Below are 57,671 nucleotides of genomic sequence, written 5' to 3' on the forward strand. Positions count from 1 at the left end.
TAACGAATCAAGGATTTGAACATAAGCGCAGTATCGTCATCTTCATAAAACTTGTTCATAAATGGCGATGTCGTGAATTGTTCCAAGAAGAGAAACCAGTCTTTATTTTGAATCATGAACGCTAATGAATTTTTCATAAACGTATAACAGAGCTCTTTGGCATCCAGCCCTTCATGAATATTCAAGACCATGCTTCTACTCAGCTTTTCCTTCACATTAAGATACAGCTTTAGTAATAAATCCTCCTTATTCTGATAATAAACATAAATGGTCGCTGAAGAAATCCCAGCTCGCTTTGCTATTTTTGACATCGAAATATCCACGAATCCAACTTCGTTAATGAGTTGGATCGTAGAATCAAATATGGCTTGATTTTTATTCTCGTCCTTATGTCTCATGACTGTATATTAAACGATCATTCGATTAAAGTCAAAGTTGTTGGTCGAGGAGCAATCCAGTTCGCCGGATTAGCTGGTATATACGCTAACCCGAACGCATCGTCAACCCGAATTGGTGCCGATCCTCAGTACATAATAATTTTTGTTTACAATTCTGACATCTTCAGTTCTTAGAATCGATCACATAAAGAAAAAATCTGACCATTCGGCGAATCTGCTTTGATTCATTAAATGCCTGGGATATCCTGTTGATTGTTTGCTACTTTAAATTTCGCGGATAAGCGAGGTTTGTTTTTAATAATACATACATGCATGCCAGTACCACAACCTTAACGCCAGCTTGCGCTTCTTTTACAATCTTGAGTCGCACTTCCACTTTCCACTTCTTACCTCTCCTCCCGATCATCTCCTTATCCCCAGTTAAAATGATTGGTCGGTGGCCTCCAATTTGATTAGGTGGCTTAGATCAAAAGTCGAAAGCTCATTTCAGTTGTTTGTTGGTTAATGTTTCCTCCAAGGATCGTGAACAGCAACCGGGGACGGCTAAATCCCAGCGATAAGGAAATAATGATACATGGCGATAACGACATGCAGAGTCGCCGTTCAAAACATCCGCTAAATGACTGAGGTGCCTACTATCCAAAATATAAGTTCTAATGGTGACCTGCCTGATGAATCACTCCATGATCAGATAAGCAAATCCTTAGAAGAGAATGAACTGATTCTCAGAAATACGTTTAAAAATTGTTATGATATCGTCTTTCGGCGTATCCAAATCTTCGGACAAATCAATGCTCTATTGGTTTATTTGGATGGTATGGTAGATACCAAGACATTGGATAACATATTGCTAAAACCTTGGATGTTAGAAACTCCACGTCCGGGATTGGGGGAGTTAAACGCTCTTGATTTGATGTTGGAACAACAGCTGGTCAGCATCGCAAAAACAAAAACTGTGGAGACGATAGGCGATATTGAACAAAGTATTTTATCTGCCAATGTCGTTATCCTATCGGATGGATTAAGTCATGCCGTTATTGCCGAATTAAAAGGCTTTGAACAGCGAGCCATTGAAGAGCCCGCCAATGAGACGACGATTCGGGGACCAAGAGAAGGCTTTACGGAAAACATTAATGTGAATACAAGCCTGGTTCGCAGAAAAATTCAGAGTACGAAACTTAAAATGGAGTCCATGACCGTCGGCAATCTTTCCAAAACGACTATTGTCATCGCCTACATTGAAGGACTCGCAATAGATTCGATCGTTGAAGAAGTTCGAAAACGAATTAATCGAATTCAAATCGATACCGTGCTTGGCGGGAATTTTATTGAGGAGTTCATAGAAGATCACCCGTTCACACTATTCCCGCAAGTGCAGAATACTGAACGCCCGGATATTGTCGCCTCAAGCCTTGCGGAAAGAAAAGTAGCGATTTTCATCGATGGCACTCCTTTTACATTGATCGTCCCCTGTTCCTTATGGAACGCGTTTCAGTCGGCTGACGATTATTACGAGCGGTTTTTATACGCTACCCTCATCCGTTGGCTGCGAATGCTATTGATTATCACTTCGCTATTCTTGCCTTCTATTTATGTTGCAATTACGACGTTTCATCCGCAATTGATGCCCACTAATTTTTTGCTCAGCCTCACATCTGCTCGCGAAGGGGTTCCCTTTCCGGCGGTCATTGAAGCATTTATTATGGAATTTTTATTCGAGGGTTTACGCGAGGCTGGCATTCGATTGCCGAGGCCAACCGGTTCGGCGGTCAGTATTGTCGGGGCTCTGGTTATTGGCCAAGCGGCCGTTCAGGCAGGGATCGTATCGGCTCCGATGGTCATCGTAGTTTCCCTTACAGGAATTGCATCTCTCATCTCCCCCAGATACAGCATGGGAGTGGCATTTCGAATGCTCCGTTTTCCGATGCTCCTTTTTTCAGGGATGTTCGGGTTATACGGAGTGACGATGGGATCTTTATTCCTTCTCATTCACCTGACAAATCTGGAGTCATTCGGAGTCCCTTATTTAAGTCCGATAACCCCATTATCAAGAACGGAAATTAAAGGACGTATTCATTCGTGCACCAAGATGGAGAATGCATACAATCCCCTTATCCGGTTCTACCCCTCATCAATTGCGATTCCCCAAAGGACAAAAGCCAGGCGGCAACCAAGGAGACGAAGCCTAATGAACCACCGCCCGACAGCTTTCCTATTTCTGATACTCTGTTTCGCTTTAACCACAGGCTGTTGGGATCGTGAAGAGCTAACGGACAGAGTCTTTGATCTTGCCGCATCGACTGATCTTAACAAGGATGGGACGTATTTAACTGCCGCTCAATTCCTTATTCCCTCCAGAATTGAGCAAAGCTCAAAAGGAGGGATCGGCGGTGAAAAACCTTATTTTATCGAGACGGGCAGCGGTAAAAGTATTCTGGAAGCCATTCAAAAAGCACGACAAAAACTTTCTCGCACGATCACACGCAGTCATCGACGCAACTATTACATTGGAGAAGACCTGGCTAAACATGGAATCAAAGAAATGTTAGATGCATTTTCTCGAGATCCGGGCAATCGAATCCGAATGGACATTTGGGTGGTCAAGGGAAATACTGGCTTGGAAGCTTTGCAAGTGCCCTACCCTCTGGAGAAAATTCCTGCCGTCGCTTCACTCAAAATACATAAAGCGGTTGGAGGTACCTCAGGCACATCCTATCTCGATTTTATGATGGCCTCCAGTTCCGAAGGAAGCTGCCCGACTTTGCCTGTCGTAGACATCGTACAGGGCGACTCGTCGCAAAAAACGATCCGATTTTATGGTCGCGCTATTTTTAACCACGATTACAAATTAGCTGGTTATTTAAATTTTGTAGAAGGCGCTTATCGTCAGTGGATTCTCAATGGGATATCTTTCTTGGACATAGAGGAAAATATCCCTGAAGCAGACGGGAGCGTCGGCGTCATCGTTACCAATTTTAGTAGCAAGCTAAAAAGCAGAATAACCTCGGAAAATAAGGTGAAGATGGAGATTGAACTAAGCGGAGTAGGACATGTTTCAGAAAACAATACGAATTTGGATCTTAGACGGCAGAAAAATTTGAAGCTTGTGCAGAACACAATCAATGAGAAAACGAGCGAGCATGTTCTTGAAATGGTCATTAAAGTTCAAAAGCAATATGGTACTGATGTATTTGGTTTCAATGAAGCCTTGAATCGTCAGCATCCAAGAGAATGGAACAAAATAAAAGGACAGTGGGATACGATATTTCAGGACATAAAAGTGACGGTCAATGTAAAGGTAAATATAAAAAGTATCGGCCTGGTCGGGCCGCCGCTTCAATTTAAGGAAGGTGATATTAAACAATGAAAATTTCCGGATATCAGCTTTTTTGGATGATTTTCTCGATGGAATTTGGGATGACGGCCATCTACAGCCTCTCGTCTGCCGCATTTTTCGCCAAACAAGACGCATGGATTTCAATCATCGTTGCAACCCTGATCTGTTTATTCACTACCTTTGTCGCAGTCAGATTAAGCCTCCTTTACCCGGAGCAAACATTTATTCAATACAGTCAGTCGATTCTCGGAAAATGGCTGGGAAAAATCATACTCGTTCCTTACCTTTTGATGTGGGTCTCCGTGACCGGAATCATTTTAAGGGAATATGCGGATTTTGTTTTCGCAGCATTATTTAGTTCGACGCCGATATGGATTGTCATTCTCATTATGTTAGGCGCTATCGTATATGTCACTTATTCCGGAGGTCTTAGAAGTATCAGTCGTTGCAGTGAAATCATCGGTCCTATTATCGTTTTAAGCGGTATTATCGTCATTTTATTAAGCTTGAAGGATTTGAACTGGCTTAGAATACTGCCGGTTTACTCCAACTCAGGATTGTTGCCCATTGTTAAAGGAGGTTTATCCCCTGCTTCCTTCCTAGCCGAATCCTTTATGGTGGTAATGTTAATCGCTTTTATGACCAAACCCGAGCGAGCTCTAGTCTCTTCCTTAGCCGGTGTTGCAGCCGCTTCATTCGCCGTTTTGGCCATGACATTGAACATCATTATGGTCTTAGGGCCGAATTTGCCGGCTAAATTTATTTATCCTATGTACTCTACAGTAACGTATATCTCTGTAATGGAATTTATCCAAAACGTTGATGTTTTAACAGTCTTGATTTGGATCATCAGCATTTTTATTAAAGCATCCCTTTATTTCTTTATTACCAGTTACGGTACTGCGCAATTATTTCACATCAAAAAATGGAAGCATACCGTTTGGTGGATAGCTCCTATTGTCTTTGTCATATCACTGCTGCCACAAAACACAAACGAAACCATGAATTTTGCGAAGTTTTGGCGTGATGTGATTTTTCCTGTAAATCTCGTCGGCATCCCGTTACTATTGTGGATTATTGGTTCTATTCGAAAAAAATACATATCAAGGTAGCACTCTCAGAGGCTTACAAGGCGCAACGGATCAGTGCTCAAGCACCGGCGCGGGCCGACCGCCAAACAGGGATCCTGTAGATAATCAGGTGTTTGCGTTACGAATCATAGATCCTGTAGATAATCAGGGGCTCTAAAGTTCAGAAATGGATAACACTAACCTCTAACCTCAAATCTCTATTTTTGTCTCCAAAAACGCAAGATACTTTGGGTCGTCTTCCATAAAAATCTCCATACCCGCGCCCATATAAGCCCGAGTTAACTCGTCAGCTGCCTTTTCAAAGTTTTCCTGTTCGTAATATAACTGCCCCAGCCGAAGATGAATAAACGGATTACCCAACCCGTTCGGACACTGTACGGCATTCAAAAAGCACTTGAGGGCCTTATCATAATTCTTCATACGATAGTGGACATCCCCGATAGCTACATATATCCAGGTGGCGGCCTCCCAATCTTGATGATTTTCAGGCAATAAACGGAGGGCGGCAATATAAGTTTGCTTGGCTGCCTCAAGATCGCCTGTCTTCACTAAATCATCCCCTTGTTTACAAAGTGCCCTAATTGCGGAATAAGTGGAGTCTGAGAGCTGCAACGCGATCTCTCCTGTTCTGTTCGAGTGGATGAATGATTTTTAGCCAATGATCGTTTGTTGGTTTTCATTATAGCGTCACCCAGATTAATAAATAAAGTTAACATAATACCTATTATGATTTCATTCCTAATACATAACAATCAACCGTCTGATTCTGAATTCAATTCACCCAAAGTATATTTGATTGCCCCCTGGCGAATACTTGGAACATATTTACCAGGAAATGGAGAGTTGCAATGCAGGCCAAGGAAAAGATCACGGGCACCCAATTGGGCTTTTTAATCTTTACTTTTATCATCTCGACGAACTTGTTGACCGTCCCTTCATTTTCGGTCATGTTTGCCATGCAGGATGCTTGGATATCGGAGTTGATCGCGCCCGCGACCGGTTTTGTGAGCATCTGGGTCATGTGCGAACTATCAAGGCGGTATCCCGGTCAGACGGTTGAACAATACAGCTCCCGTATTCTTGGGAAATGGCTTGGGAAATTAGTAGCGGCGAACTACGCCTATTATTGGTTTGTATCGATATCGACCATTACGATGCAGCACACGGGATTTGTCAGTACGCTTTTGCTCCCTGAGAGCCCTTTTATCGTGATTAGCCTGACTTTATTAGCCTTAACCGGCGCTGCGGCTTATCTAGGCATTGAAGTCATCGCCAGATCCAACGAGTTTCTGACCTTGCTCCTGCTCGTCTTGTTTATTCCGCTCCTGATCCTGACCATCATGGAAGCTAATGCCCATATGCTTAAGCCCGTTGTTGAGCATGGATTCGGAAGGGTACTCCAGGGCGCGATCAATCCCGCGGGAGGATTCATGAATCAGGTGTTTATTTTGGGGTGGCTCCTCCCTTATTTCCAATCGTCCGGCAAGGCGCGCAAGGTGTCCAATATTGCATTAGCGGGCGTTACCTTGATGTCCGTCAGCCTGATCATGCTTACGATTATGATCCTCGGTCCATTGACTGGGAAATTGACTTACTCGTTCTTGAGCGTGGTCCAATATATCGGAATCGAGGGGTCTTTCGAGCGTCTCGAAGCGATCGCGGTTTCGACCTGGGTAATCGGCTGCTTCATCAAAATATCGGTTTCCATGTTCATATTCAGCGTATGCGTAAGCCAGTTTTTCGGAATCCGGAATTACCGGGACCTCGTCTTTCCGCTCGCGCTGTTTTCCCTGATCGGCTCGGTCTGGATTTTCCCGAACGCGGCCGCGCTGCTGAACTATCTCGTTTTCACGTTCCCGATTCTGGCCTTTTGGAATCAAACGCTGATCCCTCTCTTGCTTCTGGTCGTGGACGCAGCAAAAAGAAAGACCGCTCCTTCAATGTCGTAACAAAAATTGTCCGATAGGCTCGAGCAATCGCTGAACCGGTAAAACGAAGCTCGGCAGCGTCATTCGGACAAGCAGCAAGGAACCGATGACGAGGGATATGCCCATCGTCGCGCCATATACGGCCGCTTCCCTGCCTTTTTGCTTGCCGAGCAACGTTCTCATACGCGCGATCGTCCATATCGCGCCCAATACGACATATACGACGAGGTAAGCGCTCATTCTCGGATCTCCTTTTTGCTCCATTGTAAGGGAGGACCGGCCATCCCGGCGCCGGCGATGGACAGCTTTACGACGACCTCGATGTCCGCCTCGGCGAATTTCCGTTCCCACTGTTTTTGGATCGTTTTCCATTGTTTCGGCTTATTTCGACGGAGTATTTGTCCGAAGCCGACGGCGTCCGCGTCGAATTGCTTTTGAAGCTTAAGCATGGCTTCCGACACCTGTTTTTCGGCGGATTTCTCCAGCGCCTGCTCCGCGAGCGCGATATTTTTCGGCCGCGAAATATTCAGATCGGTATTATTTTCGATCAGCGTGCCTTTCCCTTGCAGCAAGACCTTGAACCGGATGCGTTCCCCGCGGGTATCGGCCGTGATTTTCCTCCGGGCATGGGTGACGAGCATCCCGACGTTGCCCTGACCGTCCGGCAGCGCCGCGTTGATTCTCCCGTCCTCCATATGATCGGTCGCCCAATTGAGGGCGTCCGTCTCTTCTCCGTTCAATAACCCGACCATTCTCATCTCCTTGAACACGGCCGATCCCGCCAGCTTGAACAGCCGGGCTTTCACCTGTTCGTTTCCCTCCGGCTCGACCTCGATGGCGCCCATGATCGGATCGATTCCTGGGCTTGAGGCCGATATGAAAAACTCCCGCAGGTTGACCGCAATTTCGCTTTGCTGGCCCTCCATCTCTTTGACCGCTTCCATCGGCACCTGATCGAAGGGATATTTCGTCTGCAGCACTTTTTCCGCTTCGCCCCCCTTTACGACCATAATATAAGTACGCAGACGTTGCCGCGGGTCGTGTACGAATATGTCCAAAATGCCGTTGATTCCTTTCTTGCCCAATGCTTCGCCGATGAAGATCACGCTGCGATGGGCGGTGAACAGCTTTCGGGAGCTCTTCTTCTGCAGCTTTTCGAATGCCTCGTTCGCGTTTTTCCCGGTGGCCGATAGGACGAAAAACTTTTGCTGGGCTCCGCCGCCCGCAGCGCCGCCCTGATTCGAAGAAGGAATGGCGATCTGCAGCGACAGCTTGTAATCTCCGGTATCCGTCAGATCGAACGCGCTGCCTGTGATAAATGCGAGATCGTTGATTTCCGTTCGGTCCCAACAGCCGCTTAGGAGGCACGCGCATAAGAGGAGGCAAGCTTTGAAGCCTCGTTTCATGATCGTTTCCCCCGATACGGGCTTGGCTGCTGCCCGGCCGGCTCGCGAACCCGGTCGGCCGATCCCGACGCCTGCGGACGATGCCGCTTCGCCCAAATCGGCAACCGCATGAGCGTGTCCTTCAAGCTCGACGGCTGAATCGGTGCGAGCGGCGTCAAGTACGGAACGCCGAATGAACGCAAGGAAGCCACGTGCAGTACGATGCCTAAAAATCCGAGCACGATCCCGTACAATCCGAGCGTACCGGCCAGGAACAGGATCGGAAATCGCAGCAGCCGTACGCCGCTAGCGAAGCTGTAGCGCGGAATCGTAAACGTGGCGATGCCCGTGATCGACACGATGATGACGACCGGCGCGGAGATGATGCCCGCCTGCACGGCCGCCTGGCCGATGACGAGCGCGCCGACGATGCTGATCGCTTGCCCGATCTGCTTCGGCAACCGAATCCCGGCTTCCCGCAGCGCCTCGAATACGATTTCCATCAACAACGCCTCGAACAAAGCCGGGAAAGGAACGGACTCTCTGGCGGACGCGATGCTCAGCACCAGATTCGTCGGGATCATTTCCTGATGGAAGGTCGTAACCGCCACGTACAAGGAAGGCGCGAAAATGGCGATGAAAATGAACAAAAATCGGATCCAGCGTACGAAGGTGGCAACGGGCCAGCGAATATAATAGTCCTCGCTCGCTTGAAGGCCGGTCCAAAACGTCATAGGGACGATGAGCACGAACGGCGAATTGTCGACGAGAATGGCGATTTTACCTTCCAAGAGTTCGGCTGCGACGACGTCGGGCCGTTCGGTACTGTGCGTCTGCGGGAACGGGGAGTATGGGAGGTCTTCGATAAACTCCTCGATGTAACCGGAATCCAGAATGCCGTCGATCTGAATCCGTCCCACTCGCTCGCGCACCTCGCCGATCAGCGATTCCGTCGCGATCCCCGCGATATAAGCCAGTACGACCTGCGTCCGGGACAGTTCTCCGACCGTGACCGACTCCATTTTGAGCCGCGACGTCTTCAGCCGGCTGCGAAGCAATCCCATGTTCGTGGAAATGTTTTCGATGAATCCGTCTCTCGGTCCGCGAATGACCGGCTCGGAGGAAGGCTCTTCAAGGCTTCGCTGCTTGATGCCGTCAGCCTTAACCAATATTGCGACGCTGTCGCCGTCTTGAAGCACGGCCGCTTGACCGTTCAATAACTGACGCACGATCTCATTGACGTCGGACGACAGCCGCGCGGACGCCGACGTGATCAGCCGGTCTTTCAGCGCTTCCGCGCCGGACTGCTCCGAGTCGGCTTGCCCCGTCCCGCGCGACATCAGCGGTTTTAGAATATGATCGTCGATGACTTGTTCGTCCGTCAAACTGGCGATATAGATGACCAGCAGCGATTCCTGTCGTTCAAAGCGAACGCGCCGGAAGACGATATCGGAGCAATCCTCGAAAACGTGCCGGAACGTCGCTTCGTTCAGCTCAAGCGAAGCGGTTAGCCTCGCTTCCTCATCGCCCGCCGTATCGAGCGACTCCTGCATGGCGGGGTACTTCGGATTCTGTCGCATCCATTTCCTCAGTCGTCTCAAATGAGATGCCCTCCCTAAAAGAACCCGCGATGGCTATATTTTCCCAATCGGAGCCTGAAAATATGCGACGCACGCCTGCGAGGCGCGCAATATGCAAAATCCCCTTTCCGCCTACGAAAAAAAGCACGCCTTAAAGGCGTGCCTTCTATGCCAGAATCGGCAGCTATCTCGCGATGGCGCCGACGACCGGGTGCGGTACATACGGTTGTTCGAGCGATGCGATCTCTTCCGGCGTCAGCTTGACGGACAGCGCCGGTATCGCTTCATCGAGCTGGGACATGCTCGTCACGCCGATGATCGGCGACGTGACGGTCTCCTTTTGCAGCATCCAGGCGAGCGCGATCTGTACGCGAGGAACCCCGCGCCGTGAAGCGATCGCCGCGACCCGGTCCGCGATCGGCCGGTCGGCCGCTTGCATCGCGTCGTACTTCGTCCGCTGGGCTTCGTCGGTTTCGAAGCGAGCCGTCGTATCGCCCGAATCGCGCAGCAGTCTGCCTGATGCGAGCGGGCTGTACGGGATCACTGCGATTTTTTCTTCCTTGCAAAGCGGGAGCATCTCCCGTTCCTCTTCCCGGTACTGCAGGTTGTAATGGTTTTGCATAGAAACGAATCGCGTCCATCCGTTCTTCTCCGCCGCATGCAGCGCCTTGAGGAACTGCCAGGCGAACATCGCGGAGGCGCCTATATATCTTGCTTTGCCTGCCTTAACTACGTCATGCAAGGCCTCCATCGTTTCTTCGATCGGCGTGTCGTAGTCCCAGCGGTGAATCTGATATAGATCCACATAGTCGGTTCCGAGCCGCTTCAGGCTGTTGTCGATCTCGCTTAAGATCGCCTTCCGGGACAGCCCGGCGCCGTTAGGTCCAGGACGCATGCGAAAGTGCACCTTCGTCGCGATGACCACTTCATCCCGGTTCGCATAATCCTTCAATGCCCGACCGACGACCTCCTCGCTCGCGCCCGTCGAATAAATATTGGCCGTATCGAAAAAGTTGATGCCCAGATCAAGCGCCTTTTTGATGATCGGACGGCTGTTCTCCTCGTCGAGAATCCACGGATGCGTCCAACGGCTCGCGTCTCCGAAGCTCATGCAGCCCAGGCAAAGCCTGGATACGTCCAGCCCGGTATTCCCCAGTTTCACGTACTCCAATTCGATCATCCTTCCTCCATCGGGTTGTCCCTGCCACAATCTATAATAGCTCAGATGGAGGATTCATCCTAATGGCAATGCGCTTAGCGCTTGGCTCGTCGCTCTTCGCACGGCGGGCGCGATCTCTGTCGCGAGAAGTTCGATGCTCTCCGCCACTTGATGGAAGGGTTGTCCGCCGATATCGAGTTGAGCCAAAAATCGCCTGTGACCGAACAGCTCGTATTGACGCAGGATTTTCTCCACGATCTGCGCCGGGCTGCCTACGAACAATGCCGTCTCGGGACCGGCCATCCGTTCAAAATCGGACCGGTCCATCCGGAATGTCATCCCGCGCTGACGGTTCACGTACGACCAGTAGTTCGAATAATAAGGAAAAAACGCTTCTTTGGCCTGCTGCGTGGTTTTTGCGAAAAAGCCGTGTCCCGTGATGCCGATCTTTAACCGCTCCGCATCGTGTCCCGCCAGCTTGCCGGCTTCCCGGTACGCTTCCGCCAGCGGCAGAAATCTCGCAGGATCGCCGCCAAGCATCGCGATCGCCATGCCGACGCCGTGTCTGCCGGCTCTGGCCGCGCTTTCTACCGTTCCGCCTACGCCTACCCAGATCGGCAGCTTCTGCTTAAGAGGACGGGGTGCGATCTCCGCATTGGTAAAAGAAGCGCGAAACCGTCCTTCCCACGTAGCCTTTTCCGATTCGTTCAGCTTCAGGAAAAGCTGCAGATGCTCTTCGAACAACGCATCATAGTCCTTGGTGTCGTAGCCAAAAAGAGGAAATGACTCTACGAAAGCGCCTCGGCCGGCGATAATCTCCGCGCGCCCGTCCGAGATTAAATCCAATGTCGCGAAATCCTCGAATAGACGTACGGGATCCATGGTACTCAGGACGGTTGTCGTGCTCGTTAATTTGATCCGACTCGTGCGCTGGGCGATAGCGGCCAGCACGACTGCCGGCGATGACGCGGCGTAATCCAAACGATGATGCTCCCCGACCCCGAACAGGTCTAAACCCGCTTCGTCGGCGAGCTTCGCGGCTTCGATAATCTCTTTGATTCTTTGCCTGGCGCTAATGGTTTGATTCGTGTAGGGATCCGGAACGATATCCCCAAGCGTATAAAGTCCGATCTCGATTCCCGCGTCCGCGAGCAGTTCCTCTCCCATCTCTATGTCCCCCTGGCTTACCTATTTCTATATACGGGATAACCGGTAAACTTAAAATCTCTCCCCACCGTCTCAATGCTCAGATCGCTTACGTCTACGGCGTCGTTCATTTTTTCCATGCCCGTCCCTTCTAAAAAAGAAGGCGCATCGCGGCCGCCGATCAATTTGGGAGCCATATAAATCACGAGCTTGTCGACGAGCCGGCGTTCGAAGAAGGAAGCGTTAATCTCGCTGCCGCCTTCGATCAACAGCGAAGAAATCATCTGTTCGCCTAAGACGCGAACAACCTCAGCCGGATCGACCCTGCCGCTCCGCCCGGTTACAAAGACAGTGACGCCTGCCGATTCCAATGCCTCTTTCTTGTCGCGATCGTAGGACGGCGTCGTAAAAACCCAGGTCGGCGCTTCCCCGTCCGTTACGACCTTCGCATCCAAGGGCAGGCGCAAGGTGGAATCCAGGACGATCCGAACCGGATTTCTCCCGTTCGGCAATCTCGTCGTCAACTGAGCGTCGTCCTTGACGATCGTGGTGACGCCGACGAGTATCGCGACGTTCTGGTTGCGGAGCAGATGAACGTCCTCGCGCGCGGCATCCGAGGTGATCCATTTGCTGTCGGAGGCGTAGCTCGCGGTCTTCCCGTCCATCGTCACCGCAGACTTCAGGGTTACGAATGGAATCCGGTGGACGATGAATTTATTGAACACTTCATTCATTTTCCGGGATTCATCCTCTAAGACGCCGACGATGACCTCGATACCCGCTTCTCGCAAAATGGAGACGCCTCTTCCCGACACCAACGGGTTCGGATCCAGCGCAGCGATGACCACGCGCCGAATGCCCGCTTCTACGATCGCCACCGCGCAAGGCCCCGTCCTGCCGTGATGCGAACAGGGCTCAAGCGTGACATAGATGGTGGCGCCCCGCGTATGCTCGCCAGCCATGCGTATCGCATGAATCTCCGCATGGGGCTCGCCGGCCTTCATATGGACCCCGACGCCGACGATTCGGTTGTCGTTCACGATAACCGATCCGACCAGCGGATTCGGGTCCGTCTGGCCCTTCATGGCCATCGCGTTGTGCAAAGCGAGCCTCATGTAAAATTCGTGGTTAGTCATTGTTGCAGCAGCCTTCGCCATCGTTCAGATGTCCTGCGCGCTCGATTTTCGTTTTCAAATATTTCTCGTTATACTCGGACACGTCGCCCCACAGCTGAACGCGGTCCTCCACGTCCAGGCCGGCTTGACGCAGCGCTTCTAACTTCTTCGGATTGTTCGTAATGAGCGTGACGGGCTTCGAACGAAGCGCCTTGAGCACCTTGATCGCATCCCCGTAATCGCGCGAATCGTCCACGAAGCCGAGCTGGAGATTCGCATCGACCGTGTCGTACCCGTTTTCCTGCAAAATATAGGCCAGCGCTTTGCTGAACAATCCGATCCCGCGGCCTTCATGGTTCGCCAGGTAAAAGATCGCGCCGCTGCCGTGCTCGGCGACATGCTTCATCGATTGCTTAAGCTGATAGCCGCAATCGCAGCGCTTGCTGCCGAAAATATCGCCGGTATGGCAAATCGAGTGGAACCGGATGAGCGCATGCTCCGCGTGTTCGAAGTCGCCATGGACGAGCACGCTCGACTGCTGCATCTCGGCCAGGTTGGCGGACGACAGCTTCGCGATGATCCGCTCGAAGTCTTCGGTCACTTCGTCGCAGTTCAGCCAGCAGTACCATTTGAACTCGACGGTTTCCCCGAGTAGGTTGACCGGGAGTTTAATGGGGCCGACCAAATAAATGGCGCCTTTTTCGGCGTCGATTAATTTCACTTTGCCTTGAAGATGGGCGAGGACTTGAGGATCGAAATGCTGTGCGACCTGCATGCGAATGACTCCTTTATTTGGTTTTCCGGTTAATCCTGCCTTATCTTGCGCAAAAGACCCGTCTTTTAATTGAATGACCGGCAGCGGACATCTATTTTCTTATTAAAACTGAAAGCTGAGATTGCTCCTAGGCATTGAATAATGCGATCGACTGGGTTTAGAATAATACATATAAACCATTGTTTAAACTAGGCACTTTTTTTAGGCATAGTCTAAAAAAGTAAACCATTTGATTTGACGGGGGTTAAGGCATATGCCAGCTGAAAATCACGAAGAATTCGATGAATTTGTCGGATGCAACTTTACGACTTCCCTTGACATTCTAGTCGGAAAGTGGAAATTCATGATCATATTCCAACTCATGACCAACGAAACCATGAGATACAATGAGCTTCTACGAGCGATACCGGGCATTAACAAAAGAATGCTCACCCTGCAGTTAAAGGAATTGGAGTACCATAAAATCATACACCGCAAGGTTTTTAACCAGATTCCTCCAAAAGTAGAGTACTCGTTTACGCAACACGGAAAAAGTCTGCTTCCCGTCATTCGAGTGATGAGCGATTGGGGAGAAACGCATGCGCAGTATTTAGTAAAGGAATATGGCGAAGAAAACGTGGGGACGCTCATGAATCGACTTAAAAACACGCCGGACAACGAAGTGTTCAATAAAGCAACCTCAAATTAAACGAACTCAAATAAAGGCATCTCTCTATTAGAGAGATGCCTTTTGCAAAGCGATATGATGCGTTACGATAAATACTCGCAAAACACCAGACGGTTGCCGAACGGATCCGCGACGGTGCATTCTTCGGAGTTCCAAGGCGTTTTTTGCAAGCCAGGTCTGGCGTAGGCGTACTTTTTGCCGATCAGTTCCTTTTGTAATTCCCGCACGCCGTTCATGTTGATTCGGATCGCCGCACCGGGGCAGCAATCTCCGTGATGCTCGCTCAGATGAATCTGAACGCCGTCTTTGGAGATCTGCATATAGAGCGGCATATCCGGTTCGAACCGATGCTCCCAATCCAGCGAAAATCCCAGAAAGTCCATATAAAACGTCTTTGCTTTGGCTTCGTCGAAAATGCGCAGAATCGGTACGATTTGCGAAAGTTGCGCCATGGGCCGGCCTCCATTCGATCGATTGGGCTTGCTCTCCTTCGAATGATTCGCTGCCGGCCCCGGTTTATCCTCTACGCTTCGTTCGATCCGCCTCGCAAAACGATGCGCGGCGCTTCGGAGAGACCGAATCGCACGAAAGCGTAGCGGTCCAAATAAATATTCGTGCCAGGCTCGATGTCCCTGTCCGTCCACCCCGGTTTGTCCTTGAAGCTGTCCGGACCGACCTTATACACTTCGCCCTTAAGATGATGATGCGGGCCGAGCGTATTCCGGCAGCTGCTCGTCAGCTCGAGCTCGATCCGATTGTCCCCCATGCGCAGATAATCGGTAATATCCGCTTCATAGGGCTCCCAGACAAAGGCGCGGACTTCGCGTCCATTGATCCAAAGTCTGCTGACGATTGCATCGGGCGCGGACGGGAACTGCCAGCTTGCGCTTGACCAGCCCGCTTGATCGATCCGTACCGTCTGCTCGAGCCTTGCGTTTCCGGCAAAGAACGGAAACCCCTGACGGACCAAATCGTCCGCCATAACGAGATCCGGCAGCGCAGCAATCTTAAACGGCCCTTCGTTAAAGACAGCCCGCCGCTCGCCGTCCGTAAACGGCGCTTCGGAGCTTACCGCGAACGCGCCGAGCAAGTACACGCTCTCGAGCTCGGTATCAAGCGTCAGCTTGTTGCCCTCCGACTCGAACCGTTCGGCGCGTTCGAGCGCTTCAAGCGTGCTCGGCGACAGGCGGAACTCCGTCTCCAGCAGGATCGTATTGCGCCCTTGGCAGATCTGCCCGCGAATATCTACCTTTTTGAAAGAAGTATCCATCCACCAGCCGCATTCGGTCGATTCGACCGGCTGCCCGTTTACGCGGATGACGCTGCTAGCGGGATCCTCCATGGCCAGATAAAATTCGCGATCGCCGGCGACGTCCGGCGTCGCATAAAATTCGAACTCCAAAGCGATGGGAACCGTTCGCCGCATGCGCAGCAGCTGATCTTGGATGAGAATGATGGGCCGACGCTCGGACCAGTCGCCGTCCGCGATCCGGATCCGGCATGTATCGAGCGTCAGGCTGTTTAAGTCGGAAGCAACCAGGCGCCAAGCGCGATCCAGCGGCAAAGCGACGGACCGGACATCCGCAACGTCCGGAAATTTTAATGGCGGCTCCGAAGCGCCGGGCACAAGCTGTAGAACATACGATTGCGCGGGGTACAGCTTCAGCCGAATGCGAGCGCCGTCTTCCGTCTCGGTCCAAATTAAAGGTACGATCTCGCCGCTTTCCAAATCGATCCGCGATACCGAGCCTTTTCTATTAAAATAGAAATCGATCTCGCCGAAGTCGCGGTCGCCCGAATTGACGACGTAATAGATCATCGCCCCGTCTAGCTCCAGCGTCTGGACGTTGATCTCGTCGGAGGCGATCGGCGATCCCGAGCCGTCCGCCAAGGCGACGAACGGCGGAGCGGCCTCGGCGACGCGCGCAGCCAATGCTTCCCGGCTCCAGCCGGGCTGAACGGCAGCTGCGAACAATCGTTCGGATGCCGCATCGTAGACACCGCCGACCCAGAGCGGGTACGGCGAAAAGGCAATCAAGCAGCCCCCCTGCGATACGAAGCGTTGCAGCAGCTCGAAGGTCATCTCGCCAATAGCGACGCCTGGCGGCACGATCACGACGCGATAAGCCGCTTGCCCGACGATAAACCGACCGTCCCGGACGTCGCCATGGCGCTCGATCAGACTTTCGCTTCCGTAGTCGTGCTCGATCAACGATTGGCACAGCCAGCGGGTCAGCTGGGCGAACGCGTCGTGATACGGCCGGATGCCCGAAGCGTCGCGGCCGGTTTGTTCGACCCAGGCCGTTCGAATCGGATGGAGCAGCAGCACTTCGGCCTGCCGGACGCCTTCGGACAGCAGCATCGTCAGCCTGGCGAAGTAGTCGTTGAATAGACGGTAATCCTCCCACCAAGGCTGTTGATAAAACAAGGAAGGCGGGTAATCGCGCTTGCGCAGCCCTTTAAGCGAATAACTCTGCAAATGCTGGCACATCAGGTTAATGCCGTGGACGAACTGCCATTCTCCGATCCGCTTCAGATCCCTCAGGCTGACGTTCCAGCCCGAACAGCCGAAGCTTTCCGTGATCGCCAGCTTTTTGCCGAGCTGACGCGCGGCCGAGCCGACCTGCTTCGGCACGATCGGATCTTCGCCGACGAACCGCCCCAGCCAGTCGCAGCCGGGAATTTGCAGATACTCGTAAAAGGCGAGCGGATCGCCCACGGAACTTACCTGGTTCATGAGCGTCTGCTCGTCGACGACATGGCCGGTGGCGGACCATCCCCTCCGCCCGCACCATTCCCCGATCTGCTTCGCATAAGCTTCCGTGAACATCGCGGTCACGCAGCGCCAATAGTCGTACCGCGCCTTGCGGCTGCCGTCCGTCTGAAAAAACAAGGCGGGCAGCGCCGCGCGCAAGCGATAGCCGCATCTCTCTTCGAACGCCGCTTCGAGCTCGAACGACCAAGGCAGCTCCCTGCGCGCGAATTGCGGCTCGTCCGTGAACACGCCCTTGATCGCCGAACCGAACGATTCGCCGAACCGCGTCCAGTACGCCTCATAGACCTCGTCGATGAACGCGCCGACCGCCATCTTGCTTAACGTATCGATATAAAAAGGATTTACTTCGTAATACACGCGCAAATCCGACCGCTGGTCCGCATCGTCCCCGGAAGACAGCTTATAGCCTTGTTCCGTGATCTCGTAGTACGCGATCGTCTGCGCGGTACCGTTTCGAAACGGCGCAAACTCGTACGCGAGGCGTTTTTGCTGATAGGCCGGACCGAGCGCGGGAACCTTTCCGTCCCCGAAGCCGCTCGGCCAGCCGTTCTCGTCGTACAGCCAAGGCTCCATGCCGAGCTCTCGCGCTTTCTCGATGCACAGGCCGATCGCTTCCATCCAGGCATCGGACATATAGAGCGTCTTGAGCCCGCCGCGCGCATGCATGAAGAAGCCGCCGATGCCGGCAGCATGCATCTCCTCGATCTGCCTGGTCAGCTCGGCCGCCTCCAGCTTATCGTTCCAGGACCATAGCGGCACCGTGCGGTAACGCGCCGGCGGGCGATTCAACCGTTCCCATACCGTCTCTTCCATCTGGCATACACGCTCCCTTTCCTACGGCTTACTACCTTCTTGTCCTATCCCTTCAAGGAGCCGGCCGTCATTTGCATAAACGATTTGTTCGCAAAAAGATAAACGGCCAGCATCGGCACGATCGACAGGCAAGCGCCCGCCATCATGAGATGCGTCTGCGAGGCCGCGGAGATGCCGTACTTGAGGCTCGCGAGCCCTACGGTGAGCGTCTGCAGCTCCGGCTTGCTGAGCGTGAACACGAACGGCAGCAGATACTCGTTCCACGCCCCGCGGAAAGCGAACAGGGCGCATACGCCAAGCCCCGGCGTCAGCAGCGGAACGACGATCCGCATAAAGGTTCTGCCGCGGGAGCAGCCGTCGATCAGCGCCGCTTCGTCCAGCTCCTTCGGGATGCCGCTCATAAAGCTGTACAAGATGAAAAAGGCCGATGCGTGCGCGCTGATCAGGATCAGGACGACGCCCCACAACGAATCGTGCAGATGCAGCCGGATCATCAGCTCGAACTGCGGACGGAGCACGACTGCGCCGATCGCCACGAACATCGTAAAAGCCTGCATGCCGACATACAGCCTCTTGCCGGGAAAAGCCATCCGGTCGACGACGTATGCGGCCATCGAAGACACGAGCAAGATGCCTACCGTCGAAGCGGCCGAGACGAACAGGCTGTTCAAGGTGTACGTCGAAAATTTCGCCTGCCGCCAGGCCTCCGCGTAGTTGCGAAGCTGCCAGCTTGACGGAAGGATCGTAGCGCCCGCCGTCAGCTCGGCGTTGGTCTTGAACGAACCCAGGATCGTCACCAGGATCGGGAACAGCGTCAAAAACGCGGCGATGAGCAGAAACGCCCACAGCGCGGCCTTCCAAACGAGTCGCATGCGCGCATCCCTCCCTTAGGCGTATCGATTCATCCGCTTGGAGCCGAAGTAATAGAGCAAAGTGATCAATCCGACGATGATGGCCGTAACGAACGCGACGGCGCTTCCATATCCGATCTCCTGGATTTGCGAAGCCGCGCCGGTGCCCGCAGTCGGGAAAAACAGCTTGTAGACGTAGAGAAACATGACGTTCGTCTTCCCGATCGGTCCGCCGTCCGTCAGCACCATGATGCTCTCGTAGCCCTTGAGCGCATTGATGATCGCCAGCATGACGATCATTTGCATGACGGGACCGAGCATCGGGACCGTCACGTAACGAAATTGCTGCAGCTTGTTCGCGCCGTCGAGCGAGGCGCTCTCATAGACGTCTGCCGGTATGTTTTGAAGGCCGGCGATAAACAGCAGCATATAATTGCCGACGGCGCCCCAGACGGAGACGAGCACGACCGTCATCATCGCATGATCCGCGCCCAGCCAATCGACGGCGCCGCCGATCAGCTTGTACTTCAGCAGAAACTGATTCAATACGCCGTTGTAGGCGTTAAAAATCGCGAAAAAGACGACGGCCATGACGGCGGTGCTGACGATCGTGGGCAAAAAAAAGACGGCCCTCAAAATCTGCCGTCCTCGAAGTCCCCGGTTCAGCACGACCGCCAGCAGCAGCGCAAACGGAATCGACAGCGCCAGCTTGCCGCCCGCGTACACGAACGTATTGGATACGGCATGCCAGAATTCGCCGTCGCGCATGACGCGCGCGAAGTTGTCCAGGCCGATAAACGTTTGCTTCCCGTAACCTTTGTAGTCGTAAAACATGTAACGCATCGCCCACGCGATCGGATAAATGCCGAGAACCAACGTGAGCGCCAGGCTCGGCATCAAAAATCCGTACGAAAACGCAAGCTCCTTCGTTTTCCTCATCGTTCATCCGCTCCTTGCCGTCGTTGCTGTCAATCGAATGCGGGGACCGGTCCGCCCCGGCCCTTTGCGCATCGGTCGCTGCCGCGGACCGGTCCCCGCGCGGTTCAGCTTGCGTATTGCCCGGCGAGCTTCGCCGGATCGAAGTCCGCGTCAGGCTCGGCGACGACGTCGCCGCTCGCGATCGCGGCGTCGAGCGCCGTAGTGTAACGCTTGTTCAGGTCCGCGATCAACGCATCCAGATCCCCGCCGTCAAGGATATACTTGAAGAAAACGTCGTCCGATTTGGCGCCCTGCACCGGCACCGCCGGGTAGACCGGCCAAACCCCGTCATGCGCGTTCGGGAGGAAGCCGTCGATGCCGTACACCTCTGGCTTGGCCGCGACTTCGCTGACCGATGGCACCATCGAGATGCCGAAGCCCTTCTCCTGGTACTGCTGAAGGATCGGATCGCCGTACATGTACGACATGAACGTCCATGCCGCATCCTTGTGCGCGGACTGCGAGCTGATCGCGAGCCACTGGCCGCCCAAAAAGCCGGAGGCGCCCTTGACGTTGCCGTCGATGGAAGGCGCGGGCGCTGCAGCCCATTCGATTTTCGCCGGGAACTGGGATTGGTACACGCCCGCCTCCGCCGAGAACGAAAGATACATCCCGATCTTCCCTTCGGCGAACTGCGCGCGCAGCGGATCGATGTCGAGCGATTCGACGCCGGGCAGCATGCTGCCGTCGTCCCTCATCTGCTTGAAAGCTTCGATGATCGGCTTAAACGGCGTAAAGTCGTAACGCGCAGCCTTGAAGTCGTAGCCGAAGCCGCCGAAGCCGCTGATCTCGGCGATGACGCGGGCGGAGCGGCCAAGCGCGCTGCCGGGGCTTTTGAAGTTTTGCGCGAAGCCGTATTCCCCGTTCGCCTTGCCGACGGCCGTAATTTTTTTGGCGTCCGACACGAGCTCCGCCAGCGTCGTCGGCGGATTGGCGATGCCCGCTTTTTGGAACAGCTCTTTGTTGTAGATGAGCCGCATCGTCGTCCCGTAGTTAGGCAGGCTGTACCGTTTTCCGTCGAAGCTGTTCAGCGCGTCCATCTGAGGGAACTTGGCCCGCAGCTCGTCCGACAAGTAATCGTCGATCGGCGCCAGATAGCCTTTTTTATAAAACGTCTGGATCGTATTTTCCTTGACGCGGATGACGTCGGGCGCTTCGGAGGTCTGGAACGACATGTCGAGCGCCTGGTCGAAGTCGTCGCCTTTGACGACGAGTTCCACCTCGATCCCGTCCGTATTGGTGCGGTTGAAGTCGTCCACCTTTTCCTTGATGAACTCCGAATCGTGCCGGTCTCCGGTCCAATAGACGATCTTCGTTTTGTCCCCGGCCGCGCCGCCGTCCCGGCCGTCCGCCGAATCTTTGCCGCTGCAGGCGGCCAGGCTGCCGGCTAGCGTCGCGCTTAACGCGGCGAGCATCAGCTGCTTTTTGTTCATAGAATCGTTGACCTCCCCTTCATCGATCGATATATGCCGTGCCTTTATTATAGAAGGGGACATGCCCGCGCATAATGCGGGTAACCTCACATTTAGGGCAGGTTTTCCGCTATTCGGCAAAAAACAGCCCTCCCGCCGGCGATCGGCGAAATCAGGCTGTCTTGGCGCGTCGGCGCCTCCATCGGACGTCTGGCTAGGATTCGTGCGTGCCGTCGATCGGCGAATCCAGCTTCCCCGTGCTGTACCATTTGTACTCCGACGGCGTCATATGGGTATGCTTCTTGAAGCTCTCGCTGAAATACCGGCGATGCTCGTAGCCGAGCGCCGAAGCGATCTCCTGCACCTGGCGGCCTTCGACGAGCATCTCCTTGGCCTTTTCCATGCGCTGATGGATAACGAACTGCTGGTAGGAGATGCCCATGACTTTTTTGAACAGGTTGGAAAAGTAGCCGGGACTGATGTTGAACCGCTTCGCGCAATGCTCCACCGACAGGTCGGCTTGAAGATTGTCGCAGATGTACGCCTTCGCCCGGTAGATCAGCTTCGTCGGCTCGTCCGCGCGCTCCCCTTCGATCCATGAGCAAGCTTCGCGGCCGATCGACACGACCGATGCCTTCATCGACTGGAAGGAAGCGCCGCGGACGCCGTACGCTGCAAGCCATCGATCCTCCAGCGCCAGGACACGCTCCGTAGCGAAAAATTCGCGCATCGTCCGGCATATTTTCGCCGCAAGCTCGTAGCACAGATGCTCGACATGGCGCGGCGCCGGCAGCGGCTCGCTTTGCAGCAGCTCGTTAAAGATGCGCTCCAGCACCAGCTGGCATTGATCGGCGCGGCCCGACCGAAGCGCCAGCAGCAGCTCGTGCTCGGTCGCCGCCGAGTACATCGGAAGCGCGCGGGCCGGCTCGTCGCCGGCGCGATCGAAGAGGCGGACGCCGTTGCCTTCGGTGTAAAAGCGATATTCCAACGCGCTCAGCGCCTGCTCGTACGCGACGGGCAGCGCCTCGACCGTCGCAGCATACCGGCCGACCCCGACGGATACGGTCGAGCGGGTATAGCGACGGATGTTCGACCGGCAGGCTTCCGAGATTCGCTCCGCGGCCTCGTTGTCCGCGCAATTGACGAGGCAGACGAACCGGTTCGCCGCCTCGCTTAGGACGATGCCTTGCGTGTGACCCGCGATCGTTTCTTCTAAAATATTGCGAATGCTGAACCTGAGGAGGGCCACCTCGCGCGCGGGCATCTCTTCGATATGGTCTATAGGACGATCAAGCTCGATGACGAACAGGCCGAATTGCTCCGGCGCCAAGCGAATCCCGAGACGCTCCCACTGCGCGGCGGCCGTATCGGCGCTCGCGGCGCGATGAACGAGCAGGGAGACGTACTCCTGCTGCAGCGCCGGCACGCCGTCGCGCATCGTACGCTCCTCCGATAGACGCTGCGCCAACGCCTCCCGCTCCGACTGGCAAGCGGCCTTCGCCTTCAGCACGACGCTCACGATCTCGTCGATCGAGAAAGGCTTTTTGACGAAGTCGAACGCCCCCAGACGAATCGCTTGCCGCGTATAGGCAAAGTCCGTATAGGCGCTCAGGATCACGATCTTCGTCGAAGGCGCGATTTCCAGGATCGCCTGCGTCATCGCCAGCCCGTCCATTTTGGGCATGCGGATGTCGGTCAGCACGATGTCCGGCTTCGTCTCGCGCACGAGCGCGATGCCCGCTTCGCCGTCGAGCGCCGTGCCGGCGATCTCGATCCCGTGCTCGCTCCACGGAGGCTTGCGCGAGATCATGTCGACGACGCTGCGGATATCGTCGATGATGCACAGCTTGATCGTTTTCTCACGCATCGCCTTCACCTTCCGTTCGTCCGATCGGAATCCACAGATCCGTCCTCGCGCCGCCTTCGCCCGTGTTGGAAAGCGCCATGCGGGCGTCGTCGCCGTAGAACAGCCGCAGCCGCTCCCTGATATTGACGAGCGCGTAGCCCTTCTTGGCGTCCCTGTTCAGCTGCATGCGCTGCTTGACCTGCTCCGCGTCGAAGCCCGAGCCGTTGTCCTCGATCGTCAGATGCAGCAGGCCATTCTCCCTGTCCGCCTTGATCCGAATCCGGCCGTCGACCGAGCGGTCCTTGAACCCGTGCTGAATGCTGTTCTCCACGATCGGCTGGAGCAGAATCTTGGGCAGCGTGCAGCCAAGCAGCGCATCATCGGAGACGGACGCCTCGTAGTCGAACAATCCCTCGTAGCATTTTTGCTGGATCGCGCAATATTGCCGGACATGGGAGAGCTCGTCTTCCAGCGTGTTCCAGTCCTTCCCCCCGCTTAAGCCCAGCTGGAACATCTGCGACAAGGCCATGATCATTTCGTTCACGTCGTCATTCTCGCCGAGGACCGATTTGCAGTAGATCGTGTTCAGCGTATTGTACAGAAAATGGGGCTCCATCTGCGCCGTCAGCGCCCGCATCTCCGCCTTGCGCTTGCCAGCCTCGCTGTCCCTCGCGTCGCGGATGAGTCGATTGATCTCGTCAAGCATCCGGTTGAACTGAAAGCCGACCTGGGCGACCTCGTCCCCCGAACGGCTGGAGAAGCGGACGTCCAGACGGTTGTCCTCCACCTCCCGCATGAGCCGCTGCAGCTTGAACAGCGGGAGGAGCAGCAGCCCCGTCAGCCGGTTCGACAGCAGCCAGGACAGAAGCAGGAATACGCCCATGAGGACGAGCGTCGTGCGCTGAACGCCCTTCATTTGGGCGAGCAGCTTGCTTTTCTCCTGAACGCCGTAGAGCAGCCAGTCGGGTTCGACGCTCGATCTCGTATAGTTGACCAAGTATTCGGCCTTGTCGAAATCGTAAAAAAACGAACCTTGGCCGCCCGTCGCCCGGCGCAGGAACGGCTCGTCCCGGTGCAGGCCGTGCGCCGCCGACCAGTCGGTGCGCACGACTTCTTCCCCGTCCCCGTCCGCGATAAAATACGGATCGCCGCCGCTCGCGGCTTGGCGGTTCAAAGTGGCGATCAACCCGCTCTCGTTCACGTTGACGACGATGAACACGTTCGTGTCGGAGTCGTCGCCGGCCATGCCCTTGGTGACGAAGGAAAGCGCGCGGCTGTTCCCCGTAAAAAACTTGTCCGTGTGGCCTTCGATCCACTTGCCCCCGGTCAAATTTTTGATATCGTAATACAAATTGGATTCGTAGAAGGACTGCGTCTGGGATCTTCGCCGCGAGATCGGATAAAAATCGCCGATCGGCGTCGCGATCAGGATGCCGTCGATGAGCGGCTCGTTGTAGCCGACCTGGGAGAAGACGTACTGAAGCTCGGAGAGATGAACGTAATAATCGGCGATGCGGTTGCTCTGCACGTCGGTCATCATCTGCTTGTAGGCGTCGCTGAACATGATCGAGCGCACCGCGTTCGAGATTTGGTACAGCTTATCGTCGAGGATCTGCGCCGTCTTGTTCACGGCCTCCTGCCTCGTCGCGAACGCGTTTTTTTGCAGCTCCCGCGCGGCGATCTTATAGGAGGACACGCCGACGGCGCAGATCGCGAGCGCGATCATGACCATGAACGCGAGGCGGACGCGCTTCTTGATAGAGATGTTGTAAAGGCGGCCGTACTCTTTTTGGGCGAACCTCGCCCACTTGGAAGAAGCCATATCGGCGTCCGACCTCGATTCTTGAATCTCGTCTATCAAGAATCTTATCAAATGCGCGTGTCGAATGGTGGATCGATTTCAAAAAAACCTCTGAGCGCTTCTCCGGCTTCGCGGCCCGCAGGCGCGATTCGGACTGCCGGCGACGCCAATTCCGAAGACCGGCGTGCGGTTCTTCCCGCTCCGCCGCCGCGCAGCACCTCGGCCACGATGACGCGCGAAGCGTCCGTTTGCCCGATCCGGCATGCAGGCGCGTCTTCGCGGCTTCGGATCGCGAGCTCTACGGCCGCGCGGACGGACGCCGCGTCCTTGGCCATGCGCAGCGCTTGCTTCCGGTCCCAGTATTCCGCATTGCCTAGCTCTTGGCCCGGCATCGGTTTGTACACGACGACGGGCACGCCCATCGCGATCGCCTCGGTGAGCGTGACCGCCCCGGCCTTCGTGACGATGCAAGACGCGACGGACATGTACGCTTCGATGTGATCCGCATAGCCGATCACCTGCACCTCGGTTCGGCTTTCGTAGCGCTTCGCGAGCCTGCGGCAGAGCTTGGCGTTGCGGCCGGCGACGAGCAGCAGCGTGGCGGACAGCTCAAGCTTCAGCAGCGAATCGACCAGCCGTTCGGGATCCGACAGCGCGCCGATCATGACGAGGACGTACGCCCGGTCGGGATCGAGTCCCTTTTCGCCGCATATCTCAAGCCTTGAACGGCGCTCGCCGCGGAACTGCCCGCGAATCGGAATGCCCGTGACATGGATGCGATCCTCGCGGATGCCCATGCCGGCGATCTGCGCCTTCATCTCCTCCGTCGCCACGAAGTAGCCATCCGTGAGCGGATGGATCCAGCGGGTATGCAGCTCATAATCGGTTATGACGGTGTAGGTCGGGATCGAGATGCCCGACGACGCCATGGCCGGGTACGTCGCGAGGAACGGAAACGTATGGATGACCGCGTCGGGCTTGATCGTCTGCAGAAGCGAAGCCATCTTGCTTTGGCCGAAGGCATGCAGCCATCTGCCGAGCGGGCGGTCGTACTTCATGCCGTTGGTGACCCGATAGCTCCAGCCGTAAGTCTTGGGGAACCAGGTCATGCTCTTGGCGTACGCGCAGCGGACGATCGCGTCCATCGCGGGATGCGCCTCCGCGAACAGATCGACGAGATGCACCTCGAACCGCGCCCCCGGATGCGAAGCGAATTGCTGCTCGAGCGCCTTGGACACCTGGTAATGGCCGTCCCCGAACCTCGCGTATACGATCAGGATCTTCCATGCCCGTTCCTCCATCGCCGTTCCCCCTCGATACGCTTTGCGCGGCAGGCGCGAAGCGCAGGATCTTACCTTCAATATAAGGCTCGATCCTAATCGGCGAATGAAGCGTTCTTTAACGGGGTGTAAACATAAACATAATAATCCCCTATAAAATGCAAGGTAGACCCGGCCCTTTATAAGCCTGTTTCGACTATGCTCAATATGGCGCTAACTGACGATTCCCAAAAATTTTACGCGATGGAGACAAGGAGAGGATCAAGACGTGACCGAACGACATCCCTTCTACCAAGCCGCTCTGGACTTGCAGCCCCGGTTGTCCGCTTGGCGGCGCGACTTTCACCGGAACCCCGAGCTCGGTTATGAAGAAAATAGAACGGCAGGCATCGTGGCGGATCATTTGACCCGGTTGGGCCTCGAGGTACGTACGGGCGTCGGCAAAACCGGCGTCGTCGGCCTGTTGCGGGGGACGGAACCCGGCCCGACGGTTCTGCTCAGAGCCGATATGGACGCCCTGCCGATTCCGGACGGCAAGACGGCGGATTATGCTTCTACCGTAAAAGGAATAGCCCACTTGTGCGGCCATGACGGCCATACGGCCATGCTCATGACCGCGGCGCAGCTTCTCGCCGCGCACGGCGGGCCGCGCAAGGGCCATATCAAATTCATGTTTCAGCCTGCGGAGGAAGGCTTGGCCGGCGCCAAAGCCATGATCGACGACGGCGTCCTCGATCATCCGCGCGTAGACGCCGCCTTTGCCCTGCATGTGAAGCCAACGATAGACTCCGGCAGGATCGGCGTCGGCTCGGGCACGTTTTACGCTGCGGCGGATCGCATCCGCATCCGGATCGTCGGTCGCGGCGGGCATGCCGCGGCGCCGCACCAGACGATCGACGCCATCCCGATCGCCGCGCAGGTGATCACCGCGCTGCAGACGATCGCGAGCCGCCAGACGGACCCGCTGGATTCGGTGGTCGTGACGATCGGACAGATCCAAGGGGGATTCGCCTCCAACGTCATTGCTCCCGAGGTCGAATTGAACGGAACGGTCCGCACCTTGAACCCTGCCCTGCAAGAGCTGATGCCAGCCAGAATCGAACGGATCATTCGGGGCGTCGCCGAATCGTTCGGCGCCTCTTACGAATTCGATTACAAGTTCAGCTACCCGATGGTCATCAACGACGAAGGCATGACGGATCTCGTCAGACATACGGCCGATCGGACGCTCGGAACCGGCAGATGGTTCAACGAACGGCCGACGATGGGCGGAGAAGACTTCGCCTTCGTCGCGCGGGAGGTGCCGTCCGCCCTGTTCTGGCTTGGCGTCGGCGACGGTACGGAGCGGACGTCTTATCCGCTGCATCACCCGATGTTCGACTTGGACGAGAGCGCCCTTCCGGTCGGGGCCGCGATGCTCGCGTCCGCCGCTCTGCATTATCTAGAACAGGCCTAATTCCAGCCGGTCGCCGACGCTTCTCGCAAAAGACCTGTCTTGCGGAGCTAGGGCATCGCCTTTTTGTTTTTCACTTCGGCGGGCGTTACGCCCCAGGTTTTGCGGAACACCTTGGCAAAATAACTGAAGTCCCGATAGCCCAGCATGTTGGCCGTATCCGATACTTTCATGCCGTCCGACAGCCACTGCATGGCCAGCTTCATTTTGCGCTCCACGACGTAGGCGGTGAACGACTGTCCCATTTGCTGCTTGAACAAGCGGGACAAGTAAGAGGCGTTGATATACAGCTTGCCGGCGACCTCGTGCAGTCCGATGTCCTGGCCGATATCGGCTTCGACCATGCCGATCATCTTCTCGATCAGCTCGTGGCGGCTTTTGCTTTTCCGGTCATTGACGTATGCGCATATATGATCGACCGTGCCGTAGAGCCATTGACGGGTCTGCTCCTTGGTCGTCAAGGCGCGCAGCTGTTGGAAAAACGCCAGATGACGCCCCATCGCCTCCTGCAGCGGCCAGCCTTGAAAATGGACGACGCGCACGATGAGCGAGGCGAGCAGCAGCACGTTCTCGTACACTTCCTCGCTCGTATGGGCGCGGTCGACGTGCGCCTCGAGCCATTCGTCGATCAAGGCGGTCGCCGTCTCCCGCTGGCCGGACTCGAGCGCGTGCGCGAGCACCTTCTCCAGCTGGACGTCCGCTGCGCCCGCAGGTGACGCCGCGGGCTCGTCCCGGTACGGCACGACGATGTCGTGTCCGTGCACGACCCGTTCCTTCAGCGCTTGGCCGGCCTCCAGGTAGGAGCGGCTGACGTTCGTCCTTTTGTCCGCGACGCGGCCGATGCCTGCGCTGGCGGACGTTTTCATATATTCCTTGAAAACGGACAGCAGTCTGGTCGTATGCAGGTGTACGTGCGCCGTGAAGTCGCCTACGGATCGCCGCCTCTCCCGTTCGTCCGACGCATCGCGGAATACGATGACGGTCGCGCCTTCGTCGTCGGAAAAAATATGGCAGGGCACGTTCGCCAGAAATTCCTTGGCGATGCCGAGCATCGATATTTGGAGCAGCGTCATATCCTCGGGCGAAAAACGGGGATTCGGCGCGGTGAGCGGATCCGGATCCGCGACGGACACGGCCCAGCCCGCGCCGCCGGGCAGGTCGATCATCAGCTCGCGGCTGCGTTGCTCGATCTCCCATTCTGCGTATTTCCCCGACAGCCAATTCTGAAAAAACAGATCCTGCAGCCTGGGCAGATGCTCCGCCCATCTTTTGCGCACGAGCTCGTGATTATATTTGGCGTCCAGGTCCTCGCGAATCTTCTCGCGCGCCTCCAGCACCGCCTGCAGCACCTCGTCGTTGCCGGCGGGCTTGAGCAGGTACTTGGCGACTTGAAGCTCGATCGCGGTCTGGGCGTACTTGAAGTCGTCATGTCCGCTGAGGAAGATGATCTTCGCCAGCGGATCCGCCTCCGCGATATGCCGCGCGACGGACAGACCGTCCAGGTCGGGCATCTGGATATCCAGCAGCACGATGTTCGGCTTCGCCTGATCGAACAGCTTGATCGCGTCGACGCCGTTGTCCGCCGTCGCCACCACTTCGATCTCATGCTCTTCCCAGGGAATGTTGCGGGCAATGTTGTTAAGAAGCCGAAGCTCGTCTTCCACGATCATCAGATTCATGGGCGCCTCCGATCGGGATCCACAGCGCGACGGTGGTTCCCTCGTTTTCGATGCTGTCGACGGTCAATTCGGCCGAATCGCCGTAGTACAGCTTGAGTCTCGCTTTTACGTTCCATAGGCCGTACAGGTCGTTCCGTTTCAGCTCCTGATCCCAGGCCTGCCCCGCATGCGCGTACAGGCGATCCAGCTCGTCTCTGATATAGCGCAGCCTGTCCGGGGGAATCCCTTTTCCATTGTCCGACACCGCAAGACGGAGCCTTCCCGCCTCCAGCCGGCCGTCGATCCGCACGACGCCGTCCTTCTTTTTCTGCTCCAGCCCGTGCAGAATCGCGTTCTCCACGATCGGCTGCAGCAGCAGCTTCAGGACGGGATGCGGCTTGCATGCCTCGTCGATCCGGATGTCGACGGACAGCTTGTCGATGAACCGCAGCTCCTGTACGCGCAAGTAATAGCGCAGATGCTCGATCGTCTCCTCGACCGTGAACTCGTCTTGTCCCTTGCCCAGGCTCAGCCGGAAAAACTTCGACAAATTAAGCGCCATCTCCGATATTTCCTCGGCCTCGTAATTTTCGGCCATGCTGTAGATCGAGTCCAGCGTGTTATACAGGAAATGCGGATTGATCTGCGACTGCAGGACGCGCAGCTCGGCCTTGAGCCGGAGCAGCTGCTGCTCATAGATGTTTTCGATCAGGTTTTTCTGCTCGAGCGCCATGTCGTTGAAGGCGCTCATCAGATAGCCGAATTCGTCCTCCCGCTTGTTCGGCAGATTCGTATCGAGGCGCCCCATCCGCACCTGCTTCATCCCGTAGGCCAGCGCGCCGAGGGGCGAAGCGATGCCGCGATAGACGATCCAGGAGATGACGATCGTGAGCAGCACGCTGATGCCGATGATCGCGTACATGAACGTCCGCAGCTGGTCGCTCTCGGCGTACATGGCCGCGGCCGGCTTGACGAGGACGACGGTCCAGCCGGAGGACGGAGACCGGTATCTGACGAGCATTTCGCTTTTTCCGCTCTTGGCCGACGGCTTGACCGTCACGATGTCGCCGTCGGCTTCCCAGACCGGCATCGTCTCGGCGACCGAGCCCGCCCCCACGATCAGCCGGTCGTCGGCCGTCGTCAGATAGACGCTTTCGTCCGTCCCGTCGACGAGCGTATCGAGATGTTTGCGCAGATGCGCGGCGTCCAGGGTGATCATCAGCACGCTTTTGCGATCCCCCGGTTTGAACGGATCCATCGTGCGAAGCAAGCTGACGTAGCCCGGCTGAAAGGTCTGGTCCAGCTGCTGATACGAGTTGAACTCGTCCTTCTTAGGCACGAGGAGACGGCTTTTGCCGCGTGACTGCATCAATTCGGCATACCAATCCTGCCCCGGAATCTCGTCCACTCTTCTGCCTCCGAATTTCGAGGACAGAATCGTATGCGAATAGGCATGATAGATCGATAATTGCGTGAGATAGCTGTTGGCGGATTTCATATTGGTGAGCTGTACGAGCACTTTCTGAAAATCCAGGGTCATCTCGCCGGTCAGCTGCGGGTCCGTCAGGTTCAGCAGCTCGATCAGGTTCGTATCCGTCGCCAGCGCCATGGACATATTTTCGAGATTATCCATCGTCAAGTCGATGGCTTCCATCGCGGACGACAGCGAGACGACCGTCTGCTCGTTGACCTTGCGCTCAAGGATCCGCTCGGAGCGAAGGCTGGCGAATATGCTGACCGCGACCAGCGGCAGGAGAATGATTAGAAAATAGCTGGTGAGCCGCAGCTGCACGGAGCTGCGGAAAGCGTTCGCAAGTCTAGGTAAGATGGGGATCATTTTCGGCTGGCGCACCTCCGGCCTGAAGGGAACAAATGGATGAAATCATATTACCATATAATAGCCCAGGGGCTTCGGCGATCCGGAAAAATCCCGGATGCCGAGCCCCTTATTCGACCTATCCTTTAATCGCGCCGATCATGACCCCTTTGGTGAAGTACTTCTGCAAGAAAGGATACACGAGCACGATCGGCATGATCGCAACCGTCACCGTGGCCATCTTGATCGTCTCCGGCGGCAACTGCGCCACCTTGGATGCATTCAGCGACAGCTCCTGGCTTACGCTCGGCGTCTGAATCATATTGCGCAGAACCACCTGGATCGGCGCCAGATCCTTGTCCGAGACGTACATGATGCCTTTAAAGTATTCGTTCCAGTGACCGACGCCGTAGAAGAGTCCGATGGTGGCCAGGATCGGCGCCGACAGCGGCAGCACGATCCGCCAGAGCGTCGCGATCTCGCCGCAGCCGTCGATCCGAGCCGCCTCCTCGATCTCCTGCGGCAGCCCTTCGAAGTATGTTTTCATGATCAGGAAGTTAAACGTCGACACCGTGCCGGGGATGATCATGGCCCAGATGGTGTTGTAGAGTCCCAGCTCGCGTATAACCATGTAGGTCGGGATCAGTCCCCCGTTGAACAACATGGTGAATATGATGGCGAGCAAAATCCCGTTGCGCCCCGGCGTCGATTTCTTTGACAACGGGTAGGCAAGCAGTGTCGTCACGATCAAATTGATCGTGGTGGCGACGATCGTAACGATCAAGGTAATCCGCAGCGCATCGGGAATCCGGGCGCTCGCCAGAATCTGTTCGTAGGCCTCCAACGTCACGGAGCTCGGCCAGATGACGAAGCCGCCGTTGCGAAGCACCTCGGTATACGGCGTGATGGACATGACGACCACGAAGTACAGCGGGAACAGCGTCGACAACGCGAACAATCCGAGGAAGACGTAGAGCGCGCCGTCGACGATACGGTCCGTTTTCGTTACCATATGCCCGAACCTCCGACTTTTTTGGCTATTTTATTCGCGCCCAGAATAAAGATCAGGCCGATCAAGGATTTGAACACGCCGGTGGCGGCGGCGATGCTGAAGTTCAGCTGCTCGAGCCCCTGACGGAATACCCAGGTATCGATGATATCTCCGACGCCGAATACCCTGGCATTGAGGAAGATATAGACCTGATCGAAGCCGGCGTCGAGAATGCTGCCCATCCGCAAGATCAGCAGCAGAACGAATACCGATCGGATGCCGGGCAGCGTGATATTCCACATTTTCCGCCATCTGCCCGCGCCGTCCACCGCCGCCGCCTCGTACAGCTCCGGATTGATCGACCCGAGCGCGGCCAAATAAATAATCGCCCCGAAGCCTACGTTTTTCCACAGATCGGAGACGACGAGCAACGAACGAAAATAATCCGGATCGGTCAGCAGGTTCAGTTCGCCCCATCCCCATTCGCGAAACAACGTCGTTATCAGGCCGGCGCCCGGCGCGAAAAAGGAAAAGACGATGCCGTAAACGATAATCCAGGACAGGAAGTGCGGTCCGTACGTGATCGACTGTACGACCTTTTTGAACCACTTGGAGCGAATCTCGTTCAACAGCAGCGCCAGCAGCATATCGGGGATCATATTGAAGATCATGCGATAGATGCTGATGAGCAGCGTATTTTTCATGATTTGGGGAAAATCGGGAGATTGGAACATGGTCCTAAAGTGTTCGAATCCGACCCAAGGGCTCTTCCATATGCCTTTCATCAGGTTGTAATCCTGAAAGGCGATCAGAATGCCCGCCATGGGCAAATAGTGAAACAATAAATAATAGAGCAAACCGGGAATCATCATGAGAATCATCCATCTGCCGCGATACAAGCTTGCGAACGACTTGCGCCTTGCGGCGCTTTTCAAGGGGGCCGCCGGTTGCTTCGTTTGAGCTAGGGTTTGGTTCATTGCCATTGCCCCTTTGTGCTGGAGTTGCGGGAAAGGAAGAAGGCAGCCCCGACCCCTTCAGGGGCTGCCTTCAGTTTCTTCGCCTTGCCGGATATCGCGCTTCTAACGGGCTATCTTTTGTCTTATTTAAAGGCGTTCAGCTTTTTGTCCTTCAACACGGCATTAATCTGGTCCGTATAGCCCTGGAAGATCGTTCTGCCGGTATACTTCGTCATCAGCTCTTCGCGATATTCAGGCCACTTGGCCGCGCTCTTGTCCTCGAAGATCATCTTGACGTGCAGACGATGCATTTCTTTGCGGAAATCGCCGATGTTGGTGCCTTCCGGCGGCAGCAGCGAGACCGGCGGGAGCGCGTCGTGCTTCGGATACGAAGCGACCGTCTTCAAGATCGCCTGGTCGCGCGGCGAGATGCGCGGATCGTTGATCTCCAGGCCGAGTACGGAAGGTTCCTCCGGCGTGAAGAAGCGGTAAATGCCGAGCCAGTTGCCTGCGTTCGCGATGTCCGCGTTGTACGCTTCGGGATTGAGCGTAATTTTATTGCCTTCTTTCGTATAATGCTTGCCTTCCTGACCGTAGTGAGTCAGCAGGAATCCTTCTTCGCCGGCCAGCCAGTTCAGCACTTCGAAAGCTCGCGCGACTTTCTCCGGATTTTTATCGGCGACCGCTTTGCCGACCATGACCGAGGTTTCAGGCACGCCGTTTTTCCAGATCGCCGGCAGGTCCGGGAACGGATTGAACGGCTGCCAGTCCGCGTTCGGATCGATCGCTTTCGTGCGGGACTGCAAACTGTTCGCATCGCCTTCGAGCGCCGCGTTCTTTTCGCCGCTAAAGATGATGCCGATCTTATTTTGCGCGGCTTTGTCCAGATGACCCGGGTATTTGCTGAGGAACCAGTCCGGATCCACGATGCCTTCGTTCGTCATATCGATGATGCCTTGAATAACCTTCTGCACGCCCAGGTCCGTCCGGTTGTCCACGAATACGTCGTTCGCGATTTGGAAGTCGGCCACGAAGCCGTTCGCCAGCCATTGCGGGAACTCGAGCGGCACGCTTACGCCGTTGCCCGACGTGGAGAAGCCGTACGTATCCTTTTTGCCGTTGCCGTCCGGATCCTCGTTGGTGAACTTGCGCATAACCTCGAGCATCCCGTCGTACGACTTCGGCATTTCGAGCTTCAGCTTGTCGAGCCAATCCTTGCGCACGTACCAAGCAGGATACTGGTTGCGCATGAAAGGCAGGATGCCGCGGTTGAAGCCGCCTCCTACCAGCTGGTACGAATCGAGCTCCTCCTGTTTGACCCAGTTGTAGTAATTCGGCATCTTTTCCTTGTTCAGGTACGGCGTCAGGTCGGCCAGCAGGCCGTCGGTCGCGTACTTCTGGGACGCGGCGCCGTCCGCGATGAACACGTCGGGAATATCGCCTCCGGCCAGTTGGACGTTCATCTTGCTCTTGTAATCTTCGCCGCCGACCATGTAGTCCAGCTTCAGATCCACGTTGAACTTTTCTTCGATCGCCTGCTTGACGAAGTCTTTGTCCGCCGAAGGAAGCGTAGCGTTGGCGAATTCCGTGCCGACCGGGACCATGAAGCGCAAGCTGATTTTCTCCGGCTTGGCCGCTTCGGACGCGGTCGCCGATGCCGACGCCGTGCTTGCGCCGGTCGCGGGCTGGCTCGAAGCCGCCCCGTTTGTCTCTTTTCCATTGTTCGAGCAGGCCGTAGCCAGCAAGGTCGCCCCCGATAATACGACGAGCAATGACTTTTTCAAATGCATCACCTTCCGACGGTTTAATCTTGCGCTTGCCTACGTTCATTATCCGACATGGCTTCTTGCATTCATAGACGAGCGCTTTGACATTTCGTCGGTACTTTTTTGACTTCGACGGCCGTTACGGCAGTTTAATCCGTATCGCATGAACGGCGAGCCGATTCCGAGATTCTCGAAATCGACCCGCCGTTTCCCGTTAGCGAACGGTTACTTTCATGACTTCGCTTTCCGAAGTGCCTGCATCATTGCCGAGTTCGACGCGATATTCGTACGTCCCCTTCGCGCGTCCCGTTAGGCTTGTCGCTGCCGATTGCGCGTTTGGCGTGTGGGCCGAAAGGGTCTGGGAATCGATAAGAACGCCATTCTCGTAAAGCTTGTAAGTCGCGGCGTTCGTCCCCCACCACAGGTTCATCGTCACCTTATAGTCGCCATTCCCGTCCCAGTTGTCGTTAGACAGCGCCGGCTTGCCCGGCGCGGCATCTTTAACCAAGACGGTCAGCGGCGAACATGGGGTCGTACCGTAGCTATTGATTAGCTCGCAAGTATACGTATACGAACCGTTCGCTTTGCCGCCGATTGCCGTTTCGGCCAGTTGAGCCGACGGGGAAAGGGCGGTAAGCGTCCTAGTCTCGATTAACTTACCGTTCTCGTACAATTTGTAGATCGAGCCGTTGAATCCGTACCACATATTCATCGTAATCTTATAGCTGCCGTCCAGAAGTCCCGTGTCATAGCCGTTATCGCTCGACAGGACCGGCTTGCCCGGTACGCCCGTTGTGCCCGGGTCCGAGATCGGCTCGTTGCCTACTGGCGTCAGCGTGTACGTGCCGGCAGGCGCCGAGAATGCCAGCACCCCGCCCTCTTCGCTCACGACGCCCGTACGGTCGGTTTGGCCGGGCATCGAAATTTTCCATTTGCCCGCATGCATATCGGCTATGGTTACCGACATGTCCGCCTGGGAACCGTAGACGGACAGCGTCACCGATTCGTTCAGGCGATGGCCGCTCTTGCTGAACCAGACCGCGCGGTCCGCGATCTGCACGCCCGTCATCAGATCGGCGTCAAGCCGCTGGCTCGGCAGAACCGTCGTTTCCCCGTCGTCCATCACCTGCATGACGTTCAGGAAGTAGTCGGTCTCCGCGCTTGCTGCAGGCGATACTTCCACGCGCCATGCGCCGGCTTCGATCGTGTTTAAGTGGGCTGGCGTAGAAGGAATGCGCGGATAATTCGTTCCGTTCGTTTCGAATTCGTGTCCCGGCCCGCCTACCTTTTCAATGCTCACATTGTCCGCGAGCGGCAGCAGCGTTTCATTCACGAGCTTGCCGGAGTACCCGTTCCCGCTTCTCGTCACGGTCGTGACCGTGCCGTCCACGGTCGGCTCCTCCTCGGTATGCAGCAGCCAGGTCTTCTTGAAGTTCGGGTTGGACGAGACGACCTTGTCGAAGACGACCATCGCTGCGGGATGATCGGCGTCCTTCAGGTTCAGGAACATCATCGAACGATCGAACTGACTGACCTTATCCGAATAGGCCTGCGTCAGATCGCCCTTAATGTAGCTGTATTCAGGGGCGAGCGGGTCCGAGCCTCCGCCGTACGCTTGCCCAGTCACCTTGGCGCGGGCGTAATCCTTGCCCGCCAAATCCTCGAGCGACCAGGCTTCCGCGTAAGCGCCCGAGTCGTTCGCCCATCGTTGACCGCCGTCGTTCGCCAGCGATTGGCCGCGATAGACGGGAGTTTCCGCCGGATCGTAGACGAGCATCGAATTGTGCGCGATCGTACGCTTATAGTAGTTGCGGTCGTAGGCGCTCAAATAAGATTCGGACTTCGCGCCTGCCGCAGGCAAACCTTCGTACATGCCGCTGTCCAGCGCGAGCGAGCCTTGATAATACAGCTGGAAGCTGCCCATATCCAGATGCTGATGGTTGCCGAACCAGTAGCCGCCGATTTTCATCTCCGCGACGACGGAGGAGGAATTTTTGTCGATGGCCGTCGGATCGTCCCAGCCGGTGCGCGCGACCATCGATCCCATCGGAGACCCGAAGTACTTGGTCAACGGCAGCTCGCTCGCCGGGCTGGTCGCTTGGTCCGGCTTGACGAACAGCATTTCCGCCACCGGATCGATCGTCCCCGGCACGTATTCGCCCTCGAACATATCGTGCACGTAAGGGTTGTCGTACAAGTAAGAAGCGAGCATGGCCTCCTTTTCATACTTCCAGGTCTTGTTATCGGGCGTGTAAATATCCTGATAGGAATCGCCGTCGCGGATGAGCTGGCCGTCCGGTCTGCGGGTATAGATCGCGCGCATCAGGACGTCGCCTTGCTTTTCCGAGAAAATATCGGCGGCGCCCATCTTCCGCATGATGAGCTGCGCCCAAAGCTCGGGCTCGTAGCGCCCTTGCATCCCGTAGGAATCGCCCTGGTGATGCATGCCCGACTCATACCAGAAGTTGCGTACGGGCACGTATTGATTCATGAGCAGAACGGCAGCATTGTTGTAAATCTCGTGGCCCGGATCCTCGTCGTAGACGGCGACGCCGGCCGCGAGCAGGTTTTTGAGCAGCTGGTCCTCGCTGTAGTGGCTCTCGACGGCGGGCACGCTCGACGGCGGCGGATAGCCCATTTCCAGATCGGTAGCCAGCGCCTTCATCTTGGCGATGACAAACGACCGTTCTACATCGTCCATTAGATCGTAGCACCAATCGTAGACGATGGCTGCCGCGTTGAGCGTATCGCCGACTTGGTGGTACTGCTCGGCCGGCGTAAAGTCGACGGTGCCGAGGAAGTTTTTGATCATCGACACGGCCCGTTCGCCCTGCGCCTCGTCGCCTTGCACGAGATATCGCAGCGCCGCGGCTTCGATCGCCTGGCGTACGCCCAGAATATAATTCGTCTTCGAATCGCCTTTGATCGGCGGCAGCCAGCCTTCGGGACGGTCTCCCGTCTCCAGATCGAGACGCGTCCAGGTTTGACCGTCCGTCGATACGTCTACGTCGAAGAATGAATTGCGGACGTTGCCTTTGTAGAAAGCCAGCGCGACCGCGTGCACCTCCTGTACGGCGCCCAGATCGTACTTAACCCATTGCCCCGCGCCTTCGGCCGTCCAATACGTATTGAAGTCCCCGTCCAGCGTTTTCGTTCCTCCGTGATCGCTGTCCTGCGCGGCGCTCCAGGTCGTCGACTGTACGGGCAGATTGGCGTATCCGCCGCCCTGCGGGGCGCCGTATAATCTCGCTTCGGTAATGGAGTTCCATGGCGCCGAGGAGCCGCCGTTGTTTCCTTTTCCTACGATCCGGACATATCTCGCCTGCTTCGCCTCGGGCAGCGGATACGTTTCGAGATCCAGCGTCGTGCCGCTGCTAATCGTAAAGGAGGCGTTTCCGCTATTGGCGAGCACGGCATTCCATACCGTTTGCATCGTCGGATCCGTCAGCTTAGCCTGCAGTTGGGGAATATCGGCTTCCCTGACGTACAAACGCGGATGCACGCCTTCCGGCGGCTTGACGACCGTCTCGGCGGTAACCGCGGTCGCCTTCGCCGGCATCGCGATCGTTTCGTCCGTCATGTCGGCTTCGAATACCGCGACAGGCCAGGTCGTCGTCACGTAGCCGGCTTGTTCGGCTTTTAGCCGGTAACGGCCGTCGTATAATTGCGCATCGATCGTAAACGTACCGTCGGCCGCCGTCGTGGCGGTGCCGTATAGCGTGACGAATGCCTCATCGTACAGCCGAACCGTCGCGCCTGCAACCGGTTGACCGGTGCCTGTCTCGACCGCCTTGCCGCCAACTGCGTGCATCGCCGTTTCAGCTTCGACCATTACCAGGTCCGTGCCGGCCATCCCGGCTTCCGATGCGGTCAGCGTCTGAGAGACGGTCGCATATCCCGGCAGCGAAGCTCGGAGTATATAAGTGCCGTCATTGACCGCCTTGGCGAAGGTATAGACGCCGTCCGCACCCGTCGCAGCGCTGTCGAGCGCGTAAATAAAGCCGGTATCGCCCGCGGCGTACACTTTGACGGTTGCGCCCGCCAGCCCTTCGCCGTCCGCATTCCGCACCGTGCCGCTCACGCCGTGCTGCCGCACGAGATTCAATCGGTCGAAGTGAACCGATCCCGTTTTATCCAGCGTTTCCAGCTGGATTTGATTCAAGCTGAGGAGCCCGCTCGTAACGAACGGACGGTCCTTCAAAACGGCGGTATGGTCGTCGACGCGAACGGCCGGCGGCTTGATATAAGTGCTGGGTTCGATCGCATTGCTGGTCATATAGACGTCGTACTTCTTGTCGTCCATATTGATCGCGATCCGAATCGTATACCATTGGTTCGTCGCCAGCGAGCCGTTGCCGTTCGGCAGGTCGGCGTTGCCTGCGCCGCTAATGATCTTGGCGCCGCCATTGTTCAAGATTTTGATTTGCGCGCCGGGCAGCATCGCCCCGCTCGCGTTTTTCCCGAGCAGATTCAAATTAAAGGCAAGCTGATTGCCCGCTCCAGTCGCGTCGGGCGCGTAAAGAAACCGCGTCTCCAGCTCATACCGGCCGCTCGTAAGCGGCTGAATCGGCCGAATCGCGGAGACGCCGGCGGTCGACGCTTGCTGGTCTCGCAGCGTCAAGCTCTTGTTGCCGCTCCCGGGCGTATCTGTAACGGCAGCAAGTCCAAGGCCGCCGACAGCGTAGGCGTCAGGCGTCGATCCGGTCGGATCGCCGTCGAAGGTGTCTTCGATCGGCAGCGGAGAGAATACGCTTTCAGAAACCAGAAGATCGTCGTAATAGCTAGTGCCGGTGTTCGAGTTCCCCGTGGTTAAGTATAAGCTCCAGTTGGCGGCATTTGCCGGCGCTTCGGCGGATACGTTGAAGCTCGTCCAGGCATTCAGCGGCGTGAATACATAGGCGGACGACGGCGTCCCGACGAGCGCGTTCGCATCGTCGTAAAAGCGAAGCTGGACGTTCGTCGCGCCCGAAGCCAAATAGACGGCGCCCGTCACCGAGTAGTAGTGTCCCGCGGCCGCAACTTGCTTGTCGCTCTCCACGGCGATCGTCGTTCCCGCGCTGGCGTCCACGACCTTCAGACTGCCGCTTCCGGATAGCTTCTGCTCCGTACTTGCAGAGACGCCGGTCGTGCCGACGGCCTGCGTCCACCCGGACAGGCCGCTTTCGAAGCCGCCGTTGGCCAGTCCTGCATTCGCAGCCGATGCCGGCTGCGCAGAAGCGGGCAAATACCCCAGACTAAGCGCAACGGCCATGACCAGACTTATGAATCTTTTCATTCTTTCACACCTTTCATCTCCATTTATATTGGTCTGTCCTTAGACCCTTCGTAGTTGTACTCATTATTGAAGCATGCCGCTAAAAATCATAGAGGACTGATTTGACTTTCGAGCGGTATTTTTTTGACCTGGAACGTAAAAAAGCCGACCGCATAAGGTCGGCTTTTTCCTTCAGTTATGAACGATTGGCCCGGCGCTTGTCGTATTTGCGGTACACCCGGATGGATGAGGCGAGCCAGAATCCGCTGGCCAGATAGCCGCCGATCACGTCGCTCGGGTAGTGGACGCCCAAGTAAATCCGGCTGACGCCGATAGCCGACACGAGCGCCGCGCCGGCCGCGATCAGGATCGCTCTTCCCCATCGTGCCGGGATATGCTTCCACAGCAAATACGCCGATACGCCATACAGACTGAACGCCCCCATCGAGTGACCGCTCGGGAAGCTGTAGCCGGCCACCTGAATGATGCGGTGAATATCCGGGCGTTCGCGGTGGAACGCGAGCTTCAGAACCACGTTGAGCAGCTGGGATCCGCCTAGCACGAAAACAAACAGAATCAGCTCCCGCCGGTGCTTCAGCACGAAAAACAAGAACAAAACGATGACGACAGCGATCGCCGTTACAGGAAAGCCAACCCCGATGGCCGTGAAAAACTTCATGACATGCGAAAGCGCCGGAGACTCGAACCCTTGCACGAAGCGAATGATCGACCGGTCGAATACGTTCAAACGATGGAAGCCGACCAACAACGCAACGAGGCCGAACCCCGCGGCGAACAGAATGCTGAGCAGCAAAGCCGCGCTCAGCTTAAGCGTAAACTTCATCGATAAGATCTCCCTCGTCTTTTAACGACTGCTGCGAAGAAAGCTGCGGCGACCGCGGACGACGGCACGGCGACAGCCTGCCAGCCAATGATTAGCATTTCCGATTTCGGCACTACGGCGACGGCCTCCGAAATATAACCGATCGCCGCCGCATTGTCGAACTCCTCTTCGCCTGCGCCTTACGCTAATCTCGACATCTAAACAAGCGGTGAAGCCAAGATTAACATTTATTAAGCGCTCCAGTTAAGACCATTTTAACAACTGGACGCTATGCTGTTCGGGACCAGGACAGGAGTAGGTAAAGGAGATGGAGCAGAATGGGCAAATCGATCTCGGCAATGTTAGAAACGGTTCGTTCGGCAAGCGCCAAAGTCCCGGAAATTACGATTTATTTCTGGATCATCAAGCTGCTGACGACCGGAATGGGCGAGGTGGCTTCCGATTTTTTATTCGAGCGATTAAATCCGCTCGTATCCGCGCCGGTCAGCGTCGCGATCTTTATCGCGGCGATGGTGCTTCAATTCAAAGCGCGCCGGTTCGTGCCTTGGGTGTATTGGCTGGTCGTCGTCATGGTCAGCATCTTCGGAACGATGGCCGCTGACGTCGTGCGCGTCGGACTCGGCATTCCTTACGTCGCATCGACCGTATTTTTTGTAGCGGCCCTCGCGGCGGTCCTCTCGACCTGGTATGCCAAGGAGAAAACCTTGTCCGTGCATCGTATCGTTACGCGCCGCAGAGAAATTTTTTATTGGCTCATGGTGCTGACGACTTTCGCGTTGGGCACGGCGGCCGGCGATATGACGGCATCCTCCTTGCACCTGGGATATTTGACTTCGGGCCTGATGTTCGCTGCCATTCTGGCCATTCCGATTATCGCCTACAAGTGGTTCGGACTAAACGAAATTGCGGCGTTTTGGTTCGCTTACATCATGACCCGTCCGGTCGGCGCCTCCTTTGCGGACTGGCTCTCCGCGGCGCGAGATAGCGGCGGGTTAGGATACGGCAAAGGGGAAGTGAGCCTCGTGTTGACGATTCTGATCGTCATACTCGTGGCGTTTCGAGGAGGGAAGGCGCCTAGCGTCGAGGAATCGGATTCGCGCAGCAGGGTCGCATCATGAAAAAGCGAGACGGCGAACCGTGAATACGGCTCTCCGTCTCGCTTTTTCGTTATTTGGCATAGGGATCGCGCAGCAGGAACCTATTCCGTGTACATGGCCTTCAGCTTGGCGCGTTCCTGCTGCGTAACGCCGAGTCCTTCTTCGATGAACTTGTCGATCGAGCCGTACTTCGCCTTCATTTCGTCGAGCGACGCTTGCAGGAACTCCTTTTGCACGCCCATTAGCGCGGTGACGGCTTCGATGACATTCGTATCCTGTACCTGCGTCTTCAAAGCTTCGATCGACTTTTGATTGTTCGCCGCATTGTAAACGTTAGACAGCAGGTAGTCTTCCATGACCGTCTTCTCGTCGACGCCCAGCGTGAGCAGGATAATCGCGGAGCCCAGACCGGTGCGATCTTTGCCGGCGGTGCAATGCTGCACGAGCGCCAAGTTCTTGGGATCGTTCAGCAGCTCCATCAGCTGGACGTAAAACTTCGGATTGTCGACCATCGACTTGTTGCCTTGAACCATCATCTGAACGGCGCTTTCCTTGTCCTTCATCAAGCCGGAAGCGAGAATCGTGCCGAAATCGGTGTTGCTTCCCGGATTGCCTTCGTCGGTGCGCACATAGTTAACGCCCTTAATGACCGGATCGGGCAGCGACTTCACTTCGGCGTCCGTGCGATAATCGACGTCCGTCGTCAGGCCCATGCTTTGCAGCTTTTTCTGATCGGCGTCCGTCAGGCGGCCGATCGCGTCCGCGCGGAACAGCTTGCCCCATTTGACCGTACGTCCGTCCGTCGTCGAATAGCCGCCCAAGTCGCGGAAGTTGGCCGCCCCCTCCAGGTCGACATGGCGCTCGGATGCCGCGATCGTAGCGCCGTTGCCGGCTTTGATCAAAGAAGTAAATCCGGGCGCCCGGCTTCGGATCCACGGCGACGTGTCCGCCGTAGCGCGTATAAGTAGCGGCAAGCAGCTTGCCGTTTTTCTCGATGTTATCCGGCGAAGCGCTCCAATAAACTTTGGCCGGTCCGAGATCCGCGTTCGTTTTCCAATGAATGACGAGCTGTCCTTTGCCGTTCCGTTCGACGATGGCTTGCGTAAAGTCGCCGCTTTTCTTGGCCTGCGAAGCCGTTGCTTGCGCAGTCGCAGCGAAGCCTGTCGTCGGCGCGGCGATCGCGCCGAGCAAGATCGACAAGGATAAAATAGCGGTCGAAAGCTTGGTTGCTTGCCTCATGATTGAAACCCCTCCAAAGACTGTTGTATACATCATTTCCGGATTAGTATACAAGCGGGTCGTTAACGTTTTGTCAACGACAGTCGAGGGGTGTGTAAATTTAACGACGCTAATCGATCCTTGTGTAAAAACGAACTGCGGGCGATCTGCTTTTCTTGCTTACAGCGGCGAATTACATTCTTGTTATTATCTCCGCTTGCCGGCTTCCTGCGTCCGTTTGCCGTAAGGCCCGGGACTGACCTCCGGCGGCTCGATCAGCACCGGCTCGTCGACAACCCGCGTCTCATGTTGATCGACGATGCCGGCTTGCTCTGTTTTCAAATCGTGCAATTCCTTATCGTTTGGCATATGTTCGCCTCCTTCGGCGTTCGAATAGGACGGTGCTAGGAAAAAGCCGCTTCTACCGCGAGCGGCGATAGCGCGGTCGTCCGATCCAAGAAAATAAACGCGTCGTAACGTTCCGCCAACGCCGTAGGCACGTAGTTGCCCCGTTCGTATTCGGGATGATAAACGACGCCGATCGCACGGTGACCAAGCGGCGACTCGCGCAGTACTTGCTCCGCATCGCCGAGCAGGAGCAACTTGTCGGCAGGCTCGAGCCGGTGAAGCAGCGCTTCGAGGCTTCCGGGCTGTGCCGGAGGAACCTTCATCGCCTCGAGCGGCCGTCCCCATCCGCGGCCCGCGATCACGCGGCCTTCGTACGTACCGAAGCCGATGGCATAAACCTCGGCGCCATGCGTCTCGCGCAGCAGCTGGCCGACGTTCACCATGCCCTCTTCGGCCATATCCGTCGCGCGCGCGTCGCCGACGTGCGTATTGTGCGCCCAGACGATGGACCGCGCCGCCGGCCCGTGATACGCCATGAGCCGCTCAAGCGCCGCGATCATGTGCCGGTCGCGCACGTTCCATGATTCCGCGTCGTGACGGATCATCGTCCGGTAGTAATCCTCAGCGCCTTTCACCGCGAGCGCATTCAGCTCCGCGGCAAGCGCGTCCTCGCGGTCGCCAGAACGCGCGGTCTTCCATTTATCCTGCAGCTTGCGCAGCAGCGCTACCACTTCCGCCTCGCAGCCTTCCCCGTAGAAGTTGGCCGCGATCCCGTACTGCTGCTCCTCCCGCCCGTGCGGCTCGAAGCATTCGAAGGCGCGTTTGGCCGCTTCCAGGTCCGCGCCGTCTTTTTCCCCGAGGTACTTCAGAATCTCGTCCATCGACTCCCACAAGCTGTACAGATCGACGCCGTAAAAACCGACCTTGTCTTCTTCGGCTCTGCCGTCGTTGTATACGCGGAGCCAGTCGGCGAACGCGGCGATCTCGCGATTCGCCCACATCCAGGTCGGCCAGCGAGCAAATTCCCGCAGCGCGTCCGCCGCGATCGAGCCGGCAGAGGCATCGCCTTTTACATAACGGTTGAGGACAAAACAAGAAGGCCAATCGCCCTCGACCGCGATAAACTTAAAACCCTTTTCCATTATGAGCCGCTTAGACAGCTCAGCCCGCTCGACGTAAAACTCCGACGTCCCGTGCGAGGCTTCGCCGATTAACACGAATGTGGCTTCGCCCGCCCGATCGACGAGCGCATCCGCTTGAACCGCCCCTTGATAAGGGACCGCAAGCCGCTCCAGCGCTTCAAGCGCCTCGATTTCCTTTTTGCGCATTTCGGTCCCCCGTCGCTTTTAAACGAATGGCATCGCCTATGTTATAATGCTCCTTGTCTTTAAGCCCGATACCCGCGCAAGGAGTGAGACCCGATGCATTCAAATTCGACGGCGCGCACCGACAACGATAACGACAACGAAGCCCGCCTGCTCCGCCGCCGGACCCTCGCGATCCTGCTCGTTTTCGCGGTCGTGACCGCAGCAGGACTGGCCTACGTCAAATGGTGGCCCTATTTTATAAAAGCGACGAACGCGATTCATCATCATACGCTAGGCTCGTCGATCCTCGGCTCCGGCGCCGACGAAGGAGGGGCGTCCGTCTGGCAGGAGGCTTGGCGCTACAGCCTAACCTATTTTAATGCCGTCTGGAAAGCCGCCCTGCTCGGCATGATCGTGTCCTCGATGGTCCAGGCGATGCTGCCTGCGGATTGGCTGAAGCGGGCGCTCGGCGGCATGAACGTCAAGAGCACGCTCATCGGCGGCGCCGCTTCGCTGCCCGGCATGATGTGCTCCTGCTGCGCCGCGCCGATCGCGGCGGGCATGCGCAGGCAGCGCGTGTCCGTCGGCGCCGCGCTGGCGTTCTGGATCGGCAATCCGATGCTGAATCCCGCTACGCTCGTATTCATGGCGGCGGTGCTGCCGTGGAAATTCACCGTGCTTCGGCTCGTTTTCGGCTTGCTCCTGACCTTCGGCGTCAGCTACGCGGCGGGCCGCTTCGCCGATCCGGCCAAGCTCGATGCGCTCGTGCGCGCCCAAACGGAAGCGGCCGGCGAGCTGCGGCCGGCCGATGCCGCCCCGCTATGGCTGCGATGGCCGCGCAGCTTCGCCATCCTGTTCGCGCGCATGGCGCCGATCTACGTAGCCGCCGTCTTTCTGACCGGACTGCTCCAGCAGCTGCTGTTTCCGTCCTGGGCGACCGAAGGCGCGTTCGCCATCGCGCTGTTCGCGATCGTCGGCACGCTTTTCGTCATCCCGACGGCCGCCGAGATTCCGATCGCCCAGTCATTCTTGGCCATCGACAAAGGCATTGCATCGACGTTGCTGATCGCCTTGCCGGCCGTTAGCTTGCCTTCTTTGCTGCTCGTGTCGAGGTCGTTTCCGCGCAAGGCGCTGCTGTTCGTGGCCGTATCGGTCGTCTTGCTCGCCATGGCGAGCGGCTACGTCGGCCGGCTATGGCTATGACCTCGGCGTTTCCTTAAGCGGAATAGGATCGCAGCTTATCCCGCAGCAGCGCGAACGCTTCGCGCAACCGGTCCTCCGGTACGGCCGCGTAGCGGTCGCCGATGCTCACTTCATAGGCGCTGCCGCCATCGTCCAGCGCCTTGACCCAGGCGGTAAAGCCGACGCCTGTCTCCTCGCTTACGCCGGCTAAGATCGACTCCATCGCTTCCTTCGGAATGCCCGCATGGACGTGGAACATATTGGACGCCGGCACGGCCGGGACGGTACGGATCGTATCCGCACACTCGTTGTACATTTTCGCCAGCGCCTTCGCTTCCTCGTAATATTGCGCCATTTTGCCGATCCGCCTGTCGAAGTAATAATCCGAGCTGATCACGTACGGATACAGGCTGATCAGATCCCCGCCGTGCCGCCGCTTCCATATCTTCGAACGCTCGGTCAGCGCCGCATTTCCCGCCAATATCGCGCCGGCGACGCCGCCTAGCCCTTTATAAAACGATACGTAGACGCTGTCGAACAGCGCGCAGATCTCCGCCGCGGACTTCCCATAGTAAGGCAAAATCTCGAACAAGCGCGCGCCGTCCAGATGCAGGCGGACGCCGCGCCCGCGGCAATAGGCCGAAATTTCTTCAAGCTCCGCATAAGGGGGCAGCTGTCCGCCGATCTCTCGCTGAGGCAGCTCGAGCAGCAGACAGGCGACGTCTTCGCCGAGCAGCCGAACGTCATCAAGCCGGATGAGCCGATCGCGATCGGCCAAGAGCACCGTCTCGAGCCGGTGCAGCTCCTTCAAGCCGTCCTCCTCGTGATTCTCGAGATGGCTTAGCGGATGATAAGCGACCTTCCGCTTCCCCGTCTCGTCGCAATGAATCCGCAGCGCGATCTGCTGCGCCATCGTTCCGCTCGGGAAAAAGACGGCTTCCGGCTTGCCCAAATAAGCGGCCATCTTTGCCTGGAATCGCTCGATCGTCTCCCCTTTTCCGTACATGTCGCTGTCTTCGTTTCCGTCCTTGCCCTCGAACGCGTCCAGCAGCACCCGGACGTTCCGCTTGCCGTGGCCGACGACCGGATGCTTGCTGTTTTTGAACGCATCCGCCAGCGTTATGCTGCTTTTCATGTCGATGCCCTCCCCTTTTTCGGTTTTCCCAGTATACCATGCAATTTATCGTTGACACTTCCTCCCAGACTCATGTATGAATAGACTGTAACCAACAATAGCATAGGTGCGGATGATGGCAACGGGAGAGATCGCCCATGAAGGACTTGGAGGCGGCGCCGAAGGAGTAACCCTCTTAGGAGGAGAATCTCTCAGGCAAAAGGACCTTTGCCGGACGCGACTCTGGAGAGCATTCCGCGGCAAGACGCGGGATCACCCACGGGGAAACTTAGCTCCGGTTCCGGATCTAAGGTAACTCTCAGGTACAAAGGACAGAGCGAAAAGAAGACGCAGGCAGCTTCGGCTGGGGGCGCGCTTTCTTTTTGCGGCTGTCCTTTTTTGCGTCCAAGCGAGACCGTTCGAGAACGAGAATTGAATCCAGGAGGCGAAACGAAAACGATGACCGATTTGAAAAGGACCCCGCTTTACCCGGTATATGCCGATCTTCCCGGCGTCCGCTGCATCGACTTCGGGGGCTGGGAGCTTCCCGTGCAATTTTCGGGGATCCAGAAGGAGCATGACGCGGTTCGTCAGCAAGCCGGCCTGTTCGATGTTTCCCACATGGGAGAGTTCCTCATATCGGGCGAACATGCGGAACGCTTCTTGCAGCGAGTGACGACCAACGACGTCTCGAAGCTGGCGGACGGCCAGGCGCAGTACACGCTCATGTGCTACCCGGACGGCGGCGTCGTGGACGACCTGCTCGTCTACCGGATCGCGGCGGATCGATATATGGCCGTCGTGAACGCCTCCAACATCGACAAGGACTTCGAATGGATGCGTTCGCATCTGATTGATGACGTATCGCTCGAGAACGCTTCGGACCGATACGCCCTGCTCGCCCTTCAAGGGCCTCGCGCCGCGGAGATCCTTCAGGCTGCCGGCGCGTCGCCGGACGTACTGGCGCTTTCCGCCTTCCATTTCAAAAAGGATATGCCGCTGGCGGGCGTCGACGCGCTGATCTCCCGGACCGGTTATACGGGCGAGGACGGCTTCGAGATCTATGTCTCCGCCGACCGTGCCGGCGACGTCTGGCAGGCGCTCATGTCAGCCGGAGAACCGCTTGGACTCGTACCCGCCGGACTTGGCGCCCGCGATACGCTTCGCTTCGAAGCGCGCCTGCCGCTGTACGGGCAAGAGCTGTCGGATACGATCACCCCGCTGGAAGCCGGCGTAGGCTTTTTCGTCAAGCTTGACAAGGACGACTTTATTGGCAAGGACGCGTTGGTCGCGCAAAAGGAAGCAGGTTTGCCGCGCAAGCTGGTCGGCATCGAGATGATCGACAGAGGCATCCCCCGCTCTCACTATCCGGTCTTCGCGGGAGATACGCAGATCGGCGAAGTGACGACGGGGACCCAATCCCCGACGCTGAAGCGCAGCCTGGGCCTCGCCCTGGTCGATTCCGCGCACGCCGCCCTCGGCACCGGGCTCGAACTCGAGATTCGCGGCAAGCGGCTGAAGGCCGAAGTGATCAAGACCCCTTTCTATAAGAGACTGCCCAAGGAGTGATACCGTGCCATGCCTAATCTCCATCGATACATCCCGATGACCGAGCAAGACCAGGCCGACATGCTGGCGACGATCGGCGTCTCGTCCGTCGAAGCGCTCTTCCGCGACATACCGGAGGCGATCCGTTACCGCGGCACGCTGCCGATATCCGGCGCGCTCGACGAGTTCTCTTTGCTGGAGCACATGAAGGCGCTCGCGGGCCGCAATGCGGATACCGATCGCTACAAGAGCTTTCTCGGCGCCGGCATTTACGACCATCACCTTCCCGTCGTCATTAACCACATGATCTCCCGTTCCGAGTTCTATACCGCATACACCCCCTATCAGCCGGAAATCAGTCAAGGCGAGCTGCAAGCTATATTCGAGTTTCAATCGTACATCTGCGAGCTGACCGGCATGAAGGTGGCCAACGCCAGCATGTACGACGGCGTCACCGCGCTGTCCGAAGCCGGCGCGCTCGCCGCAGGCGCCACCAAGCGCAAGCAGCTGATCGTCTCCCGCGCCGTCCATCCGGAAGCGCGCGAAGCGCTCCGCACGATGGCCCGCGGGCTTAATCTGGACATCGCCGAGGTCGGCTTCGCGAACGGCGTCACCGATCTCGCCGCGCTCCGCGAAGCCGTCACGGCCGACACGGCCGCCGTGCTCGTCCAGTCGCCGAACTTCTTCGGCGCGGTCGAGGATCTGGCCGCGATCGAGCCGATCGTCCACGGCGTCAAGGGGCTGTTCGTCGTCAGCGCCAATCCGATGGCGCTCGGCCTGCTCGAGACGCCGGGCAAGCTCGGCGCGGACATCTGCGTCGGCGATGCGCAGCCGCTCGGCATCTCGCAATCGCTCGGCGGTCCGACCTGCGGCTTTTTCGCGGTCGCGGAGCCGCTTATGCGCCGGATGCCGGGCCGTATCGTCGGCCAGACGACCGACATCGACGGCAAGCGCGGTTTCGTGCTGACGCTGCAAGCCCGGGAGCAGCATATCCGCCGCGAGAAGGCGACGTCCAATATATGCTCCAACCAGGCGCTGCTCGCCTTGTGCGCTTCCATCTATCTCTCGACGATGGGCAAGCAAGGACTGCTGGACGCGGCGCATCTGAACCTGCAAAAGGCTCATTATGCGGCCGGCGAGCTGGCGAAGCGCGGCTTTGCGCTGCCGTTCGGCGCGCCGTTCTTCAACGAATTCGTCGTGAAGCTGCCGGACGGCGTATCCGTCCATGAGACGAATCTGAAGCTGCTGGACGCCGGCTTCCTCGGCGGCTACGACCTGGGCATCGCGTATCCGGAGCTGAAGGGTCACATGCTGGTCGCCGTCACCGAGAAACGCACGCGTCAAGAAATCGACAGCTTCGCAGGCAAATTGGAGGAGGTGGCCGTATGACCGCATCGGCAAATGCAGGATCGACGGAACAAGCATTGATTTTTGAACTGAGCAAGCCGGGCCGCGTCGCTTATTCGCTGCCGCCTTGCGACGTGCCGGAAGTTCCGGCTTCCGAGCTGATACCGGCCGCCATGCTGCGCGAGACGCCGGCCGCGCTGCCCGAAGTGTACGAGGTCGACGTCGTCCGTCACTACACTGCGCTGTCCCGCCGGAACTTCGGCGTCGACAACGGCTTCTACCCGCTCGGCTCCTGCACGATGAAGTACAACCCGAAAATCAACGAAGACACGGCCCGCTTCGCCGGCTTCGCGAAGATCCATCCTTACCAGCCGGAAGAGAGCATCCAAGGCGCGCTTCAACTGCTCTACACGCTGCAGAACGATCTCGCTGCCCTCACCGGCATGGATCAGGTGACGCTGCAGCCTGCAGCCGGCGCCCACGGCGAATGGACCGGCCTCATGATGATCCGCGCCTACCACGAGAGCCGCGGCGAGCATCGCACGAAGGTCATCGTGCCCGACTCCTCGCATGGCACGAACCCGGCCAGCGCGACGGTGGCCGGGTTCGAGACGGTCACGATCAAGTCCGACGAACGCGGCATGGTCGACTTGAACGCGCTGCGCGCCGCGGTCGGCAGCGACACCGCTGCCCTCATGCTGACCAATCCGAGCACCCTCGGCTTGTTCGAAGAGCAGATCGTCGAGATCGCCGCGATCATCCACGAAGCGGGCGGCTTGCTGTACTACGACGGCGCGAACTCCAACGCCATCATGGGCATCGCCAGGCCGGGCGACATGGGCTTCGACGTCGTGCATCTAAACCTGCACAAGACGATGAGCACGCCGCACGGCGGCGGCGGGCCGGGCGCAGGCCCTGTCGGCGTCAAGCGCAGGCTGATTCCCTTCCTGCCGAAGCCGATCGTCGCACGCCGCGAAGACGGCACGTACTTCTTCGACTACGATCTCCCTCAATCGATCGGACGCGTGAAGGCCTACTATGGCAACTTCGGCATCCTCGTCCGCGCATACACGTACATTCGGACGTATGGGCCGGAAGGCTTGCGCCACGTGTCCGAATGCGCCGTATTGAACGCCAACTACATGATGGCCCGCCTGGCGCCGCACTACGAGATTCCGTATCCGGGCGTTTGCAAGCACGAATTCGTCATGTCGGGCCGCGGCTTGAAGCCCTACGGCGTCCGAACGCTCGACGTCGCCAAGAGACTGCTCGACTTCGGCTATCACCCGCCGACGATCTACTTCCCGCTTAACGTCGAGGAATGCATCATGATCGAGCCGACCGAGACCGAGAGCAAGGAAACGCTGGACGGCTTCATCGATACGATGATCCGGATCGCCGAGGAGGCTCGCACGAATCCCGAGCTCGTCCTGAACGCGCCTTACGACACCGTCGTCCGCCGTCTCGACGAGACGACCGCCGCCCGCAAGCCGGTGCTCAACTGCGCTTGCAGCTGAAGCTGCTAATTGCCGACGCGCAGCCCCTCCTATCGCGGACGGGCTGCGCGTTTGATTTATTTGGCATTGGACCGGGAGATCCCGGCGTTTTATGATGGGGGTTACCACGACTATTTTTAAAATGAACGTACTTTCGAGGAGGCGCATCGCAGTCATGTCGTCGTTAATCGGCTCGCACGTCTCGATGTCCGGTCCCCGCATGCTGCTGCAAGCCAGCGAGGAAGCGGCGTCGTATGGCGCCAATACGTTTTTGATCTACACCGGCGCGCCCCACAATTCCCGCCGCAAGCCGATCGAAGCGCTCAATATCGAACTCGGTACCGCCCATATGCGCGAGCACGGCATCTCGAACATTGTCGTTCACGCGCCGTTTATCATCAACCTGGCCAATACGCTCGCCCTGCGGACGTTCGAATTCGGCATCGAGATGCTCCGCGAAGAACTGGCGCGCACGGAAGCGCTCGGCAGCCGGCAGCTCGTCCTGCATCCCGGATCCCATGTCGGCGCAGGCGCCGAAGCGGGCATCGCTCGCATCGTGGAAGGGCTTAACGAAGTGCTCTCGGAACGACGCGACGTTCAAGTATCGCTCGAGACGATGGCGGGCAAAGGCACGGAATGCGGCAGAAGCTTCGAGGAGCTGGCGCGTATCATCGCAGGCGTCACCCACAACGAGCGCTTGTCCGTCTGCCTCGACACATGCCACGTCCATGACGCGGGCTATGACGTCGCTGCCGACTTCGACGGCGTCCTGGACGCATTCGACCGCATCGTCGGGCTGGATCGGCTCAAGGTGCTGCACATCAACGATTCCAAGCACGAGCGGGGCTCGCGCAAGGACAGGCACGAAAATATCGGGCATGGCTGCATCGGGTTAAAGGCGCTTCGTTATGTCGTCCGGCATCCACAGCTTCAAGGCCTCCCCATGCTGCTCGAGACGCCGTCGATCGGAGCGAAGAAATACGTCAACCCGCCTTACAAGCACGAGATCGCGCTGCTGCGCGGCGAAGTCGACGAACCGGTCTTTAAACCGGCCGCCGTTTCCTAAACGATAAAAAACGGTGAAGCCGCATGCGCTTCACCGTTTTTGCTATGCCTTTACTTCACGACGCTGCTCAAAAATCGCTCGAGCGGCGCCGGATCCGTGATGTTATGATTGCAGACCTCGCTGTCCGCGCACATATAATTGCCGATCGCTTTGTAATAGTCCGGCGATGCGTTCGCAGGCCTGGACTTCGTAAGCGCCGTGAACAGGCCGACCTCCGTCTGCCGGTTGCAGACGAAGCACGTCCCCTTCTTGTTCGTCGGCGTGAACCGTCCTTCGATGCCGACGAGCCGGCCGCCCAGCGGGTACACGATAAACAGCTTGTTCGCAGCGATGTCGGACCAGCCCAGGTAGCTGATCGCCTTCATTTCGATCGCGGCCAGATCCGGAAGCTTCAGCTTCTTGATCTTCGGGAACAGTTTCTTCAGCTGCTGCTCCGTCCCCGGCTCGAACGCGATCCGGTGGCTCTCCAGAGCGGCCAGATACAGCTGGAATTCCGGCGCCGTCCCCAGCTCGGATCCGCGGAGTACGATCTCTAGCGCCGATTCGTTCGCGTCCGGGAAGGCCTCCGTGAGCTTGAACTGCATATTCGAGCGGACCGACTCCACGATCTTCGGATCCGCGACGGTCGCGCAGGCGTGCTGCAGAAGACCGATTTGTTTTTTGATCAGGTTATATTGATGGTTTCTAATGAATGGTTGCATGCTTTCAGCCCCTTAATTAGTATGGTTCGCTAATTAGGTGCAAAGCCCATGAATTAGAAACGATAACGCTGGTACGGGCGATCGGTTAAAGCTGAAAGACCGGCCCCATGCAAAGTATCGCCCTATTCGCAGGCTTTGCATGAGTTAAGCGCATTCCGGCAAAGTGATTTGCCATCAACTAACGCCCCCCTCTCAACTTGCATTATACCGAACGTCGTAGTCCGGGACAAATATTTCTCTGAACTTCCCCGCCCAAGGCTCTTGCATCGGCGGCAGCAGATCGTACAGTTCGTTCGCTTTGTCTTTGTAGAGCGCCTGCACGACCTTGCAGTATTCGATGCAGCCCGAATCCCGCGCATACTGCACGAATTCTTGCTGTCTTTCGATGAACTGCTCGCGCGACAGCGTTCCCGCGTAATATTCGTCCAACGCCGGGAATTCTGCATGGCTGTCTTCGAGCATGAACAAGACGGGCAGCGTACGCTTTTTATGCAAAAGATCGTTTTTATAGTCGAGCCTCAGCACGTCTCTCGCGTCATTTTCGATCTGGGACACGATGCCCCCGCATACGGCCAGCTGGTCCAGCGTCGCCTGTACATCGGGATCAATCCCTTCTATGAGCGAATATCCCATATAGACTGCCAGCTGCATCAAGGCACCGGACTTGTCCGAGACCATGTGAAAATAATCCTCTTCCGTATGTACCATGTCGGTGATGTCCGCCTGCTGCCCTTGAATCGATCGCGCCAGCAGACCGCCGATAGCGCTGCCGATACCGGATCTGCCGCAATGGCCGAGGATCGCGGCGAACATCGCCAGCACAGCATTGAGCGTAATTGCCGGATCGCATGTCATCCAGGGCCTGCCGGGACTATCCCGGTCCTGCAGATCGTCCACGATGTCGAGCAGCAGAATGATCAGCTCCGTCAGCGCCGCATGCCGCTCTAGGTCCGGTGAACGTCCGCCGAGCATCCGGTGCGTACAGCGGGTCATTTCAGCCCAGGACGTCTTTTCCGCGGCTTTCTCGGCGATAAACGTCCGCAGCGTCTCGTTCAGCGTCGCCCCCCGCGCGTACTCGTCCACCATCTGATAGAGTTCTTTCAATATTGTCTCGTCCATGCCCGACTCCCTCTCAGCTCTGGTATTGCGAACTCTGAACGAACTTCTCGATCGCCTGTGCCCGAGTCTGCACGCCGAGCTTCTCGTAGATCCTGCGCAAATAATTGTCAACCGACCGCTTGCTGATATACATTTGCTCGGCAATCTTCTCGTACGTATCACCTTTAATGATCAGCGTCATGAGCAGTACCTCTTCCTCCGACAATAGCTGATCGACGGCGTCTTTCCCGGATACGCTCGTGAGCTGCGGCAGCATGCTCTGCGGCAGGACGATATGATTGTCGAGCACGCACGCGACGATATGCTTCATCGTCGACTCGGTGACCCCTTTGGAGATGATGCCGCTAATCAGATTGGATAGTAGAAAAGGAAGCAAGTCCGAAACGTCGACGCCTGTGAATATAATGATTTTGAGATTCGGATGCGTCGCCTTAAGCTGCTCTGCGACCTGCGTACCGCTTAGATCGGGCAATTGATAATCCAGCAGCACCAGATCGGGACTAACCGCCGCAGATAGCTGAATCGCTTCCTCTCCGCTCTTGGCGACGCCGGCCGTCTCGATCCGTTCCATTTGGCCGAGCAATTGAAGCGTCGCTTGCGCCATCAGTGGATGGTCGTCCACGACGATCGTTTTGTATTTTCGCTTCATGCAGTCCTTCCTTCTTTGAGCGGGATTGCGGCGTTGAACGACATGCCGCTGCCTTGACCGGACTTGATCTCGAAGACGCCACGCATCGATAATATTCTGCTCTTCAACTGCTCCAGGCCGATATGAGAGCCCCCGATCTCGCGAACGAGATCTTGCCCGGACCTAAAGCCTAAGCCATCGTCGCGGTACTGAACCGTCAGTTTGCCACTTGCAGCGCTCACATTAAAATACACTTTCGATGCGTTCGAATGCTTCTTAGCATTGTTGATGAGCTCCTGGAACACGCGGAAGAGATGTCGCTTCATCTCGATATCGCAGGATTCGATCGCGTCGATTCCCCCGTACCTAAACTCAATTTCAAACGGCAGGGTTGTCTGCTCGAGTTCGATCAGCTTGTCGATCGTTCGAACCAATCCTAGCTCCTGCAGCAAATACGGATGCAGCTCGAAGCAGCTCTGGCGCAAATTCATATTGATAATATCGATATAATCGAGCAAGCTCTTCGCTTGCTCTGAATCCTGCCAATCGTCCGAGTATTTATCGAGCAATGCAGCCAGCTTTCTTTTCAAAAAGAACAGATCCTGCATGGTCGTATCGTGCAGATCGGTAGCAATGCGGTATCTTTCCTTTTCTTGAAGTTCGAACATGAGCTTTCTGAACCAAGTAATGTCGTTTGCGGTATCTTCACTTGGCACTTGAGACGCCAAGTGTTCAAGGCGTGCAGACATTTTACGAATTAAATATAAGTTTTCCAAACTAACCGATAAATAAGAAATGATTAAATTGAGCCATTGCAGTTCTTCGTTACCGAGTTGGGTATTCGTTTTCTTTTGGGTGAGAATAAGGTAGCTCGCATATTCTTGATTTCGAGTCAATTCAAATAATAAAAGGTCTGAGTCTTGAGTAGAAGGTAATGTTAATCTTTCTTCAATTAGTCGATGATCAATCTCCCCTACACTAATGATTTCTGTAGAATTATTATGTTTAAACATAACTGCTCCACCGGATACGTTGAGACTCTCAATAATATCGGCAAGTATCATTTCTTTCAGTTCTTTGAAACTTGAAATAAAGATCAATTTTTTTGCGATTTTTTTTAAAGAATTCTGCAAGAAATGTCTTCTCGGAAATATTACGCGCTCCCAACGAGAAGTTAGGTACTCCAATGAGAAAAGAGTTCCAGATAAAATCGCTAATGTAAAAATAAAAGTCAATACTAAGATATCAAGTTTGAGATTAGTCGGAAACAGTATAACGATTACACTAACCATTAAAAGACTGGGGATGATGGATACGGTGGTCGTAAGAATGAATCGCCGGACTACAAGATCAATATCATATATTTGTTTTGCCAATAAAAGATAGGTAAATGAAATCGGGAATAAAAGTATAAACCACGTTGTGAAAACAGTATGAACCCAGACTTCGCCTACGAGTAATTGCGGAATAAAAGAAAGAAACACGATAGGAAATATGGATACCGTAAAAAATATGCCTATTGACTTCAATAAGGTAGATACATAAGGATTAACATCTTTATTTTTATTGTAAATGAGGACTAAAAAAACGATATCAAACAATACTCCCAAAGAGAAAAAGGTTAATTCGAAGGCAGCTTGAAATTTGTGTAACTGATAACTAAATTCTAAATCAAAAAAATACAAAGCTTCAAGAAAGGAGTTAACCGCAATAAACCAATAAATCCAATTAAAAAATCTAGTTTTTAATTGAATATTACTCTTTTCATGCAGAAAGACGATAATAAAATGCAATAAAACAACCGGTATCAACTTCATGCATAATCCTATTGTAAATTTACCAAGGATATCCCCTCTAATTGATGCACCTAAACTAAAAAATGTTAAAGATATATTGATAAACACGTAAGACAAATAACGAGCAGATAAAGAATTTCGTACATTCGAAATTAGAATAAAAGCTAAGAAAAAACTGAAAAGTCCTTCAATTAATGAAGAGGTGTCAGACTTTGTTAATTTGGGCAACTTAGTAAAATCAATTTCTGAAACTTGATGTTGCTGCAATACAAGGACCGAATTTGCTTTATTTATTGTTCTCCACTTTTTTGCTGAAGAATTAGATAAGACTTCCTTCCCATCTACTTTCAAAATCTGTGCTCCAACCTTTAAAGAAGTCTTATTTGACTGGCTTTTTGGATCGATGCCTATAACATACCATTTACCATTGTTGTCCTGTATCTCTATGTCTAAGTATGGGTACTTTTCAATTACACTTATAAACCAAATTAAAGCCACTATTGAAACCAGAAATAGCACTGGATATTTTTTTTTGTTCGACATAATTCTCCCCAATCGAGATTTTTATGGTATATTTTTACTTAGATTTTATAATACTTTAGGAGGTAATGGATATGCTCTTGGCCTA

Annotated in this window: 44 protein-coding genes, 1 pseudogene and 1 riboswitch (1 of these 46 running past the window's edge); of the genes and pseudogenes, 13 read left to right on the top strand and 32 right to left on the bottom strand. The window is 56.1% G+C overall.

The genetic code is table 11. The features are described 5' to 3' along the window. Window positions 1-323, bottom strand: a 323-nt coding sequence (locus BM235_RS09975; protein WP_255374297.1) for a TetR/AcrR family transcriptional regulator, incomplete at its 3' end; no start/stop codon positions are given. A 694-nt stretch (window positions 324-1,017) separates the two neighbouring features. Between BM235_RS09975 and BM235_RS32930 the strand changes: the two are divergent. From BM235_RS32930 to BM235_RS09990, 3 genes and pseudogenes are all read left to right on the top strand, one after another. After that, window positions 1,018-2,587 (top strand): annotated as a pseudogene (locus BM235_RS32930) (spore germination protein). Beyond that, window positions 2,587-3,765: a Ger(x)C family spore germination protein gene (locus tag BM235_RS32935; RefSeq protein WP_158543754.1), complete on the top strand. Its 1,179-nt coding sequence runs from the start codon at window positions 2,587-2,589 to the stop codon at window positions 3,763-3,765. Before BM235_RS32930 ends, BM235_RS32935 begins: the two are co-directional and overlap by 1 nt. Next, complete coding sequence (locus BM235_RS09990) at window positions 3,762-4,847, top strand: GerAB/ArcD/ProY family transporter (protein ID WP_090112308.1); 1,086 nt, start codon at window positions 3,762-3,764, stop codon at window positions 4,845-4,847. Before BM235_RS32935 ends, BM235_RS09990 begins: the two co-directional genes overlap by 4 nt. A 168-nt stretch (window positions 4,848-5,015) precedes the next feature. On the opposite strand, the gene BM235_RS09995 is transcribed toward BM235_RS09990, so the two are convergent. Then, window positions 5,016-5,438 carry a tetratricopeptide repeat protein gene (locus BM235_RS09995; protein WP_090112310.1) on the bottom strand — a complete coding sequence of 141 codons (423 nt, stop codon included), beginning with the start codon at window positions 5,436-5,438 and terminating at the stop codon, window positions 5,016-5,018. 236 nt (window positions 5,439-5,674) lie between these two features. Between BM235_RS09995 and BM235_RS10000 the strand changes: the two genes are divergently transcribed. Then, window positions 5,675-6,775: a GerAB/ArcD/ProY family transporter gene (locus BM235_RS10000; RefSeq protein WP_090112311.1), complete on the top strand. Its 1,101-nt coding sequence runs from the start codon at window positions 5,675-5,677 to the stop codon at window positions 6,773-6,775. Here the strand turns inward: BM235_RS10000 and BM235_RS10005 are convergent. The 7 genes from BM235_RS10005 to BM235_RS10035 all read right to left on the bottom strand — a co-directional run bounded on the left by BM235_RS10005 (window position 6,764) and on the right by BM235_RS10035 (window position 13,914). After that, on the bottom strand, window positions 6,764-6,994 hold the full coding sequence (locus BM235_RS10005) for a hypothetical protein (protein ID WP_090112312.1): 231 nt from the start codon (window positions 6,992-6,994) through the stop codon (window positions 6,764-6,766). The two genes, BM235_RS10000 and BM235_RS10005, sit on opposite strands and share 12 nt — an antisense overlap. After that, window positions 6,991-8,160: a Ger(x)C family spore germination protein gene (locus BM235_RS10010; protein WP_090112313.1), complete on the bottom strand. Its 1,170-nt coding sequence runs from the start codon at window positions 8,158-8,160 to the stop codon at window positions 6,991-6,993. Before BM235_RS10010 ends, BM235_RS10005 begins: the two co-directional genes overlap by 4 nt. Beyond that, window positions 8,157-9,719 (bottom strand): spore germination protein, encoded by a 1,563-nt coding sequence (locus BM235_RS10015; protein WP_369803506.1) that lies wholly within the window; start codon window positions 9,717-9,719, stop codon window positions 8,157-8,159. Before BM235_RS10015 ends, BM235_RS10010 begins: the two co-directional genes overlap by 4 nt. 184 nt (window positions 9,720-9,903) lie before the next feature. Beyond that, a complete protein-coding gene (locus BM235_RS10020; protein ID WP_090113500.1) occupies window positions 9,904-10,890 on the bottom strand; it encodes an aldo/keto reductase in 987 nt (328 codons plus the stop codon). A 63-nt stretch (window positions 10,891-10,953) separates the two neighbouring features. After that, window positions 10,954-12,045 carry an LLM class flavin-dependent oxidoreductase gene (locus BM235_RS10025; protein WP_090112317.1) on the bottom strand — a complete coding sequence of 364 codons (1,092 nt, stop codon included), beginning with the start codon at window positions 12,043-12,045 and terminating at the stop codon, window positions 10,954-10,956. Window positions 12,046-12,062: 17 nt separating this feature from the next. Continuing rightward, entirely contained in the window at window positions 12,063-13,160 is a 1,098-nt protein-coding gene (ribD, locus tag BM235_RS10030; protein WP_090112319.1) for a bifunctional diaminohydroxyphosphoribosylaminopyrimidine deaminase/5-amino-6-(5-phosphoribosylamino)uracil reductase RibD, read from the bottom strand. Continuing rightward, window positions 13,153-13,914, bottom strand: coding sequence for a GTP cyclohydrolase II (locus tag BM235_RS10035; RefSeq protein WP_090112321.1), 762 nt, complete (start codon window positions 13,912-13,914; stop codon window positions 13,153-13,155). Before BM235_RS10035 ends, ribD begins: the two co-directional genes overlap by 8 nt. 253 nt (window positions 13,915-14,167) lie before the next feature. On the opposite strand from BM235_RS10035, the gene BM235_RS10040 reads away from it, so the two are divergent. Further along, the gene (locus BM235_RS10040) at window positions 14,168-14,602 is read left to right on the top strand and encodes a winged helix-turn-helix transcriptional regulator (protein ID WP_090112323.1); all 435 of its coding nucleotides are present in this window, start codon (window positions 14,168-14,170) and stop codon (window positions 14,600-14,602) included. Between the two features lie 62 nt (window positions 14,603-14,664). Here the strand turns inward: BM235_RS10040 and BM235_RS10045 are convergent, their stop codons facing one another. From BM235_RS10045 to BM235_RS10080, 8 genes are all read right to left on the bottom strand, one after another. After that, entirely contained in the window at window positions 14,665-15,033 is a 369-nt protein-coding gene (locus tag BM235_RS10045) for a glyoxalase superfamily protein (protein WP_090112325.1), read from the bottom strand. Between the two features lie 71 nt (window positions 15,034-15,104). Continuing rightward, on the bottom strand, window positions 15,105-18,170 hold the full coding sequence (locus BM235_RS10050) for a glycosyl hydrolase (protein ID WP_090112327.1): 3,066 nt from the start codon (window positions 18,168-18,170) through the stop codon (window positions 15,105-15,107). A gap of 44 nt (window positions 18,171-18,214) precedes the next feature. Further along, window positions 18,215-19,042, bottom strand: coding sequence for a carbohydrate ABC transporter permease (locus tag BM235_RS10055; RefSeq protein ID WP_090112348.1), 828 nt, complete (start codon window positions 19,040-19,042; stop codon window positions 18,215-18,217). Window positions 19,043-19,057: 15 nt separating this feature from the next. After that, entirely contained in the window at window positions 19,058-19,960 is a 903-nt protein-coding gene (locus tag BM235_RS10060) for a carbohydrate ABC transporter permease (protein WP_090112352.1), read from the bottom strand. 104 nt (window positions 19,961-20,064) lie between these two features. After that, complete coding sequence (locus BM235_RS10065) at window positions 20,065-21,432, bottom strand: ABC transporter substrate-binding protein (protein ID WP_090112354.1); 1,368 nt, start codon at window positions 21,430-21,432, stop codon at window positions 20,065-20,067. Between the two features lie 193 nt (window positions 21,433-21,625). Further along, entirely contained in the window at window positions 21,626-23,278 is a 1,653-nt protein-coding gene (locus BM235_RS10070) for a helix-turn-helix domain-containing protein (protein ID WP_090112356.1), read from the bottom strand. After that, on the bottom strand, window positions 23,271-25,079 hold the full coding sequence (locus BM235_RS10075) for a sensor histidine kinase (protein WP_090112359.1): 1,809 nt from the start codon (window positions 25,077-25,079) through the stop codon (window positions 23,271-23,273). Before BM235_RS10075 ends, BM235_RS10070 begins: the two co-directional genes overlap by 8 nt. Window positions 25,080-25,126: 47 nt before the next feature. Beyond that, a complete protein-coding gene (locus BM235_RS10080; protein ID WP_090112361.1) occupies window positions 25,127-26,359 on the bottom strand; it encodes an MGDG synthase family glycosyltransferase in 1,233 nt (410 codons plus the stop codon). A gap of 247 nt (window positions 26,360-26,606) precedes the next feature. On the opposite strand from BM235_RS10080, the gene BM235_RS10085 reads away from it, so the two are divergent. Further along, the gene (locus BM235_RS10085) at window positions 26,607-27,794 is read left to right on the top strand and encodes a M20 metallopeptidase family protein (RefSeq protein WP_090112363.1); all 1,188 of its coding nucleotides are present in this window, start codon (window positions 26,607-26,609) and stop codon (window positions 27,792-27,794) included. A 47-nt stretch (window positions 27,795-27,841) separates the two neighbouring features. On the opposite strand, the gene BM235_RS10090 is transcribed toward BM235_RS10085, so the two are convergent. The 7 genes from BM235_RS10090 to BM235_RS10120 form a co-directional block, all read right to left on the bottom strand. Continuing rightward, window positions 27,842-29,470, bottom strand: coding sequence for a response regulator (locus tag BM235_RS10090; protein ID WP_090112365.1), 1,629 nt, complete (start codon window positions 29,468-29,470; stop codon window positions 27,842-27,844). Further along, complete coding sequence (locus tag BM235_RS10095) at window positions 29,430-31,286, bottom strand: cache domain-containing sensor histidine kinase (RefSeq protein ID WP_090112367.1); 1,857 nt, start codon at window positions 31,284-31,286, stop codon at window positions 29,430-29,432. The genes BM235_RS10090 and BM235_RS10095 overlap by 41 nt, the downstream gene beginning before the upstream one ends. A 118-nt stretch (window positions 31,287-31,404) precedes the next feature. Beyond that, a complete protein-coding gene (locus BM235_RS10100; RefSeq protein WP_090112369.1) occupies window positions 31,405-32,277 on the bottom strand; it encodes a carbohydrate ABC transporter permease in 873 nt (290 codons plus the stop codon). Then, the gene (locus BM235_RS10105) at window positions 32,271-33,233 is read right to left on the bottom strand and encodes an ABC transporter permease (protein WP_090112371.1); all 963 of its coding nucleotides are present in this window, start codon (window positions 33,231-33,233) and stop codon (window positions 32,271-32,273) included. Before BM235_RS10105 ends, BM235_RS10100 begins: the two co-directional genes overlap by 7 nt. Before the next feature lie 122 nt (window positions 33,234-33,355). Beyond that, window positions 33,356-34,996, bottom strand: coding sequence for an extracellular solute-binding protein (locus tag BM235_RS10110; protein ID WP_158543753.1), 1,641 nt, complete (start codon window positions 34,994-34,996; stop codon window positions 33,356-33,358). Window positions 34,997-35,192: 196 nt separating this feature from the next. Further along, complete coding sequence (gene hepB, locus BM235_RS32940) at window positions 35,193-40,253, bottom strand: heparin/heparin-sulfate lyase HepB (RefSeq protein WP_090112388.1); 5,061 nt, start codon at window positions 40,251-40,253, stop codon at window positions 35,193-35,195. 175 nt (window positions 40,254-40,428) lie between these two features. Further along, complete coding sequence (locus BM235_RS10120) at window positions 40,429-41,076, bottom strand: phosphatase PAP2 family protein (RefSeq protein ID WP_090112390.1); 648 nt, start codon at window positions 41,074-41,076, stop codon at window positions 40,429-40,431. 317 nt (window positions 41,077-41,393) lie between these two features. Between BM235_RS10120 and BM235_RS10125 the strand changes: the two genes are divergently transcribed. Then, window positions 41,394-42,194: a COG4705 family protein gene (locus tag BM235_RS10125; protein ID WP_090112392.1), complete on the top strand. Its 801-nt coding sequence runs from the start codon at window positions 41,394-41,396 to the stop codon at window positions 42,192-42,194. 80 nt (window positions 42,195-42,274) lie between these two features. On the opposite strand, the gene BM235_RS10130 is transcribed toward BM235_RS10125, so the two are convergent. From BM235_RS10130 to BM235_RS10135, 3 genes are all read right to left on the bottom strand, one after another. Then, window positions 42,275-43,075, bottom strand: a complete 801-nt coding sequence (locus tag BM235_RS10130) for a tyrosine-protein phosphatase (protein WP_255374303.1) — start codon at window positions 43,073-43,075, stop codon at window positions 42,275-42,277. Between the two features lie 523 nt (window positions 43,076-43,598). Further along, window positions 43,599-43,760 (bottom strand): hypothetical protein, encoded by a 162-nt coding sequence (locus BM235_RS32010; protein WP_158543752.1) that lies wholly within the window; start codon window positions 43,758-43,760, stop codon window positions 43,599-43,601. Window positions 43,761-43,795: 35 nt separating this feature from the next. After that, window positions 43,796-45,067: an erythromycin esterase family protein gene (locus BM235_RS10135; protein ID WP_090112394.1), complete on the bottom strand. Its 1,272-nt coding sequence runs from the start codon at window positions 45,065-45,067 to the stop codon at window positions 43,796-43,798. Window positions 45,068-45,160: 93 nt separating this feature from the next. Here BM235_RS10135 and BM235_RS10140 point away from each other — a divergent pair, with 93 nt between their 5' ends. Next, window positions 45,161-46,249: a permease gene (locus BM235_RS10140; protein ID WP_090112396.1), complete on the top strand. Its 1,089-nt coding sequence runs from the start codon at window positions 45,161-45,163 to the stop codon at window positions 46,247-46,249. A 13-nt stretch (window positions 46,250-46,262) separates the two neighbouring features. Here the strand turns inward: BM235_RS10140 and BM235_RS10145 are convergent, their stop codons facing one another. Beyond that, window positions 46,263-47,363, bottom strand: a complete 1,101-nt coding sequence (locus BM235_RS10145) for a threonine aldolase family protein (RefSeq protein WP_090112398.1) — start codon at window positions 47,361-47,363, stop codon at window positions 46,263-46,265. A 112-nt stretch (window positions 47,364-47,475) separates the two neighbouring features. Continuing rightward, window positions 47,476-47,580: riboswitch (glycine riboswitch) on the top strand. Between the two features lie 221 nt (window positions 47,581-47,801). On the opposite strand from BM235_RS10145, the gene gcvT reads away from it, so the two are divergent. The 4 genes from gcvT to BM235_RS10165 all read left to right on the top strand — a co-directional run bounded on the left by gcvT (window position 47,802) and on the right by BM235_RS10165 (window position 52,799). After that, window positions 47,802-48,911, top strand: coding sequence for a glycine cleavage system aminomethyltransferase GcvT (gene gcvT, locus BM235_RS10150; protein ID WP_090112400.1), 1,110 nt, complete (start codon window positions 47,802-47,804; stop codon window positions 48,909-48,911). A 9-nt stretch (window positions 48,912-48,920) separates the two neighbouring features. Further along, on the top strand, window positions 48,921-50,279 hold the full coding sequence (gcvPA, locus tag BM235_RS10155; protein ID WP_090112403.1) for an aminomethyl-transferring glycine dehydrogenase subunit GcvPA: 1,359 nt from the start codon (window positions 48,921-48,923) through the stop codon (window positions 50,277-50,279). Then, window positions 50,276-51,754: an aminomethyl-transferring glycine dehydrogenase subunit GcvPB gene (gene gcvPB, locus BM235_RS10160; protein ID WP_090112405.1), complete on the top strand. Its 1,479-nt coding sequence runs from the start codon at window positions 50,276-50,278 to the stop codon at window positions 51,752-51,754. The genes gcvPA and gcvPB overlap by 4 nt, the downstream gene beginning before the upstream one ends. A 154-nt stretch (window positions 51,755-51,908) precedes the next feature. Continuing rightward, the gene (locus tag BM235_RS10165) at window positions 51,909-52,799 is read left to right on the top strand and encodes a deoxyribonuclease IV (RefSeq protein ID WP_090112406.1); all 891 of its coding nucleotides are present in this window, start codon (window positions 51,909-51,911) and stop codon (window positions 52,797-52,799) included. 50 nt (window positions 52,800-52,849) lie between these two features. On the opposite strand, the gene BM235_RS10170 is transcribed toward BM235_RS10165, so the two are convergent. The 4 genes from BM235_RS10170 to BM235_RS10185 form a co-directional block, all read right to left on the bottom strand. After that, complete coding sequence (locus BM235_RS10170) at window positions 52,850-53,500, bottom strand: FusB/FusC family EF-G-binding protein (RefSeq protein ID WP_090112408.1); 651 nt, start codon at window positions 53,498-53,500, stop codon at window positions 52,850-52,852. A gap of 192 nt (window positions 53,501-53,692) precedes the next feature. Then, window positions 53,693-54,619, bottom strand: a complete 927-nt coding sequence (locus BM235_RS10175; protein WP_090112409.1) for a polyprenyl synthetase family protein — start codon at window positions 54,617-54,619, stop codon at window positions 53,693-53,695. Window positions 54,620-54,632: 13 nt separating this feature from the next. Further along, window positions 54,633-55,268, bottom strand: a complete 636-nt coding sequence (locus tag BM235_RS10180; RefSeq protein ID WP_090112411.1) for a response regulator transcription factor — start codon at window positions 55,266-55,268, stop codon at window positions 54,633-54,635. After that, window positions 55,265-57,394, bottom strand: a complete 2,130-nt coding sequence (locus BM235_RS10185; RefSeq protein WP_158543751.1) for an ATP-binding protein — start codon at window positions 57,392-57,394, stop codon at window positions 55,265-55,267. Before BM235_RS10185 ends, BM235_RS10180 begins: the two co-directional genes overlap by 4 nt. Window positions 57,395-57,657: 263 nt before the next feature. Here BM235_RS10185 and BM235_RS31640 point away from each other — a divergent pair, with 263 nt between their 5' ends. After that, window positions 57,658-57,671, top strand: partial view of a hypothetical protein gene (locus BM235_RS31640; protein WP_143106664.1) — the 5' end (the start) only. 181 nt of this gene lie beyond the right edge of the window; 14 of the gene's 195 nt are visible here — the first part of the coding sequence; it begins with the start codon at window positions 57,658-57,660; the stop codon falls past the right edge of the window.

This window comes from Cohnella sp. OV330, assembly GCF_900112065.1.
Classification (GTDB): Bacteria; Bacillota; Bacilli; order Paenibacillales; family Paenibacillaceae; genus Cohnella.

Bases quoted from the DNA above. Each gene is read 5' to 3' on its own strand.
- BM235_RS32935 (WP_158543754.1), top strand. From the start codon at position 2,587: ATGAACCACCGCCCGACAGCTTTCCTATTTCTGATACTCTGTTTCGCT.
- BM235_RS09990 (WP_090112308.1), top strand. From the start codon at position 3,762: ATGAAAATTTCCGGATATCAGCTTTTTTGGATGATTTTCTCGATGGAA.
- BM235_RS10000 (WP_090112311.1), top strand. From the start codon at position 5,675: ATGCAGGCCAAGGAAAAGATCACGGGCACCCAATTGGGCTTTTTAATC.
- BM235_RS10005 (WP_090112312.1), bottom strand. From the start codon at position 6,994: ATGAGCGCTTACCTCGTCGTATATGTCGTATTGGGCGCGATATGGACG.
- BM235_RS10010 (WP_090112313.1), bottom strand. From the start codon at position 8,160: ATGAAACGAGGCTTCAAAGCTTGCCTCCTCTTATGCGCGTGCCTCCTA.
- BM235_RS10015 (WP_369803506.1), bottom strand. From the start codon at position 9,719: ATGCGACAGAATCCGAAGTACCCCGCCATGCAGGAGTCGCTCGATACG.
- BM235_RS10025 (WP_090112317.1), bottom strand. From the start codon at position 12,045: ATGGGAGAGGAACTGCTCGCGGACGCGGGAATCGAGATCGGACTTTAT.
- ribD (WP_090112319.1), bottom strand. From the start codon at position 13,160: ATGACTAACCACGAATTTTACATGAGGCTCGCTTTGCACAACGCGATG.
- BM235_RS10035 (WP_090112321.1), bottom strand. From the start codon at position 13,914: ATGCAGGTCGCACAGCATTTCGATCCTCAAGTCCTCGCCCATCTTCAA.
- BM235_RS10040 (WP_090112323.1), top strand. From the start codon at position 14,168: ATGCCAGCTGAAAATCACGAAGAATTCGATGAATTTGTCGGATGCAAC.
- BM235_RS10045 (WP_090112325.1), bottom strand. From the start codon at position 15,033: ATGGCGCAACTTTCGCAAATCGTACCGATTCTGCGCATTTTCGACGAA.
- BM235_RS10050 (WP_090112327.1), bottom strand. From the start codon at position 18,170: ATGGAAGAGACGGTATGGGAACGGTTGAATCGCCCGCCGGCGCGTTAC.
- BM235_RS10055 (WP_090112348.1), bottom strand. From the start codon at position 19,042: ATGCGACTCGTTTGGAAGGCCGCGCTGTGGGCGTTTCTGCTCATCGCC.
- BM235_RS10060 (WP_090112352.1), bottom strand. From the start codon at position 19,960: ATGAGGAAAACGAAGGAGCTTGCGTTTTCGTACGGATTTTTGATGCCG.
- BM235_RS10065 (WP_090112354.1), bottom strand. From the start codon at position 21,432: ATGAACAAAAAGCAGCTGATGCTCGCCGCGTTAAGCGCGACGCTAGCC.
- BM235_RS10070 (WP_090112356.1), bottom strand. From the start codon at position 23,278: ATGCGTGAGAAAACGATCAAGCTGTGCATCATCGACGATATCCGCAGC.
- BM235_RS10075 (WP_090112359.1), bottom strand. From the start codon at position 25,079: ATGGCTTCTTCCAAGTGGGCGAGGTTCGCCCAAAAAGAGTACGGCCGC.
- BM235_RS10080 (WP_090112361.1), bottom strand. From the start codon at position 26,359: ATGGAGGAACGGGCATGGAAGATCCTGATCGTATACGCGAGGTTCGGG.
- BM235_RS10090 (WP_090112365.1), bottom strand. From the start codon at position 29,470: ATGAATCTGATGATCGTGGAAGACGAGCTTCGGCTTCTTAACAACATT.
- BM235_RS10095 (WP_090112367.1), bottom strand. From the start codon at position 31,286: ATGATCCCCATCTTACCTAGACTTGCGAACGCTTTCCGCAGCTCCGTG.
- BM235_RS10100 (WP_090112369.1), bottom strand. From the start codon at position 32,277: ATGGTAACGAAAACGGACCGTATCGTCGACGGCGCGCTCTACGTCTTC.
- BM235_RS10105 (WP_090112371.1), bottom strand. From the start codon at position 33,233: ATGAACCAAACCCTAGCTCAAACGAAGCAACCGGCGGCCCCCTTGAAA.
- hepB (WP_090112388.1), bottom strand. From the start codon at position 40,253: ATGAAAAGATTCATAAGTCTGGTCATGGCCGTTGCGCTTAGTCTGGGG.
- BM235_RS10120 (WP_090112390.1), bottom strand. From the start codon at position 41,076: ATGAAGTTTACGCTTAAGCTGAGCGCGGCTTTGCTGCTCAGCATTCTG.
- BM235_RS10125 (WP_090112392.1), top strand. From the start codon at position 41,394: ATGGGCAAATCGATCTCGGCAATGTTAGAAACGGTTCGTTCGGCAAGC.
- BM235_RS32010 (WP_158543752.1), bottom strand. From the start codon at position 43,760: ATGCCAAACGATAAGGAATTGCACGATTTGAAAACAGAGCAAGCCGGC.
- BM235_RS10135 (WP_090112394.1), bottom strand. From the start codon at position 45,067: ATGCGCAAAAAGGAAATCGAGGCGCTTGAAGCGCTGGAGCGGCTTGCG.
- BM235_RS10140 (WP_090112396.1), top strand. From the start codon at position 45,161: ATGCATTCAAATTCGACGGCGCGCACCGACAACGATAACGACAACGAA.
- BM235_RS10145 (WP_090112398.1), bottom strand. From the start codon at position 47,363: ATGAAAAGCAGCATAACGCTGGCGGATGCGTTCAAAAACAGCAAGCAT.
- gcvT (WP_090112400.1), top strand. From the start codon at position 47,802: ATGACCGATTTGAAAAGGACCCCGCTTTACCCGGTATATGCCGATCTT.
- gcvPA (WP_090112403.1), top strand. From the start codon at position 48,921: ATGCCTAATCTCCATCGATACATCCCGATGACCGAGCAAGACCAGGCC.
- gcvPB (WP_090112405.1), top strand. From the start codon at position 50,276: ATGACCGCATCGGCAAATGCAGGATCGACGGAACAAGCATTGATTTTT.
- BM235_RS10165 (WP_090112406.1), top strand. From the start codon at position 51,909: ATGTCGTCGTTAATCGGCTCGCACGTCTCGATGTCCGGTCCCCGCATG.
- BM235_RS10170 (WP_090112408.1), bottom strand. From the start codon at position 53,500: ATGCAACCATTCATTAGAAACCATCAATATAACCTGATCAAAAAACAA.
- BM235_RS10175 (WP_090112409.1), bottom strand. From the start codon at position 54,619: ATGGACGAGACAATATTGAAAGAACTCTATCAGATGGTGGACGAGTAC.
- BM235_RS10180 (WP_090112411.1), bottom strand. From the start codon at position 55,268: ATGAAGCGAAAATACAAAACGATCGTCGTGGACGACCATCCACTGATG.